The organism is Agrococcus versicolor, from assembly GCF_039531815.1.
GTDB classification, from domain to species: domain Bacteria; phylum Actinomycetota; class Actinomycetes; order Actinomycetales; family Microbacteriaceae; genus Agrococcus; species Agrococcus versicolor.
In genome coordinates this window covers 963031-1020701 of the sequence record NZ_BAAAQT010000005.1, presented here as the reverse complement: position 1 = coordinate 1020701, position 57671 = coordinate 963031, and the positions used below count along the sequence as shown (strand labels likewise).

The window sequence follows — 57671 nt, the reverse complement described above, 5'->3', positions numbered from 1 at the left end:
GTGAACCAGACGCTCGTGCGGTCGATCAACACCTCGGTCATCGCAATCCTCCCGACGGCGTCGATCCTCTTCATCGGATCGTTCCTGCTCGGCGCGGGCACGCTGCGCGACATCTCGCTCGCGCTGCTCATCGGCACGCTCGTGGGCACGTGGTCGACGCTCTTCGTCGCCGCGCCGGTCTACGCGCAGCTGCGCATGGGCGAGGACATCGCCGAGGCGAGGGCCAAGCGCCCGTCCGAGCGCGGCGCGGTCGTCTGACGGTCGCTCGCGAGAGCAGGATGGACGCATGAGCGAGACGCAGACCACCGGCGCGTTCCGCACCCTGCTGCCCTTCCTGTTCTCGCGATCGAACCGCGCGGGGGCGATCGACGACCTCATCCGCACGGTCAAGGGCCACCACCCGAAGGCCGACACCGGCCTGATCCAACGCGCGTACATCGTCGCCGAGCGGGCGCACCAGGGCCAGTTCCGCAAGTCGGGCGAGCCGTACATCACGCATCCCGTCGCCGTGGCGCAGATCCTCGCGGACCTCGGCATCGGCCCGGTGACGATCGCGGCGGCGCTGCTGCACGACACCGTCGAGGACACCGAGTACACGCTCGACCAGTGCCGCGGCGACTTCGGCGACGAGGTCGCGATGCTCGTCGACGGCGTCACGAAGCTCGACCGTCTCCAGTACGGCGATGCCGCGCAGGCCGAGACGATGCGCAAGATGGTCGTCGCGATGGCGAAGGACATCCGCGTCCTCGTCATCAAGCTCGCCGACCGACTCCACAACGCGCGCACGTGGGGCTTCGTCTCGAGCGATTCGGCGCAGCGCAAGGCGCGCGAGACGATCGAGATCTACGCGCCGCTCGCGCATCGCCTCGGCATCCAGGCGATGAAGACCGAGCTCGAGGACCTCTCGTTCGCCGTGCTCAACCCCAAGGTGTACGTCGAGATCAAGAACCTCGTGGAGGGCCGCGCCCCCGAGCGCGACCGGTACATGGAGGAGGTCGTGCAGTCGCTCGTCGACGACCTGCGCGTCGCCCGCATCAAGGGCCGCGTGACGGGCAGGCCGAAGCAGTACTACTCGATCTACACGAAGATGCAGGTGCGGGGCCACGAGTTCTCCGACATCTACGACCTCGTCGGCGTGCGCGTCATCGTGCCGACGGTGCGCGACTGCTACGCGGTGCTGGGCCAGATCCATGCGCGCTGGAAGCCCATGCCGGGTCGCATGAAGGACTACATCGCGACGCCGAAGTTCAACCTGTACCAGTCGCTCCACACGACGGTCGTCGGGCCGGAGGGCCGGCACGTCGAGATCCAGATCCGCACGGAGGAGATGCACCGCCGCGCCGAGTACGGCGTCGCGGCGCACTGGAAGTACAAGCAGGGCGGCGGCCAGGCGGTCACGGGCGAGGACATGGCGTGGCTCGCCCACCTCAACGACTGGCAGGCCGACACGCAGGACCCGGGGGAGTTCCTCGACTCGCTGCGCTTCGAGATCGGTGCGAAGGAGGTCTACGTCTTCACGCCGAAGGGCAAGGTCGTGGGCCTGTCGAAGGGCGCGACGCCCGTCGACTTCGCCTACGCCGTGCACACCGAGGTCGGTCACCGCACGATGGGCTCGAAGGTCAACGGTCGCCTCGTGCCGCTCGACACCGGCCTGCAGACCGGCGACGTCGTCGAGGTCTTCACGTCGAAGAACCCCGATGCCGGCCCCAGCCAGGACTGGCTGTCGTTCGTGCAGAGCGCCAGGGCGCGCAACAAGATCCGCCAGTGGTTCACGCGCGAGCGCCGCGACGAGGCCATCGAGCAGGGCCGCGACGCCATCGCGAAGGCGATGCGCAGGCACAACCTTCCCCTGCAGCAGCTCATGAGCCGCGAGTCGTTCGTCGAGGTCGCCTCCGCCATGGGCTACGACGACGTCAACGGCCTCTACGCCGCCGTCGGCGAGGGCCACGTGTCGACGCAGTCTGTGCTCGAGAAGGTCGTCGCCGGGCTGCAGGGCTCGGTCGACGAGGACGAGTTCATCCCCGTGAGCCCCTCGCGCGGCGTGCCGACGCGCACGTCGTCGTCGGGGGTGCTCGTGCGCGGCGCCGCCGACATCCTCGTGAAGCTCTCGAAGTGCTGCACGCCGGTGCCCGGCGACGACATCGTCGGCTTCGTCACGCGCGGCCAGGGCGTGAGCGTGCATCAGCGCTCGTGCCCGAACGTGCAGGGCCTGCTCGCCGAGCCCGAGCGCATGATCGAGGTGTCGTGGGCCGACAACGTCAAGAGCGTCTTCCTCGTGCACATCCAGGTCGAGGCGCTCGACCGCTCGGGCTTGCTGTCGGACGTCACGCGCGTGCTCAGCGAGCACCACGTCAACATCCTCTCGGCGTCGGTGCAGACGGGCACCGACCGCCTGGCGATCAGCCGCTTCGTCTTCGAGATGGGCGACACGACGCATCTCGATCGCGTGCTGAACGCCGTGCGCCGCATCGACGGCGTCTACGACGTCTACCGCGTCACCGGCGGCTGAGCGCGGCCTGCGCCTGGAGCGCGGCGAGGCGCTCGAGCGACCTCGCGACGCTGCGGCGTCCGGAGACGCCGATCGCGCGCCGCACCGCCTCGACGTCATCGACGAGCAGGCGGATCGCGATGCGGGCGGCGTCGTCGTAGGGATCGTCGGCCAGCAGGTCGACGGCCGTGCGCAGGCGCGACGTCACGCGCACGCCGTCGACCTGCAGGCACGTGTCGAGCGCGACGCGGCGGATGAGCGCACGGCAGCCCGCCGGCACGTCGGCCCGGCGATGCCGCAGGGTCGCGACGTCGACGGTCGTCGGCAGCGCCGCGACGCCGTGCACCCACGCCGCGGCGAGCCCTGAGACGATGTGCGCGGGCCCGAGCGGCAGGCGCAGGGCGCGCACGCGGTCGGCGGGGGAGACGACGCGGTCGGCGTGCGTCGCCGACTCGGCGAGGTCGAAGAGGTCGCCGTCGAGGCGCATGGCGGAGCGTTCGGCGATGGAGAGCATGGCGGGCAGCATGCCCTGCCTCGACCACGAAGGAGGGCGCCGCCTCCACGGCTGTGGAGAGCGGCGCCCTGTGGATCGTGGTGCGTCAGCGCGCGGCTGCGACGACCGCGAGCCACTCGCGCTTCGTCGCGAGCTCGGCCTCGAGGCGCGTGACCGCTGCGGCGTCCTTCGACGCCTTCGCGGCCTCGAGCGATGCCTCGATCTGCTCGATCGACTCCTCGAGCTGCCCGGCGAGCCCCTCGGAGCGCGCCTTGCGCTCGGGGTTCGAGCTCGCCCAGTGGTCGTCGTCGAGCTTGCGGACGTGCGCCTCGATGCGGCGCATGCCGTCCTCGATCTCGCGCATCGCCTCGCGGGGCACGCGACCGATCTCGTCCCAGCGGCGCTGCAGGCCCGTGAGGGTCTCGCGCGCCTTGGCGCGGTCCTGCTCCTTGAGGAGCGGCTGCGCCTCCTCGAGGATCGCGCGCTTCGCGGCGAGGTTCTCGCCCTGCTCGCCGTCGACGACGGCGCTCGCCTCGGTCTTCGCCTGGAAGAGCACGTCGCCCGCGGCCTTGAAGTCGGCCCAGAGCGCGTCGTCGATCTTGCGGCCGGCGCGGCCGGCGGCCTTCCACTCGTCGAGCAGCGACCGGTACGCGGGGATGCCGTCGGCGCCCTGCGACGAGAGCGCCTGCGCGCGCTCGACGAGCGCCTGCTTGCGGGTGCGTGCGTCCTTGTGCTGCGAGTCGAGCTCGGAGAAGAACGCCCGGCGACCCTGCTCGACCGTCTGGCGGGCGTCGCGGAAGCGACGCCACAGCGTGTCGGCCGTCGACTTCGGGATCCGCGGGCCGTCCTTCTGCGCCGTCTGCCAGCGCTGGAAGAGTGCGTCGAGCTCGGCGCTCGCCTGCTTCCACTGCACCTGCTTCGGGTCGCGCGCCGCGAGCGCCTCCGCGGCGGCCACGATGGCCTCGCGATCGGCGACGGCCGCGAGCGACTCGCGCTCGGCCTCTGCCTTCTGCTCGGCGCTCAGCTCCTCGAGGCGCCCTGCGAGGGCGTCGAGGCGCGTCTGCAGCGCACCGAGGTCACCGACCGCATTCGCGCCGACCACCGACTCGCGCAGATGGCTCGCGGCCTTCTGCACGTCGGTCGCCGAGGCGCCGGCGCGCGACCGCTGCTCGAGCAGGCGCACCTGCCCCTCGAGGTCTGCGTACTTGCGCTGGAAGTATGCGAGCGCCTCTTCGGGGCTCGCGTCGGGGTACTGGCCGACCTCACGCCACTGCTCGCCCTCACGGACGGAGACGGTGCCATGCTCGTCGACGCGGCCCCACGGGTTCGCGTCCATGGCCCCAGGCTACTTCACGCGGAGCGACTCACTCGACGGTCGCGGCGTCGATCGTCACCGGGTTCAGCGGTGCGCCGTCCTGCGGGGCGGTGCCGGTGGCGGGATCCGGTGCCGTGCCCGCCGAGATGACGTCGGCCACGAGCTGGTCGAGCCCGCTCGTGACGGTGCCGACGACGGTGTAGCCGCCCGCCTCGTCGTTCGGGATCTCGGTGTCGCCGTAGACGATGAAGAACTGGTGGCCGTTCGAGTTCGCGGCGTCCTCGGGGGACAGGCCGCCGCCGGTGCCGCCGCGCGCCATCGCGATCGTGCCGGCCGGGTAGACCTGGTCGGCGGGCGCGTTCTCGATCGGGCCGTACTGGTAGGAGGGGTCGCCGGCGCCGGTGCCGTCGAGCGAGCCGCACTGCAGCACCTCGAAGCGCTCGGCGGTCGTGAGGCGGTGGCACGTCTTGCCCGCGTAGTAGCCGGTCTGGATGTCGTTGACGACGGCCGAGACGCCCTGCGGCGCCGCCGCGCCGTCGAGCTCGATGCCGAGCTCGACGCCGTTGATCGTGAGCGTGCCGGTCCAGTCGCGACCCTCGGCGAGCGAGGGATCGGGCACGGCCTCGCTCGCGGTGCCCTCCGTCGACGGCGACGGGGTCTCGGAGGCCGTGGGCTCCTCGGTCGCGGTCGAGTCGACGTACCACCACTGGCCGAGGCCGGCGAGCGTGCCGACGACGACGACCGCGGCGACCGCGATGACGTTGTCGCGACGCAGCCTGCGCTGCTTGCCCTCGTGCACCGTGCGGCGTGCGCGGTAGTCGCGGACGCGCCGCTGCTGCTCCTTGGTGCTCGTCACCGATGGTCTCCCGTCAAGATCGCTCGGATGAGCGTACCGGCTGCGCCTGTGCCGGTCCGTCGGGCGTCGGTGGCTCGCCGTACGATCGATGCATGGCGAACGCGGGGCTCGGATCGTCGACCGCGCCGCTCGCGGTCCGCATGCGGCCGCGCTCGCTCGACGAGGTGGTCGGGCAGACGCACCTGCTGCGGCAGGGCTCGCCGTTGCGCAGGCTCGCGACGCCCGGGGCGCGCAGCGGGCAGTCCGTCATCCTCTGGGGCCCGCCCGGCACGGGCAAGACGACGATCGCCCAGGCCATCGCCGCCTCGAGCGATCGCCGCTTCGTCGAGCTGAGCGCCGTGACCGCAGGCGTGAAGGACGTGCGCCAGGTCATGGAGGAGGCGCTGTCGACGCGCGACCTCTACGACACGCAGACCGTGCTCTTCCTCGACGAGATCCATCGGTTCACGAAGGCCCAGCAGGACGCGCTGCTGCCCGGCGTCGAGAACGGCTGGGTGCTGCTCATCGCGGCGACGACCGAGAACCCGTCCTTCAGCGTCATCAGCCCGCTGCTGTCGCGCTCGCTCCTGCTCACGCTCGAGCAGCTGCCCGACGACGACCTCGCCGGCCTCCTCGACCGCGCGGTCGCCGACCCGCGCGGCTTCGGCGGGGCGATCGCGCTCGACGACGCCGCGCGCGCCTCGATCGTGCGGCTCGCCTCGGGTGACGCGCGCCGTGCGCTCACGATCCTCGAGGCGGCGGGCTCGCACGTCCTGGCGGTGCCGCCCGCGCAGGACGACGAGGACGACGAGGACGAGGACGAGAAGGACGCCGACGAGTCGACCGCCGACGACGACGCCGAGGAGCCGCGGTCGCAGGCGACGCCGATCGTCACCGACGCGATCGTGGCCGAGAGCGTCGACGCGGCGCTGCTGCGCTACGACCGGCAGGGCGACGAGCACTACGACGTCATCAGCGCCTTCATCAAGTCGGTGCGGGGCTCCGACCCCGACGGCGCCCTCCACTGGCTGGCACGCATGATCGAGGCGGGGGAGGACGCGCGGTTCATCGGCAGGCGCCTCATCATCCTCGCCTCCGAGGACGTCGGGATGGCCGATCCCCAGGGCCTCGTCATCGCGACGGCTGCGGCGCAGGCCGTGCAGCTCATCGGCATGCCCGAGGGCCGCATCCCGCTCGCCGAGGCCACGGTCTACCTCGCGACGGCGCCGAAGTCGAACCGCTCGTACGCGGGGGTCAACGCTGCGATCGCCGACGTGCGCCGAGGCGCGTTCGGTCGCGTCCCGACGCACCTGCGCGACGCCCACTACCCGGGCGCCAAGCGCCTCGGGCACGGCAAGGGCTACCGGTACGCGCACGACGCCCCCGGCTCGGTCGCGACGCAGCAGTACCTGCCCGACGAGCTCGTGGGCACCGTGTACTACGAGCCGGGAGCACACGGGTACGAGCGCGAGGTCGGCGCGCGGCTCGAGCGCATCCGCGCCATCCTCCGCGGCGACTGACGCTCGGGGTCTTCGGCACTCCCGGGCGCCGGGCCGCCCGTCTGGTAGCCTGGACGACGGTCCACTCGGACCACCCATCCAGAAATCCTTGAGCCGTCCATCGCGACGGCTGGCCGCTCGCGCGGCTGCGATGCGAAGGAAGACACGCATGACCACCAGGACCAGCATCACGCGCAAGTCGCGTGCGCTCGGCATCGCCCTCAGCCCGAAGGCGGCCAAGTACCTCGAGAAGCGCCCGTACGGCCCCGGCCAGCACGGACGCACCAAGCGCAAGGCCGACAGCGACTACGCCGTCCGTCTGCGCGAGAAGCAGCGTCTGCGGGCCCAGTACGGCATCCGCGAGAAGCAGCTCCGCCTCACGTTCAACGAGGCCCGCCGCCAGGCCGGCCTGACGGGTGAGAACCTCGTCGAGCTGCTCGAGATGCGTCTCGACGCCCTCGTCGTCCGCGCCGGCTTCGCCCGCTCGACGGCGCAGGCCCGCCAGCTCGTCGTGCACCGCCACATCACCGTCGACGGCCAGCGCGTCGACCGTCCCTCGTTCCGCGTGAAGGAGGGCCAGGTCATCGGCGTCCACGAGCGCAGCGAGGGCATGGAGCCCTTCCAGGTCGCAGCCGCGGGCGGCCACGCCCAGGTGCTGCCGCCCGTGCCGCCGTACCTCGACGTCACGCTCGACCGCCTGCAGGCACGCCTCGTGCGTCGCCCCAAGCGCGCCGAGGTGCCCGTCGTGTGCGACGTGCAGCTCGTCGTCGAGTACTACGCCGCGCGCTGATCGCACGCAGCACGAGGGCCGTCCGGGACTCCCGGGCGGCCCTCGCTCGCGTTCGCGGCATCGCCGCTGGATAGAGTGGGAGTCCACTTCCATGAGGGGATCGCAATGAGGAGCATCGTCCTGGTCGCGCTGGGCGCCGCAGTCGGCGCGTACGCGGTGACGCGCATGCAGCGCACGCCCAAGGGCAGGGAGATGCTCGACGGCGCCGACGCGCGGGTGCGCGAGTTCACCGACGCCGTGCGCGACGGCTACGCCAGCCGCGACCGCGAGCTCCGCGGCGAGTAGCCCCGAGCCTCACACCGACCGACCGGCCCCACCAGCGAGGCCGCAGCGCCCGCATGGGCACCGAGAGACGCGAGCACGATGCAGACCGCCGAGATCCACGACCGCTTCCTGCGCTACTTCGAGCGGAGGGACCACACGATCGTCCCCTCGGCCTCGCTCGTGAGCGACGACCCGACGATCATGTTCACGATCGCGGGCATGGTGCCGTTCATCCCGTACCTCACCGGTCAGGAGCCCGCGCCGTACGCCCGCGCCGCCGACGTGCAGAAGTGCATCCGCACCAACGACATCGAGGAGGTCGGGCGCACGCCGCGGCACGGCACCTTCTTCCAGATGACGGGCAACTGGTCGTTCGGCGACTACTTCAAGCGCGGCGCGATCCAGTACGCGTGGGAGTTCCTCACCGGCCCCGAGGACGACGGCAACCTCGGCTTCTCGCCCGACGACCTCTGGGTCACGGTCTTCGAGACCGACGACGAGGCCGTCGCGCTCTGGAAGGAGATCGCGGGCCTGCCGGAGGAGCGCATCCAGCGCCTCGGTCGCGACACGAACTACTGGTCGACCGGCCAGCCCGGCCCCGCCGGCCCCTGCTCCGAGATCTTCTTCGACCGCGGTCCCGCGTACGGCATCGACGGCGGCCCGGCGACGGACGACGACCGCTACGTCGAGATCTGGAACCTCGTCTTCATGCAGGACCAGATCGCCGACGTGCGATCGAAGACCGAGTTCCGCATCGTCGGCGACCTGCCCGCGAGGAACATCGACACCGGCATGGGCCTCGAGCGCATCGCGTTCCTCAAGCAGGGCGTCGAGAACATGTACGAGATCGACCAGGTGCGCCCGGTGCTCGATCTCGCCTCCGAGCTCTCGGGTCGCGCGTACGGCGCCGACCACGAGGACGACGTCCGCATGCGCGTCGTCGCCGACCACGTGCGCTCGTCGCTCATGCTGCTCTCCGACGGCGTGACGCCGGGCAACGAGGGGCGCGGCTACATCCTGCGCCGGCTCATGCGCCGCGCGATCCGCGCCATGCGCCTGCTCGGGGTCCACGAGCCCACGTTCCCCACGCTCTTCGCAGCCTCGCGCGACGCGATGCAGTCGGCCTACCCCGAGCTCGCGACCGAGTGGTCGCGGCTGTCGCGCTTCGCGTTCGCCGAGGAGGAGACGTTCCTCAAGACGCTCGAGGCCGGCTCGACGGTCCTCGACGCAGCGCTCGAGACGACGAAGGGCGACGGTCGCGTGCAGCTCGCGGGCGACACCGCCTTCCTGCTGCACGACACGTACGGCTTCCCGATCGACCTCACGCTCGAGATCGCCGAGGAGCAGGGCCTCACGGTCGACCGCTCGGCGTTCGACCGGCTCATGGGCGAGCAGCGCTCGCGCGCGAAGGCGGATGCGAAGGCGAAGCGCGGCGCGCTCGCCGATCGCTCGGTCTACGGCGAGTTCCGTGCCGTCGGCGAGACGACCTTCCTCGGCTACGAGGAGCTCGAGGCCGACGGCCAGGTCGTCGGCATCCTCAAGGACGGCGCGAGCGTGCAGCGCGCCGCCGCGGGCGAGACCGTCGAGCTCATCCTCACGGCGACGGCGCTCTACGCCGAGTCCGGCGGCCAGGACTCCGACCAGGGCCGCCTCGTGGGCGATGCGTTCGAGGCCGACGTCGTCGACGTGCAGCGGCCGGTGCCGGGCCTCACGAGCCACACCGTCACGGTCGTGTCGGGCGAGGTGGGCGTGGGCGATCGCGCGCGCTCCATCGTCGACGCCGCGTACCGTCGTGGCGCGACGCAGGCGCACTCGGCGACGCACGTCATCCACGCCGCCCTGCGCCAGGTGCTCGGCCAGGACGCGCACCAGTCGGGCTCGTACAACAAGGCCGGCTACATGCGCCTCGACTTCTCGTGGTCGAACGCGCTGAGCGCCGAGACCCGCTCGGAGCTCGAGGAGATCGCCTCGAGCGCCATCGCCGACGACCTCGCGGTCGACACGCGCGTCATGTCCCTCGACGAGGCGCGCGCCGCCGGCGCCATGGCGCTCTTCGGCGAGAAGTACGGCGAGCGCGTGCGCATGGTCGACATCGGCGGGCCGTGGTCGCGCGAGCTGTGCGCGGGCACCCATGTCGCGTCCTCCGGCCAGATCGGGCTCATCGCCATCACGGGCGAGTCGAGCGTCGGCGCGACCAACCGCCGCGTCGAGGCGATCGTCGGGCAGGACGCCTTCCGCGAGCTCGCGGCCGAGCGTGCGCTCGTGCAGACGATCTCGCAGAGCCTCAGGACGCCGAGGGACCAGCTGCCCGCGCGCATCGAGGACCTCGTCGCCTCGCTGAAGGTCGCCGAGCGCAAGGTCGCCGAGTTCGAGTCGCAGCGCCTCGCGCTGCGCGTGCCCGAGCTCGCCCAGGGGGCGTCGCGCGAGGGCCGCTCGCGGCTCGTCGCGGCGGACCTCGGCACCCTGGCGTCCGCCGACGACGTGCGATCGCTCGTCATGCAGGTGCGCGAGCGCCTCGGCGCCGACGCCGCGACGGTCGCGCTCGGTGCGACGGTCTCCGGCAAGCCCGTCGTCGTCGTGGCGACGAACCAGGCGGCGCGCGACGCCGGCGTGCAGGCGGGTGCGCTCGCGAAGACCGCCGCGGGCGTCCTCGGCGGCGGGGGCGGCGGCAAGCCCGACCTCGCGCAGGGCGGTGGCACCGACGCGACGCGCATGCCGGATGCCCTGCGGGCGATCGTGGAGGGCCTGGCCTGATGCGTCCGGGCGTCCGCCTCGGCGTCGACGTGGGCAGGGTCCGCGTCGGCGTCGCGCGGTCGGACCGCGACGGCCTGCTCGCGACGCCGGTCGAGACCATCCAGCGTGACGGTCTCGACGGGCTCGTGGCACGTGTGCGCGAGCTCGCGACCGAGGTCGACGCCGTCGAGCTCGTCGTCGGCCTGCCGCTGTCGCTCTCGGGAGGCGACACCGCGAGCACGCAGGACGCCCGCGACGTCGCGGCCGCCCTCGCGGCGGTCGCGCCGGTCCGTCTCGTCGACGAGCGGCTCTCGACCGTGACGGCGCAGGCCGGCATGCGGCTCGCCGGCCGCTCGACGCGCAGGCAGAAGGGCGTGATCGACCAGGCCGCGGCCGTCGTCATCCTGCAGCACGCGCTCGACGCGGAGCGCGGCGGGCGCCTTCCGGGCATGATGGTGGATCACGAGGAGGGCTGATGGGACGTCGGGGGAGACCGCCGGGAGGGCCTGAGGGCCAGGAGCCGGAGCCGTACGACGGCGTCGCGGACGAGGCGGCCGCGCGCACGCCCGAGCCCGCCGAGCCGCCATCCCGGGCACCCGGGAGCGACCAGGGCGCCCAGCCGTCGTTCGAGGAGATCTTCGGCGCTCCGACGCCGACCGCCGCGACGCCCGCAGCCCCGGCCCCGAGCCGGAACGGCGGCAGGCCCGCGAGCGGCGACGAGCAGGCGACGCCCGCTCACGAGGCCGCGGCCTCGCCCGTCGACGCCCTCGCCGACGCGGTCGGCGCATCGCCGTCGCAGACGCCCTGGGCGACCGCGACGTCGGCGTCGGCGCCCGCGACGGCGCAGCCGACGACGAAGCGCGAGCGAGCCCCCCGGGAGCCCGCGGCCGCGAAGGCCGCCGGCGGGCGTCGTCGCGGCGTCCGCGGCGGCATCGTCATCATCGTCGTCATCGTCGCGATCCTCGTCGGCGTCGTGGGCGGCGGCTGGGCGCTCCTCGGACCGGCGATCATGGACCGCTTCTCGGAGCCAGAGGACTTCCAGGGCGCCGGCTCGGGCGAGACCGTCGTGCGCATCGAGCCCGGATGGACGGGCGCGCAGGTCGCGACGATGCTCGAGGAGGAGGGCGTCATCGCCGACCAGGAGGCGTTCTACGAGCTCCTCGTCGCCGACGACAGCATCGGCTTCCAGCCCGGCTCCTACTCGCTCGCGCTCGAGATGTCGGCGCAGTCGGCGCTCGACGCGCTGCAGGACCCCGCCAACCTCCTCGTCCTGCAGATCACGATCCCCGAGGGCTTCGTCGTGCAGCAGGTGTACGCGCGCCTCGCCGAGCAGTCCGGCCTGCCCGAGTCCGACTTCGTGCAGGCCGCGAGCGACGCGAGCGCGTACGGCGTGCCGGGCTCGACGCTCGAGGGCTGGCTCTTCCCCGCGACGTACACGTTCGAGGACGGCGCGACGGCGCAGCAGATGCTGCAGGCGATGGTCGATCGCATGGAGCAGGCCCTGACCGACCGCGGCGTGCCCCAGGAGCGGTGGCAGGACGTCGTCACGTTCGCATCGCTCGTGGAGCGCGAGGGCGGGCCGGTGGAGAACTTCCCGCAGGTCGCCCGCGTCTTCCAGAACCGCCTCGACATCGGCATGCTGCTGCAGTCGGACGCGACGGTGCACTACGGCATCGGCGACTTCGGCGTCATCACGACGACCGACGAGGAGCGCGCCGACGCCAACAACCCGTACAACACGTACGTCTACACGGGCCTGCCGGAGGGCCCGATCGGCGCACCCGGCGACGCGGCGATCGATGCGGCGCTGTCGCCGGCCGAGGGCGACTGGCTCTACTTCGTCACCATCGACCCGTCGACCGGTGAGACGGTCTTCTCCGAGACCCTCGCCGAGCACAACCAGGCCGTGCTGCTGTTCCAGGCATGGCTGCGCGACAACCCGGAGTACGGGAGTTGAGGCTCGCGGTGCTCGGCGACCCCGTCGAGCACTCGCGGTCGCCGCGCATCCATGCCGCCGCCTACGCGGTGCTCGGGCTCGACTGGACGTACGAGCGCGTCCGGATGACGCCCGACGCCCTGCCCGCGCATCTCGGCGGGCTCGGCGACGAGTGGCGGGGGCTGTCGGTGACGGCGCCGCTCAAGGAGGCCGCGGCCGCCTGGGCGCGCGATCGAGACCCGCTCGTCGAGCGCACGGGCGCGGCGAACACGCTGCGCCCCGACCTCCGCGCCGCGTGGAACACCGACGTCGCCGGCATCGTCGACGCGTTCGCGGCCGAGGGGATCGACGGCGTCGGCCGCGCGGCGATCGTCGGGGGCGGCGCGACGGCGGCCTCCGCCCTCTGCGCGCTCGCGGCGATGGGCGCCGACCGCGTCGACGTCTGGCTGCGCACGCCCGCCAAGGGCGCCCGGCTCGTCGCGATCGGGGGAGGGCTCGGGGTCGACGTGCGGCTCGTCGGCCCGGACGCCGCGCCGCTCGCCGGCGAGGTCGTGGTGAGCACGCTGCCCGCGGCCGCAGGCGTCGCGCCGGGACTCGTGGGCCCTCGTGCGATCCTCGACGCCGACTACGCCTCCGGTGCCAGCCGCTACGCGGGCGTCGCCCCGCTCGTCCCCGGGCTGGCGATGCTGCTGCACCAGGCGCTGCGGCAGGTGCGGATCTTCGTCGCGGGCGACCCCGGGTCGACGCTGCCGCACGAGGCCGACGTCTGGGCGGCCATGGTGGCCGCGGCCTGACGCGCCGCGTGCGCGGCGGCACCCGCGCGGGATGGGAGGATGGATCCCATGCTTCGATGGCTGACCGCAGGCGAGAGCCATGGCCCCGAGCTCCTCGCGATCCTCGAGGGCCTCCCCGCCGACGTCCCCGTGACCGCCGAGGCGATCCAGGCCGACCTCCAGCGCCGCAAGCTCGGCGCCGGTCGCGGCGCGAGGATGAAGTTCGAGCAGGACGCGCTCTCGATCTCCGGCGGCGTGCGCCACGGCCGCTCGATGGGCTCGCCCGTCGCGCTGCGCATCGGCAACACCGAGTGGCCCAAGTGGACCGAGGTCATGAGCCCGGCGCCGCTCGACGAGGCGCCCTCCGGCGCTCGCGCCGCCGCGCTGACGCGCCCCCGACCCGGCCACGCCGACCTCGTCGGCATGCAGAAGTACGGCTTCGACGAGGCCCGCCCCGTGCTCGAGCGCGCGAGCGCTCGCGAGACGGCGGCCCGCGTGGCGCTCGGCGCGGTCGCGAAGGCGTTCCTCGGCGAGCTCGGCGTGCGGCTCGTGAGCCACACCCTCGCGATCGGTCCGGTGCGCGTGCCCGATGGCGCGCCCATCCCCGGTCCGGACGACGTCGACGCGCTCGACGCCGATCCGCTGCGCTGCCACGACCCCGCGACGAGCGCGCGGATGCTCGCCGAGGTCGAGGACGCGAAGTCGTCCGGCGACACCCTCGGCGGCGTCGTCGAGGTCTGCGCCTACGGCCTGCCGCCCGGGCTCGGATCGTACGTGCACTGGGATCGCAGGCTCGACGCCCGCCTCGCAGGAGCGCTCATGGGCATCCAGGCCATCAAGGGCGTCGAGGTCGGCGACGGCTTCGAGACCACGCGGCGCCGCGGCAGCGTCGCGCACGACGAGCTCGTGCCCGGCGCCGACGGCATCGAGCGCGTCACCGACCGGGCGGGCGGCACCGAGGGGGGCATGTCGACGGGCACCGTCCTGCGCGTGCGCGCCGGCATGAAGCCCATCGCGACCGTGCCGCGCGCGCTGCGCACGATCGACACGACGACGGGCGAGGTCGCCGCGGCGCACCACCAGCGCAGCGACGTCTGCGCCGTGCCCGCCTCGGGCGTCGTCGCGGAGGCGATGGTCGCGCTCGTGCTCGCCGACGCGATGCTCGAGAAGCTCGGCGGCGACTCGGTCGCGGAGGTCCGCCGCAACCTCGACGCCTACCTGGCCGCGATCCCCGAGACGCTGGCCACGTCCGCGTGAGACCCGTCGCGCTCATCGGGCCGATGGCGGCGGGCAAGTCGAGCGTCGGCCGCAAGCTCGCGAGCCGCATGGGTGCGACGTTCGTGGACACCGACCGCGAGATCGTCCGCGAGCACGGGCCGATCGCCGACCTCTTCGCCGAGCAGGGCGAGCCCGCCTTCCGCGCCATCGAGGAGGACGTCGTCGCGGCGTCGCTCGTCGACGGCGCCGTCGTGTCGCTCGGCGGGGGAGCGCCGCTCGCCGCGGGCACGCAGGAGCGCCTCGCCGCGGCGCGCGTCGTCCTGCTCATGATCGACGACCGGCAGGCGGAGCGCCGCATCGCCGGCTCGAGCCGACCCCTGCTCGCCGACGGCGGGATCGACGCGTGGCGTCGCATCCTCGCCGAGCGCGAGCCCACGTACCGCGCGCTGGCCGACCTCGAGGTCGACGCCTCGCGCCGCCGCATGAGCGACATCGTCGCCGACATCGCCACCTGGCTGGAGGAGCACCCGTGACCACCACGATCCCCGTGAGCACCGACCGCCCGTACGACGTCGTCGTCGGCCGCGACATCCTCGTCGAGCAGCTGACCGAGGCGCTCGCCGGGGCCGCGCAGGTGCTCGTCGTGCATCAGCCGGCCATGGCGCGGCAGGCCGACGCGATCAAGACCGCGATCGGCGACCACGTCCTGCTCGCCGAGGTGCCGGACGCCGAGGCTGCCAAGCGCATCGAGGTCGCGCAGTTCCTCTGGCAGATCATGGGGCAGGCCGACTTCACGCGCAGCGACATGGTCGTCGGGCTCGGCGGCGGGGCCGTCACCGACCTCGCGGGCTTCGTCGCGGCGACGTGGCTGCGCGGCGTCGGCGTCGTGCTCGCGCCCTCGAGCGTGCTCGGCATGGTCGACGCTGCCGTCGGCGGCAAGACCGGCATCAACACCGAGCAGGGCAAGAACCTCGTCGGCGCCTTCCACCACCCCGCCCGCGTCGTCTGCGACCTCGCGCTGCTCGACACCCTGCCCCGCAACGAGCTGCTCACGGGCTTCGCCGAGATCGTGAAGGCCGGCTTCATCGCCGACCCCGAGATCCTCCGCCTGCTCGAGGAGCACCTCGACGCCACGACCGACCCCGCGACGCCCGAGTTCGCCGACGCGATCGCCCGCGCCATCCGCGTGAAGGCCGACGTCGTCGCGCAGGACTTCACCGAGCAGGGGCTGCGCGAGATCCTCAACTACGGCCACACCCTCGCCCACGCCATCGAGCACACCGAGCGCTACCGCTGGCGGCATGGCGCCGCCGTCGCCATCGGCCTCATGTACGCCGCCGAGCTCGGACGGCTCGCGGGCAGGCTTCCCGAGTCGGTCGTCGACCGCCACCGCGCGATCCTCGAGTCGCTCGAGCTGCCGACGTCGTACCCGATCGGGCGCTGGCAGACGCTCCTCGCGACGATGCGGCGCGACAAGAAGTCGCGCGGCTCCATGCTGCGCTTCATCGTGCTCGACGACGTCGCGCGCCCGCGCGTGCTCGAGGGGCCCGACGACTCCATGCTGTTCACCGCGTACCAGTCGCTGGCCGACTGAGCCGCGCCCTAGGCTTCGACGCATGCGCATCCTCGTGCTCAACGGCCCCAACCTCGGCAGGCTCGGATCCCGCGAGCCCGAGGTCTACGGGTCGGCGGGCCTCGACGAGGTCGAGCGCGTCGTCGCCGCCACCGGCGTCGAGGTCGACCTGCGGCAGACCGACGACGAGGCCGAGCTCGTGCGCTGGATCCACGAGGCGGTCGACACGAGCACGCCCGTCGTCCTGAACCCCGCGGCGTTCACGCACTACTCCTACGCGCTGCGCGACGCGTGCGCGCTCGTGACCGGCGCGGGCATCCCGCTCGTCGAGGTGCACATCACGAACCCGCACGCGCGCGAGGCCTTCCGGCACACGTCGACGATCTCGGCGGTCGCGACGGGGGTCGTGGCGGGCTTCGGCATCGACGGCTACCGGCTCGCCGCCCTCGCGATCCTCGCCCGCTGACGCCCGGGCGCCCGGGCACGTCGGACGGCGTCGGATAGGATTCCTCTTCGGCCCCCGCATCGGGGCCGAGCAGGCTTTCGACGAGGGACTCATGGCGACGACGAACGACATCAAGAACGGCGCGGTGCTCAGCATCGACGGGCAGCTCTGGAGCGTGATCGAGTTCCAGCACGTCAAGCCGGGCAAGGGCGGCGCCTTCGTGCGCACGAAGCTGCGCAACGTGCGCAGCCTCAAGGTCGTCGACAAGACGTTCAACGCCGGCACCAAGATGGACTTCGCGACGGTCGACCGCCGCGACTACCAGTTCCTCTACAACGACGGCACCGACTACGTGTTCATGGACAACGACACGTACGACCAGTTCCAGGTCAGCCCGGAGATCGTCGGCGACGCCGCGAAGTTCCTCCTCGACGGCGCCACGGCGCAGATCACGATGCACGAGAACGAGGCGCTCCAGGTCGAGCTGCCCGGCTCCGTCGTGCTCGAGATCACCTACACCGAGCCCGGCCTCCAGGGCGACCGCTCGAGCGCGGGCACGAAGCCGGCCACGGTCGAGACCGGCGCCGAGATCCAGGTGCCGCTGTTCGTCGAGCAGGGCACGCGCGTCAAGATCAACACGGCGGACGGCTCGTACCTCGGCCGCGTCACCGACTGACGTGGCGCAGCAGGTCTACCCCTCGCGTCGCAAGGCCAGGAAGCACGCCGTCGAGGTCGGCTACAGCGCCATCGTGCGCGACGGCGACGCCATCGAGCTCCTGCGCGTGACGACGCTCGACCAGGGATGGTCGAAGCACCCGTGGTTCGCCTACTGCGAGGAGCTCGTCACGGGCGTCGTGCATCACGTCGACGAGCTCGACGAGCTCATCGAGCAGTCGAGCGAGCACTGGTCGATCGACCGCATGGCGCGCATCGACCTCGCGATCCTGCGCGTGGCGGCGTGGGAGCTCGCGCACAACCGGGCCGTGCCGCAGGAGGTCGCGATCTCGGAGGCCGTGCACCTCGCCGGCGAGCTGTCGACCGAGCGCTCCGGCCCGTTCGTCAACGGCGTCCTCGCGACGATCGCCGGTCAGGTCGGCTGAGCGCCGAGATCGGCGGGCGCCGGAGTCGACGATGCGGGCCGTCGCGGGCCGCTCGCCGCGCCGGGTTCGCTAGGCTGGGGGCACCGACAACCTTTCGAGCCGTCCTGCGAGACGGCCGACACGCCCTGAGAGGCAGGAAGGGGGTCTGCATGCCTGCGCGCACCGTGCTGCAGGAGGCGGACATCGCCCGGGCGCTCACGCGCATCGCCCACGAGATCCTCGAGGCGAACCGCGGCGACGCGTCCCTCGTGCTGCTGGGCATCCCGACGCGCGGCGCGTTCCTCGCCGAGCGCATCGCCACGCGACTCGGCGAGATCACCGGCACCGACTTCGCGTCCCGCACCGGCACGCTCGACGTCACGATGCACCGCGACGACCTGGCCCGCACGGGTGCGCGTCCGACGCATCCCACCCGCATCCCCGGCTCGGGCATCGACGGCCAGACCGTCGTGCTCGTCGACGACGTGCTCTACTCGGGCCGCACGATCCGCGCCGCGCTCGATGCGCTGACGGACCTCGGCCGGCCCGCCGCCGTGCGGCTCGCCGTGCTCGTCGATCGCGGCCACCGCGAGCTGCCGATCCGCGCCGACTTCGTGGGCAAGAACCTGCCGAGCGCCGCGAGCGAGCACGTCTCGATCCTGCTGCGCGAGACCGACGGGCAGGACGCCGTGACGATCCAGGAGGGTGCGACGCGATGAGGAGCCTGCTGACGGCCGCGCTGACGCGCGACGAGGCGATCGAGCTGCTCGACATCGCCGAGGACATGGACCAGATCCACGACCGCGACCAGAAGAAGCTGCCCGCGCTGCGCGGCCGCACGGTCGTGAACCTGTTCTTCGAGGACTCGACCCGCACGCGCTCGTCGTTCGAGATCGCGGGCAAGTGGCTCTCGGCCGACGTCATCAACGTCTCGGGCAAGGGATCGAGCGTCTCGAAGGGCGAGGACCTGCGCGACACCGTCACGACGATCGCCGCGATGGGCGTCGACGGCGTCGTCGTGCGCCACGGCTCGTCGGGCGCGCCGGCGCTCGTGGCCTCGTGGATCCCGCAGGTCGTGGTGAACGCGGGCGACGGCACGCACGAGCACCCCACGCAGGCCCTGCTCGACGCCTTCGCGCTCCGCCGCCGCATCCACGGCGCCGCGTCGCGCGGCAAGGGCCTCGACGGCGTCCGCGTCGCGATCGCCGGCGACGTGCTGCACAGCCGCGTCGCGCGCTCGAACGCGCTGCTGCTGCCGGCCCTCGGCGCGGAGGTCACGATCGTGGCTCCGCCGTCGATGCTGCCGCCGGGCATCGAGACCTGGCGCGCCGCGCACACGACCGACCTCGACGCCGTCGTCGACGCGCGGCCCGACGCGATCATGATGCTGCGCGTGCAGCTCGAGCGGCAGACGGGCGCGTTCGTGCCGAGCGCCGCCGAGTACGTCGGCGGCTGGTCGCTGAGCCCCGAGCGCTTCGCGAGGCTCGGGGGCGAGACGCTCGTGATGCATCCCGGCCCGATGAACCGCGGGCTCGAGATCTCCTCGGTCGCCGCCGACGCCGCCGCGTCGCTCGTGCTCGAGCAGGTGCGCGCGGGCGTCTCGGTGCGCATGGCCGTGCTCTACCGACTCCTGGCAGGAAGGACCGACTCGTGACCCTCATCGTGCGCGGCGCCCGCATCCTCGGCGGCTCGGCCGCCGACCTGACGATCGAGGACGGCACGATCACCGCGATCGGCACGGCCTCGGCATCCGCCGACGCGACCGTCGTCGACGCCGACGGCCTCGTCGCCCTCCCCGGGCTGGTCGACCTGCACACGCATCTGCGCGAGCCGGGCTTCGAGCAGTCCGAGACCGTCGCGACGGGCGTGCGGGCGGCCGCGGCCGGCGGCTTCACGGCCGTCTTCGCCATGGCGAACACGCGTCCCGTCGCCGACACCGTCGCGGTCGTCGAGCAGGTCGCCGAGCTCGGCCGGCGCGCCGGGCTCGCGTACGTGCAGCCCATCGGCGCCGTGACGGTCGGGCTCGCGGGCGAGCGGCTCGCCGACCTCGGCATGATGGCGCGCTCTGCCGCGAGGGTCCGCGTCTTCTCCGACGACGGCCACTGCGTGCACGACGCGCAGCTCATGCGCCGCGCGCTCGAGTACGTCGCGCCCTTCGACGGCGTCATCGCGCAGCACGCCCAGGAGCCGACGCTCACGGTCGGCGCGCAGATGCACGAGTCGGCGCTGTCGGGCGAGCTGGGGCTCGCGGGATGGCCCGCCGTCGCCGAGTCGGCCATCGTCGCGCGCGACGTGCTGCTCGCCGAGGCCACCGGCGGTCGCCTGCACGTCTGCCACGTGTCGACGGGCGAGACGGTCGAGGTGCTGCGCTGGGCGAAGGCTCGCGGCATCCGCGTCACCGCCGAGGTCACCCCGCACCATCTCGTGCTCACCGAGCAGGAGGTGCGCGGCTACGACGCGCGCTTCAAGGTGAACCCGCCGCTGCGCGCGGCGAGCGACGTCGACGCGCTGCGCGCCGCGCTCGCCGACGGCACGATCGACGTCGTCGCCACCGATCACGCGCCGCACCCCGTCGAGGCGAAGCAGGCGGCCTGGGCCGACGCCGCGATGGGCATGGTCGGGCTCGAGACGGCCCTCGCCGTCGTGCAGGAGGCGATGGTCGACACGGGCCTGCTCGACTGGGAGGGCGTCGCGCGCGTGCTGTCGACGACCCCCGCGCGCATCGGCCGCCTCGCGACGCAGGGGCAGGGCATCGTCGTCGGCGCGCCCGCGCACCTCGCGCTCCTCGACCCGAGCGGCGCGACGAGCATCGAGACGCATCACCTGCACGGCACGTCGACGAACTCGCCGTTCCTCGGGCGCTCGCTGCCCGGTCGCGTCGTGCACACGATCTACGACGGCCGCCCGACGGTCTCGGACGGGGTCGTCGCATGAGCTACGAGGCATTCATCCTGCTCAGCATCGCGCTGATCGCCGTGCTGCTGCTCGTCGGCGTCCTCGGCTGGCGCGCCCGTCGCCGACGCCATCGAGACCTGCAGGCGCCGCAGGTGCCGTCGGGCTTCCAGGCCGTCGTCGACGCGCCCATCCTCTACGTCGCGACGACGACCGCCGGCGATCCCTACGACCGCGTCGCCGTCCACGGGCTCGGCTTCCGCGCCCGCGGGCGCGTCGCGGTGGGCCCGACGGGCATCGTGCTCGACCTCCCGGGCTCCGCCGTGCTCGTGCCCGTCGCCGACCTCGACGGCGTCGAGCGCGCGACGTGGACGATCGACCGCGTCGTCGAGCCCGGCGGCCTCCTCCGCATCGCCTGGCGCCTGGGGGAGCGCCGCCTCGAGACCTACCTCCGCGTGACCGGCGACGACGCCCCCGTCCTCGCCGCCATGCACGACATCCAGCCGCACCCGACCGCTTCAGGAGCTGCAGCATGACCCACGCACACCTCGTGCTCGAGGACGGCACGATCTACCGCGGCCGCGCCTACGGCGCCGTCGGCACCACCCTCGGCGAGGCCGTCTTCGCCACCGGCATGACCGGGTACCAGGAGACGATCACCGATCCGTCGTACGCGGGCCAGATCGTGGTGCAGACCGCGCCGCAGATCGGCAACACCGGCGTCAACGACGAGGACCCCGAGTCGCGTCGCATCTGGGTCGCCGGCTACGCCGTGCGCCAGGCGAGCCGCATGGTGTCGAGCTGGCGCGCGACCGAGAGCCTCGACGCCCGGCTCGAGCGCGACGGCATCGTCGGCATCCAGGGCATCGACACCCGCGCGCTGACGCGTCGCCTGCGCGACGCGGGCAGCATGCGCGCCGGGATCTTCTCGGGCGACGCGATCGCCAGCGACGAGGAGATGCTCGAGCAGGTGCTGCAGAGCCCGCAGATGGCCGGCCAGCGCCTCGCGGACGTCGTCTCGACGCCCGAGGCCTACACGCTGCCCGCCACGACCGAGCGCATCGGGCACCTCGCCGTGCTCGACCTCGGCATCAAGGCGTCGACCCTGCGCTACCTCCAGGGACGCGGCTTCGACCTCACGGTGCTGCCCCACTCGGTCACGGCCGAGGACGTCCTCGCCCTCTCGCCCGACGCGGCCTTCTACTCCAACGGCCCTGGCGACCCCGCGGCCTCCGACCAGTACGTCGAGCTGCTGCAGGCGCTGCTGCGCGCCGGCGTGCCGTTCTTCGGCATCTGCTTCGGCAACCAGCTGCTCGGCCGCGCGCTCGGGTTCGGCACCTACAAGCTGCCCTTCGGCCACCGCGGCATCAACCAGCCCGTGCTCGACGTCGCGACGGGCACCGTCGAGATCACGAGCCAGAACCACGGCTTCGCCGTCGACGCGCCCATCGGCGAGATCGTCGACAGCCCTGCGGGCTTCGGCCGCGTCGAGGTGAGCCACTACTCGCTCAACGATCACGTCGTCGAGGGCCTCCGCGCCCTCGACATCCCCGCGTTCAGCGTGCAGTACCACCCCGAGGCCGCTGCCGGACCGCACGACTCCATGTACCTCTTCGACCGGTTCGCAGCACTCGTGCGCGAGCGGAAGGACGCCTGATGCCCAAGCGCGACGACATCCACTCCGTCCTCGTCATCGGGTCGGGCCCCATCGTGATCGGCCAGGCCGCGGAGTTCGACTACTCCGGCACCCAGGCGTGCCGCGTGCTGCGCGAGGAGGGCATCCGCGTCATCCTCCTGAACTCGAACCCGGCGACGATCATGACCGACCCGGACTTCGCCGACGCGACGTACATCGAGCCGATCACGCCCGAGATCCTCGAGACGATCATCGCCAAGGAGCGGCCCGACGCCATCCTCCCGACGCTCGGCGGGCAGACGGCGCTCAACGCCGCGATCGCGCTGCACGAGCAGGGCATCCTCGAGCGCCACGGCGTCGAGCTCATCGGCGCGAAGGTCGACGCGATCCACCGCGCCGAGGACCGCCAGCTCTTCAAGCAGCTCGTGCTCGACGCCGGCGCCGACGTCGCCTCGAGCGTCATCGCGAAGACCGTCGACGAGGCGCTCGCGTTCGCCGAGGAGTACGGCTACCCGGTCGTCGTGCGCCCGTCGTTCACGATGGGCGGGCTCGGATCGGGCTTCGCGCACGACGAGCCCGAGCTGCGGCGCTTCGTCGCCGACGGCATCCACTCGTCGACCATCGGCGAGGTGCTGCTCGAGGAGTCGATCCTCGGGTGGAAGGAGTACGAGCTCGAGCTCATGCGCGACACGGCCGACAACACGGTCGTCATCTGCTCGATCGAGAACGTCGACCCCGTCGGCGTGCACACCGGCGACTCCATCACGGTCGCGCCCGCGCTGACGCTCACGGACCGCGAGTACCAGGAGCTGCGCGACATCGGCATCCGCATCATCCGCGACGTCGGCGTCGACACGGGCGGCTGCAACGTGCAGTTCGCCGTCGACCCCGCGACGGGTCGCATCATCGTGATCGAGATGAACCCGCGCGTCTCGCGCTCGAGCGCCCTCGCGTCGAAGGCGACGGGCTTCCCGATCGCGAAGATCGCCGCGAAGCTCGCCATCGGCTACCGCCTCGACGAGATCCCGAACGACATCACGGGCGTGACGCCCGCGTCGTTCGAGCCGTCGCTCGACTACGTCGTCGTCAAGGTGCCGCGCTTCACGTTCGAGAAGTTCCCCGCCGCCGACCCGACGCTCACGACGACCATGAAGTCCGTCGGCGAGGCGATGGCGATGGGGCGGACGTACACGCAGGCGCTGCAGAAGGCGCTGCGCTCGATGGAGCGCCGCGGCTCGAGCTTCCACTGGTCTGGCGAGGTCGGCGACAAGGACGAGCTGCTCGAGCGGTCGCGCACGCCCACCGACGGCCGCATCGTCACGCTGCAGCAGGCGATCCGTGCCGGCGCGACGGTCGAGGAGGCCTTCGAGGCCACGTCGATCGACCCGTGGTTCATCGACCAGATCGTGCTGCTCGAGGAGGTCGCGCAGGAGATCCGCGACGCCGAGTGGCTCGACGAGGAGATCCTGCGGCACGCGAAGGAGCACGGCTTCTCGGACGTGCAGATCGCCGAGCTGCGCGGCGTGCCGGAGGACGAGGTCCGCGCGACGCGCTGGGAGCTCGGCCTGCGTCCGGTCTTCAAGACCGTCGACACGTGCGCGGGCGAGTTCCCCGCGCTCACGCCGTACCACTACTCGTCGTACGACCAGGAGACCGAGGTCGTGCCCTCGGACCGCCGCAAGGTCGTCATCCTCGGCTCGGGTCCGAACCGCATCGGCCAGGGCATCGAGTTCGACTACTCGTGCGTGCACGCGTCGTTCGCGCTGCGCGACGCCGGGTACGAGACGATCATGATCAACTGCAACCCCGAGACGGTCTCGACCGACTACGACACGAGCGACCGGCTCTACTTCGAGCCGCTCACGCTCGAGGACGTCCTCGAGGTCATCCACGCCGAGTCCGCCTCCGGCGAGCTCGTCGGCGTCATCGTGCAGCTCGGCGGGCAGACGCCGCTCGGGCTCGCGCGCGGGCTCGAGGCCGCGGGCATCCCGATCCTCGGCACGCAGCCGGACGCGATCGACCGGGCCGAGGAGCGTGGTCAGTTCCAGGACATCCTCGACGCCGCCGGGCTCGTCGCGCCCCGCAACGGCACGGCGACGACCGAGGAGGCCGCCCTCGAGGTCGCCGAGCGCATCGGCTACCCCGTGCTCGTGCGGCCGTCGTACGTCCTCGGCGGTCGGGGCATGGAGATCGTCTACGACCGCGAGACGCTGCACGGCTACTTCGAGCGCATGGCCGACACCGCCATCATCGGGCCGGGCAAGCCGCTGCTCGTCGACCACTTCCTCGACGACGCGATCGAGATCGACGTCGACGCCATCTACGACGGCACCGACCTCTACGTCGGCGGCATCCTCGAGCACATCGAGGAGGCGGGCATCCACTCGGGCGACTCGTCGTGCACGCTGCCGCCCATCGGGCTCGGTCGCTCGCAGATCGACGAGGTGCGCGACGCGACCCTCGCGATCGCCCGCGGCCTCGACGTGCGCGGACCGCTCAACGTGCAGTTCGCGATCTCGGCGGGCAGGCTCCACGTCATCGAGGCGAACCCGCGCGCGAGCCGCACGGTGCCGTTCGTCGCGAAGGCGCTCGGCTCGCCGATCGCGCGCGCGAACGCGCTCGTCATGGCGGGTCGGACGATCCGCGAGCTCCTCGACGAGGGGTTCCTGCCCGAGCGCGACGGATCGACGCTCCCGCTCGACGCACCGGTCGCCGTCAAGGAGGCCGTGCTGCCCTTCCGTCGCTTCCGCACCCGCGAGGGCGCGCTCGTCGACAGCCTCCTCGGCCCCGAGATGCGCTCGACGGGCGAGGTCATGGGCATCGACCGCGACTTCCCGCGCGCGTTCGCGAAGAGCCAGATCGCCGCGTACGGCGGCCTGCCGACGTCGGGCACGGTCTTCGTGTCGGTGAGCGATCGCGACAAGCGCCAGGTCGTCCTGCCGATCCACCGTCTGCGGCAGCTCGGGTTCCGCGTCCTCGCGACCGAGGGCACGGCCGAGATCCTCGTGCGCAACGGCATCGAGGTCGAGACGATCGCGAAGCACAACGAGGTCGGCGTCGAGGCGTCGATCGTCGGTGCGATCCACCGCGGCGAGGTCGACATCGTCATCAACACGCCCACGGGTCCCGCAGCGCGTCTCGACGGCTACGAGATCCGCGCCGCGACGGTCGGCGCCGACAAGGCGCTCTTCACGACGGTGTCGCAGCTCGGCGCGGCCGTCGCGGCCATCGAGGCCGCGAGGTCGCCGTTCGAGGTCACGAGCCTGCAGGAGTACCACGCGAGGAGGACGGCGTGACCTTCGGCGAGCGCCTCGCCGCCGCGGTCGCCGAGCGCGGCCCCGTGTGCGTCGGCATCGATCCGCACGCCCACCTGCTCGAGGCGTGGGGCCTGCCCGACACGGCAGCGGGCGCCGAGGCCTTCGGGCTCGAGCTCGTCGCGGCGGCGGCGGGTCGCGTCGCGGTCGTCAAGCCGCAGGTGGCGTTCTACGAGCGGCACGGCGCCGCGGGCATCGTGGCGCTCGAGCGCGTGCTCGAAGCCGCGCGCGACGCCGGCCTGCTCACGATCGCCGACGCGAAGCGCGGCGACCTGGGCTCGACGATGCAGGCGTACGCCGAGGCCTGGCTGACGCCCGGCGCGCCGCTCGAGGCCGACGCCATCACCGCGTCGACCTACCTGGGGCTCGGCGCGCTCGAGCCCGCGCTGCGCCTCGCCCACGAGCACGGCAAGGGCGTCCTCGTGCTGTGCGCGACGTCGAACCCCGAGGGCGTCGACGTGCAGGCGCGCACGGATGCGGCGGGGGAGTCCGTCGCCGCCGCGATCGCGCGCGGCGCCGCCGACTGGAACGCCGCGCACGCCCCGGGCGCCATCGGCACCGTCGGGCTCGTGGTGGGCGCGACGATCGATGCCGCGGCGCTCGGGCTCGCGCTCGAGCGCTCCACGCCGATCCTCGCGCCGGGCTTCGGGCACCAGGGCGCGCGCCTGGGCGACCTCGCGCGGCTGTACCCGGCGGATGCGCTCGTGCTCGCCTCGGTCTCGCGCAGCGTCTCGGCCGATCGCGACGGCATCGTCGCGGCGATCGACGCCGCCGTGGAGGAGGCGCGATGACGCTCGATCCCGCCGCCGGCGCCGAGGCCGCGCTGCGGGCGCGACGCGCCCGGGCCGAGGTCAAGCGCGCGGTGCACGCGCGCGAGCGCACCGCGCTCCAGGTGGCCGAGGCCGCATGGGAGCATCCCGGCTCCGCGGAGGCGAGCCTGCGCGTGACCGAGCTGCTCGACGCGATCCCCGGCATCGGCGCGCGACGCGCCGAGCGCACGCTCGAGCGCCTCGAGATCTCGCCGCGCAAGCGCGTGGGCGGGCTCGGCGCGCGCCAGCGCGAGCGCCTGCGCGAGTGGCTCGACGTCGACCCCGCGCCCGCGCGCCTCATCGTGCTCGCCGGCCCGACGGCCGTCGGCAAGGGCACGGTCGCGCAGCACGTGCGCGAGCACTACCCGTGGATCCGGCACTCCGTGTCGTGGACGACGCGGGCGCCGCGCCCGGGCGAGATCGACGGCGTGCACTACCGCTTCGTCTCCGACGCCGAGTTCGACGAGGGGCTCGCCGAGGACGCGTTCGTCGAGTGGGCCACCGTGCACAACTCCCATCGCTACGGCACGCCGCGCGCGCAGGTGCAGGAGGTGCTCGACACGGGCGACTCCGTGCTGCTCGAGATCGACCTGCAGGGTGCGCGCCAGATCCGCGACAGCATGCCCGAGGCGCTCCTGGTGTTCCTCGCGCCGCCGTCGTGGGAGGAGCTCGTCCGCAGGCTCGTCGGGCGGGGCACCGAGGACGAGGCGGAGCGCACGCGCCGCCTGGCGACGGCCGAGGTCGAGCTCGCGAGCCAGGACGAGTTCGACGCGATCGTCGTCAATCGCGACGTGGCCGAGGCCGCGGCAGAGGTCGTCGGCCTGATCGGGCGCTAGACTGTTCCACTGCGCCGCCTCTCATCGAGGGGCTCGAGCGCGCACACGCTTCCCAAGGAGGACCCATGGCCGCGAAGGGCATCATCAACCCGCCGATCGACGACCTGCTGTCGAAGGTCGACTCGAAGTACCAGCTCGTGATCTTCGCCTCGAAGCGCGCGCGCCAGATCAACGACTACTACACCGACCTCCACGAGGGCAGCATGTTCGACAACGTCGGACCGCTCGTCGACTCGACGCTCGAGGACAAGCCGCTGTCGGTGGCGCTCCACGAGATCCACGAGGACAAGCTCCTCCTGAAGCCCTCGCAGCCCTCGGCGTAGTGCGCGTCGTCGTCGGCGTCGCCGGCGGGATCGCGGCCTACAAGGCCGCGCACGCCATCCGGCGCCTCGTGCGGGATGGGCACGACGTCCACGTCGTGCCCACCGCGTCCGCCGTGCGCTTCGTCGGCATCCCGACGTTCGAGGCGCTCAGCCGCAACCCGGTGACGACCGACCTCTTCGACGACGTCGCGGAGGTGCGCCACGTCGCCCTCGGCCAGTCGGCCGACCTCATCGTCGTGCTGCCCGCCACCGCGTCGACGCTCGCACGCATCGCGCACGGCCTCTCCGACGACCTGCTCGGCACGACGATCCTCGCCTCCGAGGCGCCGCTCGTCGTCGCCCCGGCGATGCACACCGAGATGTGGCGCAACGCGGCCACCCAGGCGAACGTCGCGACGCTGCGCGAGCGCGGCGTCACGATCGTCGGGCCCGCCGACGGGCTGCTGACGGGCGCCGACTCCGGCCCCGGCCGCATGGTCGAGCCCGACGACGTCGTCGAGGCCGCCTACGCCATCGTCGCGCCGACGCGCGACCTCGAGGGCATGCGCGTCGTGGTGAGCGCCGGCGGCACCCGCGAGCCGATCGATCCCGTGCGCTTCCTCGGCAACCGCTCCTCCGGCGCCCATGGCGTCGCCCTCGCCGCGCGCGCCGCCGCGCGCGGCGCCGACGTGACGCTCGTCGGCGCGAACCTCCAGGTCGAGGCGCCGCGCGGCGTGCGGCTCGTGCCCGTGTCGACCACCGCCGAGCTGCGCGACGCGATGCTGCTCGCGAGCCGCGACGCGCACGCGACGATCATGGCCGCGGCGGTCGCCGACTACCGCGTCGCCGAGGTGAGCGACGCGAAGCTCAAGAAGGACGCCTGGGGCTCGTCGCCCACCCTGCGCCTGACCGAGAACCCCGACGTGCTCGTCGAGCTCGCGGCGCGCATGCCGCGCGGCGTCGTCGTCGGCTTCGCGGCCGAGACCGAGCCCGACGCGGACGCCCGGCGCGCGATCGCCGTCGCGAAGCTCGCCCGCAAGGGCTGCGACCTCCTCGTGCTGAACCAGGTCGGCGTGGACCTGGGCTTCGGCGACGTCGAGACCGTCGTCGAGATCCTCGACGCCTCCGGCGTCGTCGCCACCGCCTCCGGACCGAAGACGTCGGTGGCCGATGCCATCCTCGACGTCGTCCGATCGACCCTGCAGGAGCACGCATGACCTCCCGGCTGTTCACGTCCGAGTCCGTCACCGAGGGGCACCCCGACAAGATCTGCGACCAGATCTCGGACCGCATCCTCGACGCGATGCTCGCGCAGGACGCGCACTCGCGCGTCGCGGTCGAGACGCTCGTGACGACGGGGCTCGTGCACGTCGCGGGCGAGGTGCGCACCGAGGGCTACGTCGAGATCCCGAAGCTCGTGCGCGACACGATCGTCGCCATCGGCTACGACTCGTCGGCGGTGTCGTTCGACGGCAACTCGTGCGGCGTCACGGTGTCGATCGGCGAGCAGTCGCTCGAGATCGCCACGGGCGTCGACACGGGCCTCGAGGCCCGCGGTGGCGAGACCGACGTGCTCTCGCAGCTCGGCGCCGGCGACCAGGGCATCATGTTCGGCTACGCGACCGACGAGACGCCGACGCTCATGCCCGCGACGGCCTGGGCGGCGCACCGGCTCGCGGAGCGGCTCACGGCCGTGCGCCGCGACGGCACCATCCCGTACCTGCGGCCCGACGGCAAGACGCAGGTGACGATCGAGTACGTCGACCACGAGCCCGTGCGCGTCGACGCCGTCGTCGTCTCCACCCAGCACGCCGAGGACGTCGACCAGGCCGTGCTGCGCGCCGACGTCGAGCGCCACGTCATCGCGCCGATCCTCGAGGCGCTCGGCCTCCCGCACGACGACGTCACGATCTTCGTGAACCCGTCCGGCTCGTTCGAGGTCGGCGGGCCCAAGGGCGACGCCGGCCTGACCGGTCGGAAGATCATCGTCGACACGTACGGCGGCGCCGCGCGCCACGGCGGCGGCGCCTTCAGCGGCAAGGACCCGTCGAAGGTCGACCGCTCGGCGGCGTACGCGCTGCGCTGGATCGCGAAGCACGTCGTCGCGGCGGGTCTCGCTCGTCGCGTCGAGGTGCAGGTCGCCTACGCGATCGGGCGCGCGACGCCCGTGGGGCTGTACGTCGACTCGTTCGGCACCGGCACCGTCGACGACGGCACGCTCACCGACGCGATCCTCGCGACGTTCGACCTCCGCCCCGAGGCGATCATCCGCGACCTCGACCTGCGCAGGCCCATCTACGCGCAGACGGCGGCGTACGGCCACTTCGGCCGCGAGCTGCCCGACTTCACGTGGGAGCACACCCCCCGCGTCGACGCCCTGCGCAAGGCCGCCGGCGTGGCATGAGCGTCGCGCGCGTCGTCGTCGAGTCGCGCCTGCCGCAGCTCGACCGGCGCTTCGACTTCCTCGCCGACGACGTCGCGCCGGGCGTCCGCGTCCGCGTGCCGTTCGGCGGTCGCATGCTGCCGGGCTACGTCGTCGAGGTCGTCGAGGACAGCGACTTCGCCGGCGAGCTGCACCGCGTCGAGCGCGTGCTCTCGGCGGTGCCGGTGCTGCAGCCGGAGGTGTGGGCCCTCGTGCGCGCCGTCGCCGACCGCGCCGCGGGCTCGGCGGCCGACGTGCTGCGGATCGCGATCCCCGGTCGGCAGGCGCGGCCGGAGACGGCCTGGCTGAAGGCGGAGCGCGTGACGCCTGCGCCGCCCGAGGCGGGCGAGAGCATCCTCCCGGGGCTCGTCGAGCGGCGCGAGCGCATCGCCCTGCGGTCGGCGCCCGGCGTCGAGCGGGTGGGGGAGACGTGGGTCGGGCGCTGGGCCGTCGAGCTCGCCGGCCTCGCGCGCGACGCGCTCGCCCGTGGCGAGCAGGCGATCCTCGTCGTGCCCGACCACCGGGAGCAGCGGCAGCTCGTGGCCGCGCTCGAGGCCGTCGTCGGCGATCGCGTCGTCGAGCTCGACGCCCGCCAGTCGAACCCCGATCGCTACCGCGCGTTCCTCCGGGCGATCGACGGCGGGCCCATCGCGATCGTCGGCCCGCGCAGCGCCGTCTACGCACCCGCGGCGAACCTCGGGCTCCTCGCGGTGTGGGAGGACGGCGATCCGCTCCACGACGAGCCGCTCGCGCCCTACGCGACGACGCGCGACGTCGCGCTCGTCCGCCAGCAGCAGTCGGGATGCGCGCTCGTGCTCGCCGGCCACGCGCGGTCGACCGAGACGCAGCGGCTCCTCGAGCTCGGCTTCCTCGACGCCGTGACGCGCGGCAGGCCGCCGCGCACCCTGCCCGCCGCGCTCGTCGACGGGCCGTCGGCGCGCATCCCCGGCATGGCCTTCCAGGTCGCGAAGGAGGCGATCGCGCACGGGCCCGTCCTCGTGCAGGTCGCACGGCCGGGGCACGCGCCAGCGCTCGCGTGCGCGCGCTGCGGCGAGCGGGCGCGGTGCAGGCGCTGCTCGGGACCGCTGCGTCGGGCGCGCGCCGAGGCGTCGCCGTCGTGCGCGTGGTGCGGCGCGGTGCACGCCGCGTGGTCGTGCACGTCGTGCGGCGGTCGGGGCATCGTCGAGCTCGGACGCGGCTCGATGCGCACGGCGGACGAGCTGGGCCGCGCCTTCCCGAACGTGCCGGTCGTCGTGGCCGACGGGCAGCACGAGCGGCTCGAGGTCGACGACCGACCGCGGCTCGTCGTCGCGACCCGCGGCGCCGAGCCCATCGCGGCGGGCGGCTACCACGCCGTCCTCCTCCTCGACGGCGAGCGGCTGCTGGCGCGCGAGAGCCTGCGCGTGGCCGAGGACGCCGTGCGCGCGTGGTCGGGCGCACGGGCGCTCGCACGCGACGACGCGACGATCGTGCTCACCGGCGCCGTCGGCCGGGTCGCCGCCGCCATGACGGCGCGCGAGCCCGCGGCGTTCGCCGCCGCCGAGCTCGCCGACCGGCGCGCCCTGCGCTTCCCGCCGGCCGTGCGCGTCGCATCCGTCGTCGGCGGGCCCGACGAGGTCGAGCGCGTCGTGCGCGCCGTGGGCGAGATCGGCGCGACGGACGCGCTCGGACCCGTCGACGTCGGCGAGGGCGCGGTACGGTCGATCGTCCGCTTCGACTACGGAGCGGGCGTCGACGTCGCGCAGGCTCTGCGCGCCGAGATCGTGCGGGCTGCCACGCAGTCGCGATCGCGCGTCGCCAAGGGCGCGCCCGTGCGCGTGCACGTCGACGACCACGAGCCGTTCGAGGGGATCTGATGCGCATCGTCTTCGCCGGGAGCCCGGAGGCCGCCGTGCCGAGCCTCGAGGCGCTCGCCGCCGTGCACGACGTCGCGCTCGTCGTCACGCGCGCCGCCTCGCCGCAGGGCAGGCGCCGCGTGCTCACGCCGACGCCGGTCGCCGCGGCTGCCGAGCGGCTCGGCCTGCCGGTCCTCGAGGCGAACCGCCTCGACGCCGACGCGACCGAGCGCATCGTGGCGACCGGTGCGGCGCTCGGCGTGGTCGTCGCCTACGGCGGCCTCGTGCGCGAGCCGCTGCTGTCGGCGCCCGAGCACGGCTGGATCAACCTGCACTTCTCGCTCCTGCCCGCGTACCGCGGCGCTGCGCCGGTCCAGCGTGCGCTCGTCGCCGGCGAGCACGAGACGGGCGTGAGCGTCTTCCGCCTCGTGCCCGAGCTCGACGCCGGCCCGATCGTGCGGATGGAGGCGTCGCCCGTGCCGCCGCTCGCGACGGCCGGCGACCTCCTGGCGCAGCTCGCGGCATCGGGTGCCGGCGTGCTCGTCGAGGCCGTCGACGCGATCGCCGACGGCACCGCCGTCTTCGTCGAGCAGGTCGGGGAGCCCTCGTTCGCACCGAAGCTCGCGCTCGCCGACGGCCTCCTGCGCCTCGACGAGCCCGCGCCCGCCGTGCTGTCGCGCTTCCGCGGCGTCACGCCCGAGCCGGGCGCGCACGTCCTGCTCGCGGGCGAGCGCGTCAAGGTGCTCGGGCTGTCGCGCAGCGCCGCCGATCCGCTGCCGGCGGGCACCGCGCGCCTCGTGGGTCGCGATGCCGTGCTCGGCACCGCATCGTCGCCGCTCGCGCTCGGGCAGGTGCAGCCCGCGGGAGGACGCCCGATGGCCGCCGCCGACTGGTTGCGCGGCCGCGGCGGAGAGGTCGTGCTCGATGCCTGATCGCCGGAGCGACCGAGCGCCGCGTCGGCGCACGACCGAGCGTCCCTCTCCGCGCCGCGTGGCGCAGGAGGTCGTGCGCGACGTCGACGTCGACGACGCCTACGCCAACCTGCTGCTGCCCGCGCGCATCCGCGAGGCGGGCCTCGACGCGCAGGACGCGGCGTTCGCGACCGAGCTCGCCTACGGCACGCTGCGCTGGCAGGGCCACCTCGACGCCATCGTCGTCGCTGCCGCAGGCAGGCCCATGGACGAGATCGACGCGACGACCCGCTCGGTCCTGCGCGTCGCCGTGCATCAGATCGCGAGGATGCGCGTGCCCGCGCACGCGGCGGTGCACGAGTCGATCGAGCTGCTCGGCGACCACCGCGGGCGCCGCGGGTTCGCGAACGCCGTGCTGCGTCGCGTCACGGCGACGTCCATCGACGAGCAGGTCGACGCCATCGCGGCGGGCATGTCCGCCGACGACGCCCTCGCGCTGCGCGCGGCGCACCCGACGTGGGTGGTGCGGGCGCTGCGCCGGGCGCTCGACGCCGAGGGCGCGGCCGACGAGCTCGAGGCGCTCCTCGCGGCCGACAACGACGCGCCCCGCGTCCAGCTCGTCGCCCTCCCGGGCCTCGCCGAGCCCGCGGAGCTCGGCGACGAGTCGACGGCATCTCCCCTCGGCAGGCTCTCGCCCGCCGGCGACCCCTGGCGCGTGCCGGCCGTCCGCGAGGGCAGGGCGCGCGTGCAGGACGCCGGCAGCCAGCTCGCGGCGCTCGCGCTCACGCGCGCCGAGCCCGTGGCCGCCGGCGAGCGCTGGCTCGACCTGTGCGCGGGCCCGGGCGGCAAGGCCGCGCTGCTCGCCGCCGAGGCGCGTGCGTCGGGCGCGCACCTCGAGGCCAACGAGCTCGTCCCCGCTCGCGCGGGGCTCGTGCGGCAGGCGCTCGCCGCCGTCGATCCGTCCGTCGAGGTCGCCGTCGGCGACGGTCGCCGGTACGCCGACGTCGACGGCGTCTACGACCGCATCCTGCTCGACGCCCCGTGCACGGGGCTCGGCGCGCTGCGCAGGCGGCCCGAGGCGCGCTGGCGCAAGCAGCCGAGCGACGTGCCCGAGCTCGCACGCCTCCAGTCCCAGCTCCTGCGGGCCGCGATGCGCGCCGTGCGACCCGGCGGCCTCGTGGCGTACGTGACGTGCTCGCCGCACCTGGCCGAGACGCGGGCGATCGTGCAGGGTGCGATCGCCGACGGCGCCGAGGCCGTCGACACCCGTGCGGTCATGACGCGGATCGCCCCGGATGCGACGCTCGGCGGCACGGGCGAGGCCGTGCAGCTCTGGCCCCACCGCACGGGCACCGACGCGATGTTCGTGCAGCTGCTGCGTCGTCCCGGCGGCGACGCCGCGGCGTCCGCTCGATAGCCTCGAGCCGTGCGCATCCACCCGAGCATCCTGTCCGCGGACTTCGCCAACCTCGAGCGCGACCTCCTCGCCATCGCCTCCGCCGACGCCGTGCACGTCGACGTCATGGACGGCCACTTCGTGCCGAACCTGACGCTCGGCCTCCCGGTCGTCGAGCGCATCGGGCAGGTCTCGCCCGTGCCGCTCGACGTGCACCTCATGCTCGAGGACGCCGACCGCTGGGCGCCCGAGTACGCGCTGCCCGGCGTCGCGAGCGTCACGTTCCACGCCGAGGCGAGCGCCGATCCGTTCGCCCTCGCCCGCACGCTGCGCGACGCGGGCGTCGCGGCAGCGGTCGCGCTCAAGCCCGGCACCGACGTCGCGCCGTTCGTCGATCGCATCGACGCCTTCGACATGGTGCTCGTCATGACGGTCGAGCCGGGCTTCGGCGGGCAGTCGTTCATGCCGGAGGTGCTGCCGAAGCTCGGCGCGCTGCGGCGTGCGGCCGTCGACGCGGGCGTCGAGGTGCGCCTGCAGGTCGACGGCGGCATCTCGACCGACACGATCGGCGAGGCCGCCGCCGCCGGCGCCGACACGTTCGTGGCCGGATCCGCCGTCTACGGCCACGGCGCACCCGCCGGGCGCATCCAGGCGCTGCGCGACGTGCTCGCTCGGGCGACTACCCTGGAGCGGTGAAGACCTTCGACACCCTGTTCGCCGAGCTCGCGCAGGCCGTGGCCGACGGACGCGAGGGCAACACCCTCTCGCGCGTCGAGGGCGGCGTGCACTCGATCGGGAAGAAGATCGTCGAGGAGGCCGCCGAGGTGTGGATGGCGGCCGAGCACGAGGGCGACGACGCGACGGCGGCCGAGATCTCGCAGCTGCTCTACCACCTGCAGGTGCTCATGCTCGCGAAGGGCCTGAGCCTGCAGGACGTGTACCGACATCTCTGAGCCCGCCGCCCACCGCTCGCTCGCTCACCCAGAAGAGACCCCCATGCTGAAGATCGCCGTGCCCAACAAGGGCGCGCTGTCCGAGACCGCCGCCGGCATGCTCGAGGAGGCCGGGTACCACGGCCGCCGCGACGGCAAGGAGCTCATCGTCGCCGATCCGGCGAACGACGTCGAGTTCTTCTACCTGCGCCCGCGCGACATCGCCACGTACGTGGGCTCGGGCGTCATCGACGTCGGCATCACGGGCCGCGACCTGCTGCTCGACTCGGGCTCGCCCGCCGTCGAGGTGCACGGGCTCGGCTTCGGCCGCTCGACGTTCCGCTTCGCGGGCCCCGTCGGCACCTTCTCGTCGACCGACGAGCTCGCGGGCGTCCGCATCGCGTCGAGCTACACGGGGCTCCTGCGCTCGTGGCTCGACGCCCGCGGGCTCGATGCGACGCTCGTGCACCTCGACGGCGCCGTCGAGTCGGCGGTGCGACTCGGGGTCGCGGATGCGATCGCCGACGTCGTCGAGACGGGCGCGACGCTGCGCAAGCAGGGGCTCGAGACCTTCGGCGAGCCCATCCTGACGTCCGAGGCGGTGCTGATCTCCTCGGGCCGCGCGAGCGACGGCCTGCACGTTCTGCGTCGTCGCCTCGAGGGCGTGCTCGTGGCGCGCCGCTACGTCATGGTCGACTACGACGTGCGTCGGGAGGACCTCGACGCCGCGGTGCGCGTCTGCCCCGGCAAGGAGTCCGCGACGATCTCCCCGCTGCGCGACGACGACTGGGTGGCCGTGCGCGTCATGACCGAGTCGCAGGACGTCAACCGCGTCATGGACGACCTCGAGGCCGCGGGCGCGAAGGCGATCATCGTCACGCGCATCCACGCAGCGAGGGTCTGATGCTCACGACGCGCGTCATCCCGTGCCTCGACGTCGCGGGCGGCCGCGTCGTGAAGGGCGTGCGGTTCCAGGACCTCGCCGACCAGGGCGATCCCGTCGAGCTCGCCGCGCGCTACGCGCAGCAGGGCGCCGACGAGCTGACGTTCCTCGACGTCACCGCGACGGTCGAGGGCTCCGACACGATCCTCGAGGTCGTCGAGCGCTGCGCCGAGCAGGTCTTCATCCCGCTCACGGTCGGCGGCGGCGTCCGCACGGTCGCCGACGTCTCGCGACTGCTCGCGCACGGCGCCGACAAGGTGGGCGTGAACTCGGCGGCGATCGCACGGCCCGAGGTCGTCGACGAGATCTCGGCCGCGTTCGGCGCGCAGGTGCTCGTCGTCTCGCTCGACGTGCTGCGCTCGGCCGACACCGCGAGCGGCTTCGAGGTCACGACGCACGGCGGCAGGCGCCGCACCGGCATCGACGCCATCGCGTGGGCGGCGGAGGTCGACCGCCGCGGCGCGGGCGAGCTGCTCGTCAACTCGATCGACGCCGACGGCACGAAGGCGGGCTTCGACCTCGAGCTCATCGCCGCCGTGCGAGCCGCCACCGGCGTGCCCGTCGTGGCCAGCGGGGGAGCGGGCGGCCCGGAGCACTTCGCGCCCGCCGTCTCGGCGGGGGCGGACGCCGTGCTCGCGGCGAGCATCTTCCACTCGCAGCAGAGCACGATCGACGACGTGAAGGCCGCCATGCGCGCGGCGGGGGTGACGGTGCGATGATCCCGCAGCTGAAGACCGACGAGCACGGCCTCGTGCCGGCGATCGTGCAGGACGACGAGACGGGCGACGTGCTCATGCTCGGCTACATGGACGCCGAGGCGCTCCGGCGCACGTCGACCGAGGGGCGCGTGACGTTCTGGTCGCGGTCGCGGCAGGAGTACTGGCGCAAGGGCGACACCTCCGGCAACGTGCAGGTGCCCGTGTCGATCGCGATCGACTGCGACGCCGACACGCTGCTCGTGCGCGTGCAGCAGACGGGGCCCGCGTGCCACACGGGCAACCGCACGTGCTTCTTCACGCCGCTCGAGGTCACGTCGTGACGACGACGACGCGCGAGCAGTTCGACGCGCTCGTGCCGACGCACCGCGTCGTGCCCGTCGTCCGCGAGATCCTCGCCGACACCGAGACGCCCGTGGGCGTCTACCGGAAGCTCGCGGTCGACCGACCGGGGTCGTTCCTCCTCGAGTCGGCCGAGCAGGGCGTGTGGAACCGCTTCTCGTTCGTCGGCGTCTCGTCGTTCGGGCAGCTCTCGGCCGACGAGGGCGAGGTCTCCTGGCGCAGCCACGGCCTCAGCGTCGAGCGGCTGCTGGGCGACGACGTCGAGCGCTCGCCGCTCGAGACGGTCGCGCACGTGCTCGAGCGCTGGCGCACGCCGCGCGTCCCCGGGCTCCCGAGGCTCACGGGCGGGCTCGTCGGGCACGTGGGCTGGGAGGCCGTGCGCGAGCTCGAGCACCTGCCCGACCCGCCCGAGCGCCAGGTCGACGTGCCCGCGATCGGGCTGTCGTTCGTCGCGGAGCTCGTCGTGCTCGACCACCGCACCGGCACGGCGCTGCTCATCGCGACGGCGCTCGCCGACGGCGTCGAGGACGCCGACCGCCTGTGGGCGGGCGCGCAGCGGCAGCTCGACGACATGCAGGCGCGACTGGCCGAGGACGCGCCGACGTGGCTCGCGGAGCCGCTCGCCGACGTCGAGCCCGAGCCGACCGCCTCCGTGAGCGCCGAGGGGTTCGGCGCGATGGTCGAGCGAGCGAAGCGCCACATCGTCGACGGCGACGTCTTCCAGGTCGTGCTGTCGAGCCGGTTCGACGTGCCCCTCACGGCGCATCCGCTCGACGTCTACCGCGTCCTGCGCCTCCTGAACCCCTCGCCCTACCTGTACCTCCTCACGCTCGAGGACGCGAGCGGCAAGCCGTACCAGGTGGTCGGCTCGAGCCCCGAGGCGCTCGTCACGGTGCACGAGGGCCTCGCGACGATGCATCCCATCGCGGGCTCTCGGCCCCGCGGGGCCGACACGGCCGCCGACAACGCCCTCGCGGACGAGCTGCTCGCGGATCCGAAGGAGCGGTCCGAGCACGTCATGCTCGTCGACCTCGCCCGCAACGACCTCGCGAAGGTGTGCGAGGCGGGCTCGGTGGCCGTGACCGAGTTCATGGTGATCGAGCGGTTCAGCCACATCATGCACATCGTCTCGACCGTCGAGGGGCGCATGCGCGCGGGCGCCTCCGCCGTCGACGCCTTCCGCGCGACGTTCCCCGCCGGCACGCTCTCGGGCGCGCCGAAGCCGCGCGCGCTCGAGATCATCGACGCGCTCGAGCCGGCGCAGCGCGGCGTCTACGGCGGCGTCGTCGGCTACTTCGACTTCGCAGGCGACGCCGACCTCGCCATCGCCATCCGCACCGTGACGATCGTCGACGGCATGGCGCACGTGCAGGCGGGCGCGGGCCTCGTGGCCGACAGCGTGCCCGCGACCGAGCACGCCGAGGTGCGCAGCAAGGCGGCGGCGCCGCTGCGGGCGACGGCGCGCGCGGACGCCATGCGCAGGATCGTCCGATGAGGGCGCGCGGGCGCGTCCTCGCCGTGCTCGCGCACCTCCTGGGCGGCGCGGCGATCCTCTCCGGCTCCGTGCTGACGTGGGCGACGGTCATGCCGCCCGACGCCGGCGCCATCGAGCTCGACGGCACGACCGTCGCACCCGCGCTCGCGCCCGTCGCGCTCACGATCGGCGCGCTCGGCCTCGCGCTCACGCTCGCGCGACCGCTCGTCGCCCGCGTGCTCGCGATCGTCGGCGTCGCGATGGTCGGGGTGGGCGGCACGCACCTCGCGCAGCGGCTCGCGGGCCTCGACGGCACGATCGCCGATGCCGCGAGCGCGGCGACGGGCGTCACGACCCTCGATGCGACCGCCACGACGACGGCTGCGCCGGCGCTCGCCGTCGTGGGCCTCGTCCTCGCCCTCGCCGCGGCGATCTGGACGTTCGCGACGGCCGGCGCATGGCAGCGCAGGCAGGCCGTGCAGCGCTTCGAGCGCGCGGAGTCGGGGCTCGCATGGGATGCGCTCGACGACGGCGAGGACCCGACGGCGACGCGCGGGCCCGAGGCCGAGGACCGGTAGACTGAGCGAACCCATGGATTCGAGGAGCACCGTGAGCGACCAGACCGCCATCGAAGAGCACGTCGAGCCGGGCGAGGGCCACTCGCCCGCCGCCTGGACGGCCGTGATCATCATGCTCGTGGCGATCGCAGCGGGCACGCTCTTCTTCTGGCTCGACCAGCCGCTGCTCGTGGGCATCGCCGCCGTCTTCGTGCCGATCGGCGCGATCGTCGGATGGGTGCTCGCACGAGCCGGCTACGGCGTGAACGGACCGAAGTACTCCGCGAAGGAGCACTGATGCTCGACGCCCTGACCGCCGGGGCGCTCGAGGACGCGGAGGTCCGCCGCGCCGCGCTGCCGTTCGACGAGCTCGACGCGATCGCGCGCGGCTCGCGAGCCCCCATCGACGTCATCGCGCTGCTGTCGCAGCCGGTCGACGGCGTCCACGTCATCGCCGAGGTGAAGCGCGCGAGCCCCTCGCGCGGGCCCATCGCCGACATCCCCGAGCCCGCCGCGCTCGCCGCCGCCTACGCGGCCGGCGGCGCGAGCGTCATCAGCGTGCTCACCGAGGGCCGCCGGTTCCTCGGCACGCTCGACGACCTGCGCGCCGTCCGCGCCGCGGTCGACGTCGCCGTGCTGCGCAAGGACTTCATCGCCTCGCGCTACCAGCTGCTCGAGGCGCGCGCCGCGGGCGCCGACCTCGTGCTGCTCATCGTCGCGGCGCTCGACGACGCGACGCTCGCCGACCTGCACGCGTTCGCGGAGGGGCTCGGCCTCTCGGTGCTCGTGGAGGTCCACGACGCCGACGAGGTCGCGCGCGCCCTCGCGGTCGGCGCGCGGATCGTCGGCGTCAACACGCGCGACCTCAAGACGTTCGAGATGCATCCCGAGCGCTTCGCCGAGCTCCGCCCCCTCATCCCCGAGGGCGTCGTCGCGGTCGCGGAGTCCGGCGTCCGCACCGTCGACGACGTCCGCGCATACAGGTCGGCGGGTGCCCACGCGGTGCTCGTCGGCGAGACCCTCGTGCGCGACGGCGACCCCGCCGATCGCGTCGCGGCATTCAGGAGTGCATCATGAGCCTTCGCGACGAGCGCGGCCCCGACTTCGGCCTCTTCGGCGGCGTCCACATGCCCGAGCCCCTCATGGCGGCGATCGACGAGCTCGCCGCCGCCTACGAGGAGGCAAGGCAGGATCCGGCGTTCGGCGAGGAGCTCGCGCGCCTCGGCCGCGAGTACACCGGCCGTCCCTCGCTGCTGACGGAGGCGCCGCGACTGTCGGCGGCCGTCGGCGGCGCGCGCATCATGCTGAAGCGCGAGGACCTCAACCACACCGGCAGCCACAAGATCAACAACGTGCTCGGCCAGGGCCTGCTCGCGCAGCGCCTCGGCAAGACGCGCCTCGTCGCCGAGACGGGCGCCGGCCAGCACGGCGTCGCCACCGCGACGGCGGCGGCGCTCTTCGGCATGGAGTGCACGATCTACATGGGCGAGGTCGACACGGAGCGCCAGGCGCTCAACGTCGCCCGCATGCGGCTGCTCGGCGCCGAGGTCATCCCCGTCACGACGGGTGCGCGCACGCTGAAGGACGCGATCAACGAGGGCCTGCGCGACTGGGTCCGCACCGTCGAGACGAGCCACTACCTCATGGGCACCGTCGCGGGCCCGCACCCGTACCCGGTCATGGTGCGCGACTTCCACGCCCAGATCGGCGAGGAGGCGCGTGCGCAGATGCTCGAGCAGGTCGGCAGGCTGCCCGACGCCGTCCTCGCATGCGTCGGCGGCGGCTCGAACGCCATGGGCATCTTCCACGCGTTCCTCGACGACCCGGACGTGCGCCTCATCGGCTACGAGGCGGCGGGCGACGGCGCCGACACCCAGCGCCACGCCCTCACGATCCGCCACGGCAGCCCCGGCATCCTGCACGGCTCGCGCTCGCTCATGCTGCAGGACGCCGACGGCCAGACGCTCGACTCGCACTCGATCTCCGCGGGCCTCGACTACCCGGGCGTCGGCCCCGAGCACGCCTGGCTGCACGACATCGGCCGCGCGGAGTACGAGCCCGTCTCGGACGCGGAGGCCATGGACGCGTTCCGCGAGCTGTCGCGCCTCGAGGGCATCATGCCCGCGATCGAGTCGGCGCACGCGATCGCGGGCGCGATGCGCCTCGCTCGCGAGCTCGGCCCCGACGCCGTGCTGCTCGTGTCGCTCTCGGGCCGCGGCGACAAGGACGTCGCGACCGCCGCGAAGTGGTTCGACGTCATCGACGAGGGTGCGACGCAGTCATGAGCGCGACGAAGCAGGCGATCGACGCCTCGGGCGGCCGCGCCCTCATCGGCTACCTCCCCGCGGGCTACCCGTCGCAGGAGGCGTGCGTCGAGGCGTGCGTCGCCCTCGCCGAGGGCGGCTTCACGGCCATCGAGCTCGGGCTGCCGTACTCGGACCCGAGCCTCGACGGCCCGGTGATCCAGGCGGCGACGCAGACGACCCTCGATCGCGGCTTCCGCATCGAGGAGGCGTTCGAGACGATCGCGGCGGTCACGGCGCGCACGAGCATCCCCGTGCTGGTCATGACGTACTGGAACCCCGTGCTGCGCTGGGGCGTCGACCGCTTCGCGGGCGCCCTCGCCGAGGCCGGGGGAGCAGGGCTCATCACGCCCGACCTCGTGCCCGAGAACGGCCGCGAGTGGATCGACGCCGCCGAGCACCACGACCTCGACCGCATCTTCCTCGCCGCGCCGTCCTCGTCGGACGCGCGGATCGACGAGGTGCTGCGGCGCTCGCGCGGCTTCGTCTACACGGTGTCGACGATGGGCACGACCGGCGCCCGCGGCTCGATGGACGTCGCGGCGCGCACGCTCTCGGACCGCCTCGAGGCGCGTCGCACCGCCATCGGCGTCGACCTGCCGCGCTGCGTCGGCCTCGGCATCTCCACCGGCGACCAGGTCGCCGACGTCCTGACCTACGCCGAGGGCGCCATCACGGGCTCCGCGCTCGTCGGCGCGCTGCGCGACGGCGGCATCGACGGCCTGCGTGCGCGGGTCGCCGACCTCGCCGCGGGTACACTCGTCCAGTCCCACTGACTCGAGGTGGTCACCCACCGATCACGGAGGATCCGTGCTGCAGAGCATCCCCAGCCCGTCGCCTGACCTTCAGGGCATCCCCGTCGGCGAATGGCTCACCTCGCTGCTGCCGTTCCTCGGCAACCCGATCACGCTGCCGAACGGCGCCGTCGTGTCGCTCGCCGACTGGGACATCCGCACGTACGCGCTCTGCATCCTGCTCGGCATCCTCCTCGCGGCGTTCATCACCGCGCGCCGGCTGCGGCAGCGCGGCGTCGACGGCGGCCTCGTCATCGACATCTCCGTGTGGGCCGTGCTCCTCGGCATCGTCGGCGCGCGCATCTTCCACGTGCTCACCTACCCCGACGAGTACCTGGGCGAGAACTTCGACCTCTGGAACGTGATCGCCGTCTGGAACGGCGGCGTCGCGATCTTCGGCGCCATCATCTTCGGCGCGCTCGGCATCTGGATCGGCTGCCGGATCACGGGGCTGCGGTTCACGACGTTCGTCGACGCGCTCGCGCCCGGCATGCTCGTGGCGCAGGCGGCCGGCCGTCTCGGCAACTACGTGAACCACGAGCTCTTCGGCCAGCCGACGTCGCTGCCGTGGGGCCTGCAGGTCGAGGCCACGAACCCCGCCTTCCCCGTCGGCCTGCCCGAGGGCACGCTCTTCCACCCGACGTTCCTCTACGAGATCGTCTGGAACCTCGTCGGCGCCGCCGTCATCATCTGGCTCGACCGTCGTCGCGACATCCAGTGGGGCAAGGCCGCGGGCCTCTACCTCATCTGGTACGGCGTGGGCCGTGCGGTGTGGGAGACGATCCGCATCAACCCGTCCGAGGTCTTCTTCGGCATCCGCGTGAACGTGTGGGCCGCCATCGCCGCCGTCGCGCTCGGCGTCGTCATCTGGATCGTGCAGAGCCGCAGGCACCCGGGCCTCGAGCCCGCACCCTGGCAGCCTGGCAGGGAGCCCGAGGATGAGGCGGTAGACTCCGACGTGTACTCCGAGCTCGACGAGGCCGACACAACGGCCGAGCCGGCGGTGGCAGCGGGAACCGCCAAGACCACCACCTGATCCGCCACACGGGCCGACGACGTTCCGTGCCGCCCTCTTTCCCTCGGAGGCTCGTCATGGCACCCATGCTCCGCCACCTCGGTGGTCACCCCGAAGCCGGGATGTACGACCCCACGCTCGACCGCGACTCCTGCGGCCTCGCGATGGTCGCCACCCTGCGCCGCAGCGCCGGCCACGACATCGTCGTGTCGGCGCTCGACGCGCTGCGCAACCTCGAGCACCGCGGGGCGGTGGGCTCCGACGCCGGCACCGGCGACGGCGCAGGCATCCTCACGCAGATGCCCGACGAGTTCCTGCGGGCCGTCGCGGGCTTCGCGCTGCCGCCGGTCGGCGCGTACGCGGCCGGGCTCGTCTTCCTCCCCACCGACCACGCCGAGCGTGCACGCGCGCGCTCGTCGATCGAGCGCATCGCCGGCGAGGAGCGCCTCACGGTGCTCGGCTGGCGCGAGGTGCCCACGCGCCCCGAGTCGCTCGGCGACCTCGCCCGCGCCTCGATGCCCGCCATCGAGCAGGTCTTCATCTCGTCGGCGGGCACCCAGGCGTCGGGCATCGACCTCGACCGCCTGACCTTCCGCCTGCGCAAGCGCATCGAGCGCGAGGTCGGCGACTACCTGCCGTCGCTGTCGGCGCGGACCATCACCTACAAGGGCATGGTCACGACGCTCCAGCTCGAGCCGTTCTACCCCGACCTGTCGGACGAGCGCTTCGCGACGCGACTGGCGATCGTGCACTCGCGCTACTCGACGAACACCTTCCCGTCGTGGCCGCTCGCGCAGCCGCTGCGCATGATCGCGCACAACGGCGAGATCAACACCGTCGAGGGCAACCGCAACTGGATGCGCGCGCGGCAGTCGCAGCTGCGCAGCGAGCTGCTCGGCGACCTCAAGCCGCTCTTCCCGATCATCACCCCGGGCATCTCCGACTCCGGGTCGTTCGACGAGGCGCTCGAGCTGCTCACGCTCTCGGGCCGCAGCCTGCCGCACGCGATGATGATGATGGTGCCGGAGGCGTGGGAGAACGCCACCGACCTGCCGACCGAGCTGCGCGAGTTCTACGAGTACCACTCGCTGCTCATGGAGGCGTGGGACGGCCCCGCGGCCATCTCGTTCACCGACGGCACGCTCGTCGGCGCGACGCTCGACCGCAACGGCCTGCGACCGGGCCGCTGGCTCGTCACCGACGACGGCCTCGTCGTCGTCGCGAGCGAGACGGGCGTGCTGCCCATCGACCCTGCGCGCGTCGTCCAGCGCGGTCGCCTCCAGCCCGGCCGCCTCTTCATCGTCGACACCGAGCACGGCCGCCTGCTCGACAACTTCCAGACGAAGATGGAGCTCGCGCGGTCGCAGCCGTGGGGCGAGTGGCTCGAGTCGAGCCGCATCCACCTCTCCGAGCTACCCGACCGCGAGCACGTCATCCACACGCCCGCCTCGGTCACCCGTCGCCAGCGCACCTTCGGCTACACGGAGGAGGAGGTGCGCATCCTGCTCACCCCCATGGCCGGCACCGGCGCCGAGCCGCTGGGCGCCATGGGGTCGGACACGCCCATCGCGGTGCTGTCCGAGCGCCCCCGGCTGCTGTTCGACTACTTCGCGCAGGCCTTCGCGCAGGTCACGAACCCGCCGCTCGACTCCATCCGCGAGTCGGTCGTCACGTCGATGCGCCTGGGCCTCGGGCCGGTCCGCAACCTGCTGACGGCGTCGGCGGCGCACGCGAGCCAGGTCATCCTCGACTTCCCCGTCATCGACAACGACGAGCTCGCGAAGATCCGCCACATCGACCGCACGCCCGGCTCTCGCCGGACGGTGACGATCTCGGCGCTCTACCCGGTCGACGGGGGAGCGGACGCGATGGTCGACCGCCTCGACGCCATGTGCGCCGAGGTCGACGAGGCGATCGCCGAGGGCGCGCAGTACGTCGTCATCTCGGACCGCGACTCGAACGAGCAGCTCGCGCCCATCCCGAGCCTCCTCGCGGTCTCGGCCGTGCACCATCACCTCATCGACGCCGAGACGCGCATGCGCGTCGGCCTCGTGGTCGAGACGGGCGACGTGCGCGAGGTGCACCACGTCGCGCTGCTCATCGGCTACGGCGCCTCCGCCGTGAACCCCTACCTCGCGATGGAGACCGCGGAGCAGCTCGCGATCACCGGCCGCCTCCCGGGCATCAGCCCCGAGGACGCCGTGCACAACGTCATCAAGGCGCTCGGCAAGGGCGTGACGAAGATCATGTCGAAGATGGGCATCTCGACCGTCGGGTCGTACGCGGGCGCGCAGGCGTTCGAGGCGGTCGGCCTGTCCGAGCAGCTCGTCGCCCGCTACTTCGAGGGCACGCCCACCCGCCTGGGCGGCGTCGGCGTCGAGGTGCTCGCGAGCGAGAGCGCCCAGCGCCACGCGATCGCGTACCCGCCGGAGAAGGCGCCGTTCGCGCACGAGGGGCTGCCGACCGGCGGCGAGTACCAGTGGCGCCGCGACAGCACGCCGCACCTGTTCAACCCCGAGACCGTCTTCCGCCTCCAGCACTCGACGCGCACGCGGCAGTTCGACGTGTTCCGCGAGTACTCGCGCGCCGTCGACGAGCAGGCTCGCGAGCTGAAGACGCTGCGCGGCATGTTCCGGCTGAAGACCGAGGACGTCACGCCCATCCCGATCGACGAGGTCGAGCCGATCTCCGAGATCGTCAAGCGCTTCTCCACGGGCGCGATGTCGTACGGCTCCATCTCGAAGGAGGCGCACGAGACGCTCGCGATCGCGATGAACCGGCTCGGCGCGAAGTCGAACACGGGCGAGGGCGGCGAGGACGTCGACCGGCTGCTCGACCCCGAGCGGCGCTCGTCGATCAAGCAGGTGGCGTCGGGTCGCTTCGGCGTCACGAGCATGTACCTCACGCACGCCGACGACATCCAGATCAAGATGGCGCAGGGCGCGAAGCCCGGCGAGGGCGGCCAGCTGCCCCCGGGCAAGGTGTACCCGTGGGTCGCGCGCACGCGGCACGCGACGAGCGGCGTGGGCCTCATCTCGCCGCCCCCGCACCACGACATCTACTCGATCGAGGATCTCAAGCAGCTCATCTTCGACCTCAAGCGAGCCAACCGCGACGCGCGCATCCACGTGAAGCTCGTCTCGCAGTCGGGCATCGGCGCGGTCGCCGCGGGCGTCGCGAAGGCGAAGGCCGACGTCGTGCTCGTCTCCGGCCACGACGGCGGCACGGGCGCGAGCCCCCTCAACTCGCTGAAGCATGCGGGCACGCCGTGGGAGATCGGGCTCGCCGAGGCGCAGCACACCCTCATGGTCAACGGCCTGCGCGAGCGGGTCGTCGTGCAGGTCGACGGCCAGCTGAAGACGGGTCGCGACGTGCTCGTGGGTGCGCTGCTCGGCGCCGAGGAGTACGGCTTCGCGACGGCGCCGCTCGTCGTCTCCGGCTGCATCATGATGCGCGTGTGCCACCTCGACACGTGCCCGGTCGGCGTCGCGACGCAGAATCCCGTGCTGCGCGAGCGCTACACGGGCAAGCCCGAGTTCGTCGTCACGTTCTTCGAGTACGTCGCGCAGGAGGTGCGCGAGCTGCTCGCGTCGCTCGGCCTGCGCTCGATCGACGAGGCCATCGGACGCTCCGAGCTGCTCGACGTCGACGACGCCATCCACCACTGGAAGGCCGACGGCCTCGACCTGCGCAAGGTGCTCGACGTGCCGGCCGACGCCGGCGAGCGCCGCAACCGCACGTCGCAGGACCACGAGCTCGACGACCAGCTCGACATGCGCCTCATCGACGAGGTGCTGCGCGCCCATCACGCCGGCGAGACCGTGCGCCTCGACATCCCCGTGGCGAACACCGACCGCGCCGTCGGCACGATGCTCGGCAACGAGGTCACGAAGCGCCACGGCGAGGCGGGCATGCCGCCGGACTCGATCGACATCACGCTGCGCGGCTCCGCCGGCCAGTCGCTCGGCGCCTTCATCCCGCGCGGCATCACGCTGCGCCTCGTCGGCGACGCGAACGACTACGTCGGCAAGGGACTCTCGGGCGGCCTCATCGCCGTGCGCCCCGACCCGACGGCGCCGTTCGTCGCCGAGCGCAACGTCATCGCCGGCAACGTCATCGGCTATGGCGCGACCTCCGGCTCGCTCCACATCCGCGGCATCGTCGGCGAGCGCTTCCTCGTGCGCAACTCCGGCGCGACCGCGGTGTGCGAGGGCACGGGCGACCACGCGCTCGAGTACATGACCGGCGGCATCGCCGTCATCCTCGGCACGACGGGCCGCAACCTCGGCGCCGGCATGTCGGGCGGCATCGCCTACGTGCTCGACCTCGAGGCCTCGCGCATCAACCGCGAGTCGCTCCACGCGGGCGAGCTGCTGCTCGAGCGGCTCAGCGAGGAGGACGAGATCGAGCTGCGCGCGATCCTCGAGCGCCACGTCGAGCTCACGGAGTCGGCGGTCGCGCAGCGCCTGCTCGACGCTCGCGGCGGGCTCACGGGCTTCACGAAGATCGTGCCGCGCGACTGGGCCGCCGTGCGGGACATCCGCAAGCAGGCCGAGGACGCGGGCATCGATCCCGACTCCGACCAGATCTGGAAGAGCATCCTGGAGGTGACCGGTGGCTGACCCCCGCGGATTCCTGAAGACGACCCAGCGCGAGGTCGCGCCGAAGCGCCCGGTGTCGGTGCGCATCCTCGACTGGAAGGAGATCGGCGAGCTCGGCGACAAGGCGGTGCTGCGCAGGCAGGCCGGACGCTGCATGGACTGCGGCGTGCCCTTCTGCCATCAGGGCTGCCCGCTGGGCAACCTCATCCCCGAGTTCAACGACCTCACGTGGCGCGGCGAGGGCCGGGCCGCGAGCGATCGCCTGCACGCGACGAACAACTTCCCCGAGCTCACGGGCCGCCTGTGCCCCGCGCCGTGCGAGTCGTCGTGCGTGCTCGGCATCAACCAGCCGGCCGTCACGATCAAGCAGGTCGAGCAGGCCATCGCGGTCGACGCGTTCCAGAACGGCTGGATCGAGCCGCACCCGCCGGCACGCCTCACGGGCAAGACCGTCGCGGTCGTCGGCTCGGGGCCCGCGGGCCTCGCGGCCGCGCAGCAGCTCACGCGCGCCGGCCACACCGTCGCCGTGTACGAGCGCGACGATCGCATCGGCGGCCTGCTGCGCTACGGCATCCCCGACTTCAAGCTCGAGAAGCGCACGATCGACCAGCGGCTCGCGCAGATGCAGGCGGAGGGCACGCGCTTCCGCGCGGGCGTCGACATCGGGCGCGACATCACGTGGGACGCCCTGCGGCAGCGCTTCGACGCCATCGTCGTCGCGACCGGCGCCATGGTGCCGAGGCAGCTGGCGATCCCCGGTCGCGACCTCGCGGGCGTGCACTACGCCATGGAGTACCTGACGCAGCAGAACCGCACGGTCGCCGGCACCTCGGTGTCGAGCCAGATCACGGCGGCGGGCAAGCACGTCGTCGTGCTCGGCGGCGGCGACACGGGCGCGGACTGCATCGGCACGGCGCACCGCCAGGGTGCGCTGTCGGTGACGAACCTCGCGATCGGCGCGCAGCCGCCGAGCGACCGGCCCGACCACCAGCCGTGGCCCATGCACCCCGCGATCTTCGAGGTGCAGTCGAGCCACGAGGAGGGCGGCGAGCGCACGTACCTCGCCTCCACGGTCGAGTTCGTCTCGAACGACGTCGGCGAGGTGCGGGCGATCCTGGTCGCCGAGACCGAGATCGTCGACGGCGTGCGGCAGCCGAAGCCGGGGACCGAGCGGGAGATCCCCGCCGACCTCGTGCTCCTGGCGCTCGGCTTCACCGGCGCCGAGGACGAGACCCTCGCAGGGCAGCTCGGCACCGACTTCTCCCGCGGCACGGTCTCCCGTGACGCGGACTACGCGACCTCGACGGAAGGCGTCTTCGTGGCTGGCGACGCCGGTCGAGGTGCATCGCTCATCGTGTGGGCGATCGCAGAGGGGCGCGCGGCGGCGGCAGCGGTGGACCGGTACCTGGAGGGGTCGACGACCCTGCCATCCCCGGTTCGCGCGACCGACCTCCCGATCCGCGCCTGAACCTGGAAGACTCGCGAGCGGCGCACGACGCCCCCGCAGAGTCCTATGTGAGAGAGAGCAGATGAGACGAGCGAAGATCGTCGCGACCTTCGGGCCGGCGCTGTCGGGCTACGAGCAGACGAAGGCCGCCATCGCGGCCGGCGTCAACGTGGCCCGCCTGAACCTGAGCCATGGCGCATATCCGGTCCACGAGGCCGTCTACGAGGACATCCGTCGGGCATCCGACGAGCTGGGGATGCCCGTGGGCATCCTCGTCGACCTGCAGGGGCCGAAGATCCGCCTCGGCAAGATCGCCGCAGGCCCGCAGGTGCTCGCCGACGGCGACACCTTCACCATCACGATCGAGGACGTCCCGGGCGACAAGGACGTCGTGTCCACGACGTTCAAGGGCCTGCCGGCGGACGTCGCACCCGGCGACCCGCTGCTCATCGACGACGGCCGCATCGCGCTCGAGGTCGTCTCGACCGACGGCGTGCGCGTCGTGACGAAGGTCGTCGTCGGCGGCAAGATCAGCGACAACAAGGGCATCAACCTGCCCGGCGTCGCCGTCAACGTCCCCGCCCTGTCCGAGAAGGACGAGGCGGACCTGCGCTGGGCGCTGCAGCTCGGCGCCGACATCATCGCGCTGTCCTTCGTGCGCGACGCGTCGGACATCACGCGCGTCCACGAGATCATGGACGAGGAGGGCCGTCGCCTCCCGGTGGTCGCCAAGGTCGAGAAGCCGCAGGCGGTCGAGAACCTCGCCGACATCATCGACGCGTTCGACGCGATCATGGTGGCGCGCGGCGACCTCGGCGTCGAGCTGCCGCTCGAGCAGGTGCCGCTCGTGCAGAAGCGCGCGGTCGAGCTCTCGCGTCGCTGGGCGAAGCCCGTCATCGTCGCGACGCAGGTGCTCGAGTCGATGATCGAGTCGCCCCGTCCGACGCGCGCCGAGGCGAGCGACTGCGCCAACGCCATCCTCGACGGCGCCGACGCGGTCATGCTCTCGGGCGAGACGAGCGTGGGTGCGTACCCGATCGTCACGATCCAGACGATGGCGCGCATCATCGAGTCGACGGAGGCGCACGGCATCACGCGCATCCCGCCGCTCGGCACGAAGCCGCGCACGCAGGGTGGCGCGATCACCCTCGCGGCACGCGAGGTCGCCGAGTTCGTCGAGGCGAAGGCCATCGTCGTCTTCACCGAGTCGGGCGACTCCGCACGCCGCATGTCGCGGCTGCGCTCGGGCATCCCGATGATCGGCCTGACGCCGGACCCCGAGATCGAGTCGCGCATGCAGCTCATCTGGGGCATGCAGACGTTCCTCGTCGACCGCGTCACGCACACCGACGAGATGATGGCGCTCGCCGACGACATCCTCATCGGTCGCGGGCTCGTCGAGATGGGCGAGAAGGTCGTGGTGATCTCCGGATCCCCTCCCGGCATCGCCGGCTCGACGAACGACCTGCGCGTGCACGTCGTCGGCGACGCGCACAACGAGGCGGCGCAGGCCTACCACGGCATCCGCCGCATCGAGGTGCCGACGAAGGCGCAGGCGCGAGCCCGCGAGTCGACGCCCACGGCCTGATCCGCTCCGGACGATGGACGCCCTCACCCGTCGGGTGGGGGCGTCCTGCGCGTGCGGCTCGCGTGCCGGCACAGGGACTCGAACCCTGACTCCGTGAGGAAGCGCAGTTTGAGTGCGCCGCGTCTGCCAATTCCGCCATGCCGGCGCAGGCGGGGGTCCGCGCGCGCATCCCATAGGCTAGTGGAATGACCGACGCGACGTTCCTGGAGCCCGAGCTTCCCGACGCGGAGCCCGCCACGGGCCGCGTGCGACGCCGCGTCGTCGTCGCGGAGGACGAGTCGCTCATCCGCCTCGACATCGTCGAGACGCTGCAGGACAACGGCTTCGAGGTCGTCGGCGAGGCCGGCGACGGCGAGAAGGCCGTCGAGCTCGCCACGGCGCTGCGCCCCGACCTCGTCGTCATGGACGTGAAGATGCCGAAGATGGACGGCATCTCGGCTGCCGAGAAGCTGTCCGAGGGCAAGATCGCGCCCGTCGTGCTGCTGACGGCCTTCTCGCAGAAGGAGCTCGTCGAGCGTGCGTCGGAGGCCGGCGCCCTCGCGTACGTCGTGAAGCCGTTCACGCCGAACGACCTGCTGCCCGCGATCGAGATCGCGCTGGCGCGCTACGACCAGATCCAGACGCTCGAGACCGAGGTCGCCGACCTCGCCGAGCGCTTCGAGACCCGCAAGCTCGTCGACCGTGCGAAGGGCCTGCTCGGCCAGCGCATGGGCCTGTCGGAGCCCGAGGCCTTCCGCTGGATCCAGAAGGCGTCGATGGATCGCCGCCTCACGATGGGCGAGGTCGCGCGCGCCGTCATCGAGCAGCTGGGCGACGGCAAGAAGGACTGACGCGTCGGCGCTGCGTGCCCGGCTGCGGACTGGTCACGTCTTGCGCTGACCGGTCACGTTCTGCGCCGAGAGGTCGCATCTCGTGCTCGAATGGTCCAGATCTGGACCGCTCGACCGTCGAATGGTCCAGATCTGGACCGATCGGTCTGCGCGCGGCGCAGGCTGCGACCGATTCGCACCTGCGAGCGACGTCCCTCACAGGTGGCTGCTCTCCACGGCCGACGATCCAGCCGCACGCGCGCTCGCGTCGAGTGGCACGGTGCGCGGATGCTCACCGACGACGCTCGCCCTGTCCGCGCCTTCCCCGTTCGTGCTGCGCTCGAGCACGGGTTCACGCCGCATGCCCTTCGCTCGGCCGCGCTCGCGTCGCCGACGTGGGGAGTTCGACTGCTCCAGCCGAGCGGAGAGCCCGCCCATGACCTGCTCGCCGCGCTCGAGGCGGTCCGGCGGCCCGACCAGTTCCTGTCGCACGCGTCGGCCGCGCGCATCCATGGCCTGCCGCTGCCGTCGCGGATCGGTACGCTGCCCATCCACCTCGCCTCGCCCTCGAGGGCGCCTCGCATGCGGCGGCCCGACGTCGTCGGACACCGGATCAAGGCGCGCGTCGTCGAGCTCGGAGGTCTGCGGGTCGAGTCCGTCGAGGACTGCTTCGTGCACGTCGCACGCCAGCTCGATCACGACGAGCTCGTCGCCGTCGGCGACGCGATCGTGGCGCGCGACCGGCCGGGGCGACTCGACGTCGCCGACCTCGCGCAGAACGCGGAGCGGTACCGCGGCGCGCGTGGCATGAGCCTCGTGCATCGCGCGCTCGGAGCGATCCGCGTCGGTTCCGAGTCACCGCAGGAGACGCGGCTGCGACTGATCCTCGTGCGCGGCGGGGTGCCCGAGCCGCAGCTGCAGGTGGAGGTCAGGGATCTGGACGGGCGGCTCATCGGGCGACTCGACATGGCGTGGCGGCGGCTGCGTCTCGGCGTCGAGTACGACGGTCAGCAGCACCGCACGGACGCGGTGCAGTACGCGAGGGACGTCGAACGTCATCGTCGCCTGCAGGACGCCGGCTGGCAGGTGATCCGCGTCAGCGCGCGCGACCTCGACGACGGCGGTCGGCGCATCGTCGCCCTCGTGCGAGCGGCGCATGCGCAGCGCCGGCCCTGAGGACTCGCACATGCCCCGGCGCGCAGCGACCGGTCACGATCGGTGCGGCGTGACGCTGGCTCGCACGTACCCGTCGCACTGCTCGTGGAGCGGTCGAGTCATGCGCGCCGACTGCATCGAGTGGTCCAGATGTGGACCTCTCGACGGGCGAACGGTCCAGATCTGGACCTCTCGGGCACCCGTTGCGACCGGTCGGCGCAGGACGTGACCGGTCGGCGCAGGACGTGACCGGTCGGCGCAGGACGTGACCGGTCGGCGCAGGACGTGACCCGTCGGCGCAGGACGCGACCGGTCGGAGGACGCGCCCGCCCCAGCCTCAGCGGTCGCGCAGGAGGTTCGTGATGCGGGCCGTCGAGATGCGGCGGCCGTCCTCGTCGGTGACGACGATCTCGTGCACCGTCATGGTCGAGCCGAGGTGCACGGCCGTGCACGTGCCCGTGACGGTGCCCGAGCGCACCGACCGCGTGTGCGTCGCGTTGATGTCGATGCCGACCGCGTAGCGGCCGAGCGTGATCGCGTGCGCGTTGGCCGACATCGATCCGAGGCTCTCGGCGAGCACGCAGTAGGCGCCGCCGTGGACGAGGCCGATCGGCTGGCGATTGCCCTCGGCGGGCATCGTCGCGACCGATCGGTCGGCCGAGAGCTCGGTGAACTCGATCCCCATGCGCTCGGCGAGCTCGCCGCGGCCGCGCTCGCCCAGGAGGTCGGACGCGCCCGGGCTCGACGCGACGTCGGAGGGGATCGCGTGCGGGGGAGTCGCGGGCGAGGTGGCGTCGGGCAAGGGTGCTCCTGGGTGCGGTGTCGCTGGTGCTGGCTAGGCTGGCTCCGTGCCGGACACGAAGCCTACCCTCATGGTCATCGACGGCCACTCGCTGGCGTTCCGCGCGTTCTTCGCGCTGCCGCTCGACAACTTCGTCAACAGCGAGGGGCAGCACACGAACGCCATCCACGGGTTCATCTCGATGCTGCTGCTCATCCTCAAGAACGAGCGGCCGACGCATCTCGCCGTCGCGTTCGACATCTCGCGGTTCTCCTTCCGCACGCGCGAGTTCGCCGAGTACAAGGGCACGCGCGCCGAGACGCCGCCGGAGTTCAAGGGGCAGATCCCGCTCCTCGAGGAGGCGCTGCAGGCCATGGGGATCCGCACGATCTCCAAGGAGGACTTCGAGGCAGACGACATCCTCGCGACCCTCGCCAAGCGCGGCGTCGCCGATGGCATGCAGGTCCTCGTCGTCTCCGGCGACCGCGACACCATCCAGCTCGTCAACGGCGACGTCACGCTGCTCTACCCGTCCGCGCGCGGCGTCTCCGAGCTCAAGCGCTACACGCCCGACACCGTGCGCGAGCGGTACGGCATCGAGCCGCACCAGTACCCCGAGATCGCCGCGCTCGTCGGCGAGACGAGCGACAACCTCCAGGGCATCGACAAGGTCGGCGAGAAGACGGCCGTCAAGTGGGTGCAGCAGTGGGGCACCGTCGACGAGATCCTCGCCCACGCCGACGAGATCAAGGGCGTCGTCGGCAACAACCTCCGCGAGCAGCAGGATCGCGCGCTGCGCAACCGCCGGCTCAACCGGCTCGTCGACGACGTCGAGCTGCCCATCGGTCCACTCGACCTCGCGCGGCAGCCGATCGACGAGGGCAAGGTGCGCGAGCTCTTCTCGCAGCGCCTCCAGTTCCGCACGCTCCTCGACCGCGTCCTCGCGCAGGAGGGGTCCGGCGCCGAGGGCGAGATCGCGCCCGCGGCCAACGCCCCGAAGGCGCCCGCCGTCCACACGATGGTCGACGAGGAGCTCGCGACCTGGCTCGAGCGTCAGAGCGGCGACGTCGCCGTGCACCTCGAGCGCACGGGCGACGCGCTGGCGGGCATCGGCCTGTCGACGGAGGCGTCGAGCGCGTACGTGCCGTACCAGGCGGGCACCGGCGACTACGACGCGCTCGTCGCCTGGCTCGCGGGCGACCACCCGAAGGTGCTGCACGACGCGAAGCTGCAGCGCCGCTGGCTGTGGGCCGCCGGCCTCGAGCTCGAGGGCGTCGTGCTCGACACGCGCATCGCCGCCTGGCTCGTAGCGCCGACGGCGCTGGCGAAGACGTACGAGCTCGACCACCAGGTGTTCGCCATCCTCGGCGAGGCCATGCCGAAGCCCGATCCCACGCAGCTCGTGCCCGACGTCGAGCCCAGCGCGACCGCGACGATCGCCTGGTACGTCAGCCGCATCGCCGGCCCGCTGCGCGCCAACCTCGACCCCGGCACGCTCGGCGTCGAGTCCGACATCGAGCTGCCGCTGCAGCCCGTGCTCACCCGCATGGAGAACGCGGGCGTCGCGATCGACGACACCGTCCTCGCCCGCATCCACGCCACCATGCGCGAGAAGGCCGACGGCCATGCGCGCGACGCATTCGCCGAGATCGGCCACGAGGTCAACCTCGGCAGTCCCAAGCAGCTGCAGACCGTGCTGTTCGACGAGCTGGGCATGCCGAAGACGCGCGCGACGAAGACCGGCTACTCGACCGACGCGAAGTCGCTCGCCGACCTGCAGGAGTCGAGCCCGCACGCCTTCCTCGGGCTGCTGCTGCAGCACCGCGAGGCCACGAAGCTCATGCAGATCATCGAGACGCTGCAGAAGGGCATCGGCCCCGACGCCCGCATCCGCACGACCTACGACCAGACGGGCTCGAACACCGGCCGCCTGTCGTCGAACGACCCCAACCTGCAGAACATCCCCATCCGCACCGACGTCAGCCGCGAGATCCGCACGGCGTTCGTGCACGGCGAGGGCTTCGAGACGCTGCTCACCGCCGACTACTCGCAGATCGAGATGCGCATCATGGCGCACCTGTCGGAGGATGCGGGTCTCATCGAGGCGTTCCACTCGGGCGAGGACCTCCACCGGTTCGTCGGCTCGCGCGTGTTCGGCGTCGACCCGGCCGACGTCACGCCGCTCATGCGCACGAAGGTCAAGGCGATGTCGTACGGCCTCGCCTACGGCCTCAGCGCCTTCGGCCTCTCGAAGCAGCTGCGCATCCCGCAGTCCGAGGCGAAGCAGCTCATGCTCGAGTACTTCTCGCGCTTCGGCGGCGTGCGCGACTACCTCCGCGGCGTCGTCATGCAGGCGAAGGACGACGGCTACACCACGACGATCTTCGGCAGGCGCCGCCCGTTCCCCGACCTCCACTCGGCCAACCGCGTGCTGCGCGAGAACGCCGAGCGACAGGCGCTCAACTCGCCCATCCAGGGCTCCGCGGCCGACATCATCAAGCGCGCCATGCTCGCGATCGACGCGCAGATGCTCGAGGAGGGCCTGCGCTCGCGCATGCTGCTGCAGGTGCACGACGAGCTCGTGTTCGAGGTCGCCGCCGGCGAGCTCGACCGCATGACCGAGATCGTGCGCGAGGGCATGGGCGGCGCGGCCGACCTGTCGGTGCCGCTCGACGTCGCGGTCGGCGTCGGCCCGAACTGGGATGCCGCGGGCCACTGATCCCGAGCCGCACGCGTCGGTAGGCTGCCGGTCATGACGCTGCGCACCGGACTCTTCATCCCGCAGGGCTGGCGACTCGACCTCGTCGACGTCGAGCCTGCCGACCAGTGGCGCACGATGCTCGACGTCGCGCGTCGTGCCGAGGCGGGGCCGTGGGAGTCGGTGTGGGTCTACGACCACTTCCACACGACCCCGCATCCCACGCACGAGGCGACGCACGAGGCGTGGTCGCTCATGGCGGCGCTCGCCGCGGCGACCGAGCGCGTGCGGCTCGGCCAGATGTGCACGTGCATCGGCTACCGCGAGCCGGCCTACCTCGCGAAGGTCGCCGCGACCGTCGATGCGATCTCCGGAGGTCGCGTCGAGATGGGCATCGGCGCCGGCTGGTACGAGCACGAGTGGCGCGCGTACGGCTACGGGTTCCCGGGCACGGGCGAGCGCATCGGCAGGCTCCGCGATGGGGTGCAGATCATGCAGCGCCTGTGGCACGACGGCGAGGCGACGCTCGAGGGCGAGTGGTACTCGGTCGACGGCGCCATCTGCCGTCCGCAGCCGCTGCAGCGGCGCGCCGACGGCACGCCGCACATCCCGACGTGGATCGCGGGCGGCGGCGAGCAGCGCACGCTGCGATACGCCGCCAAGTGGGGCGACGCGTCGAACTTCGGCGGCACCCCCGAGCAGTTCGCCCGCAAGCGCGACATCCTGCACCGCCACTGCGAGACCGCCGGACGCGACCCGGGCGAGATCGTCAACTCGACGAACCTCAACGTCGTCGTGCGCGAGACCGAGGCCGAGGCGCGTCGCGTCGTCGACGAGATCCACGCCCGCACCGATCGCACGCTGCCCGCCGACCAGGCCGGGGCGGCGTTCAAGGCGGAGGGCGCCGCGATCGGCAGCCCCGAGCAGGTCGCCGAGCGCATCCGCGCGCTGCAGGCCGCCGGCTGCGACTACCTCGTCGTCTACATGCCCGACGTCGCCTACGGCCTCGAGGGCGTCGACGCCTTCGAGGAGGGCGTGCTGCCGCTCGTCTCCTGAGGCGCGGCACCCGCTGCGGCGTGGGAGGCCGCCGGTAGGGTCGAGGCATGACGGAGACCCCGCAGGAACGACCCACCACGCCCATCGACGCGATCGCCGAGGCGGTCGTGCAGAAGGAGATCGAGCTCGAGCCGCGCACGCGCGTCTGGCTCGGCGCACCCGGTGACAAGACGCAGTACGGCGACCTCTCGCGCGAGGGCGTGCAGCCGCGCATCGAGGCCGCGCGCGGCGCCCTCGCGGCGCTCGCCGCCGAGGAGCCCGTCGACGACGTCGACTGGGTCACGAAGACCGACCTGTCGCGCGAGCTCGAGCTCGAGGTCGAGACGCTGGAGTCCGGCTGGTGGCAGCGCGACCTCAACAACATCGCCTCCGAGGCCCAGGGCATCCGCGACGTCTTCGACATGATGCCCACGGCGACCGAGGGCGACTGGTCCGACGTCTCCGGGCGCCTGCGCACGGTGCGCGGCGCCATCGAGGGCTACGTCGACTCCCTGCGCGCCGGCATCGAGGTGGGCAACACGCCCGCTCGGCGCCAGGTCGAGCAGGTGCTCGAGCAGCTGGACGACATCGGCGACGGCGCCGGCTTCTTCCACGACCTCGCGAACGGCGCGACGGCCGACGAGGGCGACCTCTCCCAGGGCCTCCGCAGCGACCTGCAGGGCGGCG

The 57671-nt window shown here is 72.8% G+C and carries 54 protein-coding genes and 1 tRNA gene (2 of these 55 only partly in view); 49 read left to right on the top strand and 6 right to left on the bottom strand.

What is annotated here, in order from left to right; all coding sequences use genetic code 11:
- Positions 1-258, top strand: partial view of a protein translocase subunit SecF gene (gene secF / locus ABD249_RS07805; protein WP_344342363.1) — the 3' portion only. 717 nt of this gene lie to the left of the window's left edge; the window shows 258 of its 975 coding nt (coding positions 718-975); its start codon lies off the left edge, out of view; its stop codon occupies positions 256-258.
- Between the two features lie 28 nt (positions 259-286).
- Positions 287-2509 (top strand): RelA/SpoT family protein, encoded by a 2223-nt coding sequence (locus ABD249_RS07800; RefSeq protein WP_344342361.1) that lies wholly within the window; start codon positions 287-289, stop codon positions 2507-2509.
- Here the strand turns inward: ABD249_RS07800 and ABD249_RS07795 are convergent.
- From ABD249_RS07795 to ABD249_RS07785, 3 genes are all read right to left on the bottom strand, one after another.
- Complete coding sequence (locus ABD249_RS07795; protein ID WP_344342359.1) at positions 2496-3002, bottom strand: hypothetical protein; 507 nt, start codon at positions 3000-3002, stop codon at positions 2496-2498. The genes ABD249_RS07800 and ABD249_RS07795 overlap by 14 nt on opposite strands.
- 85 nt (positions 3003-3087) lie before the next feature.
- A complete protein-coding gene (locus tag ABD249_RS07790; protein ID WP_344342357.1) occupies positions 3088-4317 on the bottom strand; it encodes a DUF349 domain-containing protein in 1230 nt (409 codons plus the stop codon).
- Between the two features lie 28 nt (positions 4318-4345).
- Positions 4346-5152, bottom strand: a complete 807-nt coding sequence (locus tag ABD249_RS07785; RefSeq protein ID WP_344342355.1) for a peptidylprolyl isomerase — start codon at positions 5150-5152, stop codon at positions 4346-4348.
- Between the two features lie 92 nt (positions 5153-5244).
- Here ABD249_RS07785 and ABD249_RS07780 point away from each other — a divergent pair, with 92 nt between their 5' ends.
- The 42 genes from ABD249_RS07780 (at position 5245) to pyk (ending at position 50506) form a co-directional block, all read left to right on the top strand.
- Positions 5245-6651, top strand: coding sequence for a replication-associated recombination protein A (locus tag ABD249_RS07780; RefSeq protein ID WP_344342353.1), 1407 nt, complete (start codon positions 5245-5247; stop codon positions 6649-6651).
- A gap of 148 nt (positions 6652-6799) precedes the next feature.
- Positions 6800-7420, top strand: a complete 621-nt coding sequence (gene rpsD, locus ABD249_RS07775) for a 30S ribosomal protein S4 (protein ID WP_344342350.1) — start codon at positions 6800-6802, stop codon at positions 7418-7420.
- 105 nt (positions 7421-7525) lie between these two features.
- Positions 7526-7705: a hypothetical protein gene (locus ABD249_RS07770; RefSeq protein WP_344342348.1), complete on the top strand. Its 180-nt coding sequence runs from the start codon at positions 7526-7528 to the stop codon at positions 7703-7705.
- A 78-nt stretch (positions 7706-7783) separates the two neighbouring features.
- Complete coding sequence (alaS, locus tag ABD249_RS07765; RefSeq protein ID WP_344342346.1) at positions 7784-10438, top strand: alanine--tRNA ligase; 2655 nt, start codon at positions 7784-7786, stop codon at positions 10436-10438.
- Positions 10438-10893 carry a Holliday junction resolvase RuvX gene (ruvX, locus tag ABD249_RS07760; RefSeq protein ID WP_344342344.1) on the top strand — a complete coding sequence of 152 codons (456 nt, stop codon included), beginning with the start codon at positions 10438-10440 and terminating at the stop codon, positions 10891-10893. The genes alaS and ruvX overlap by 1 nt, the downstream gene beginning before the upstream one ends.
- Complete coding sequence (gene mltG, locus ABD249_RS07755) at positions 10893-12374, top strand: endolytic transglycosylase MltG (protein ID WP_344342342.1); 1482 nt, start codon at positions 10893-10895, stop codon at positions 12372-12374. Before ruvX ends, mltG begins: the two co-directional genes overlap by 1 nt.
- The gene (locus tag ABD249_RS07750) at positions 12341-13147 is read left to right on the top strand and encodes a shikimate dehydrogenase family protein (protein WP_344342340.1); all 807 of its coding nucleotides are present in this window, start codon (positions 12341-12343) and stop codon (positions 13145-13147) included. The genes mltG and ABD249_RS07750 overlap by 34 nt, the downstream gene beginning before the upstream one ends.
- A 48-nt stretch (positions 13148-13195) precedes the next feature.
- Positions 13196-14383: a chorismate synthase gene (gene aroC, locus ABD249_RS07745; protein ID WP_344342338.1), complete on the top strand. Its 1188-nt coding sequence runs from the start codon at positions 13196-13198 to the stop codon at positions 14381-14383.
- Positions 14380-14877: a shikimate kinase gene (locus ABD249_RS07740; protein WP_344342336.1), complete on the top strand. Its 498-nt coding sequence runs from the start codon at positions 14380-14382 to the stop codon at positions 14875-14877. Before aroC ends, ABD249_RS07740 begins: the two co-directional genes overlap by 4 nt.
- Positions 14874-15938 (top strand): 3-dehydroquinate synthase, encoded by a 1065-nt coding sequence (gene aroB, locus ABD249_RS07735; protein ID WP_344342334.1) that lies wholly within the window; start codon positions 14874-14876, stop codon positions 15936-15938. The genes ABD249_RS07740 and aroB overlap by 4 nt, the downstream gene beginning before the upstream one ends.
- 22 nt (positions 15939-15960) lie before the next feature.
- Complete coding sequence (locus ABD249_RS07730; RefSeq protein ID WP_344342332.1) at positions 15961-16383, top strand: type II 3-dehydroquinate dehydratase; 423 nt, start codon at positions 15961-15963, stop codon at positions 16381-16383.
- Positions 16384-16474: 91 nt separating this feature from the next.
- Positions 16475-17038, top strand: coding sequence for an elongation factor P (efp, locus tag ABD249_RS07725; protein ID WP_344342330.1), 564 nt, complete (start codon positions 16475-16477; stop codon positions 17036-17038).
- A 1-nt stretch (position 17039) separates the two neighbouring features.
- Positions 17040-17462, top strand: a complete 423-nt coding sequence (nusB, locus tag ABD249_RS07720; protein WP_344342328.1) for a transcription antitermination factor NusB — start codon at positions 17040-17042, stop codon at positions 17460-17462.
- Between the two features lie 149 nt (positions 17463-17611).
- Positions 17612-18160, top strand: coding sequence for a bifunctional pyr operon transcriptional regulator/uracil phosphoribosyltransferase PyrR (pyrR, locus tag ABD249_RS07715; RefSeq protein ID WP_344342326.1), 549 nt, complete (start codon positions 17612-17614; stop codon positions 18158-18160).
- Positions 18157-19095, top strand: coding sequence for an aspartate carbamoyltransferase catalytic subunit (locus ABD249_RS07710; RefSeq protein WP_344342324.1), 939 nt, complete (start codon positions 18157-18159; stop codon positions 19093-19095). The genes pyrR and ABD249_RS07710 overlap by 4 nt, the downstream gene beginning before the upstream one ends.
- A complete protein-coding gene (locus ABD249_RS07705; RefSeq protein WP_344342322.1) occupies positions 19092-20375 on the top strand; it encodes a dihydroorotase in 1284 nt (427 codons plus the stop codon). Before ABD249_RS07710 ends, ABD249_RS07705 begins: the two co-directional genes overlap by 4 nt.
- Positions 20372-20869 carry a PH-like domain-containing protein gene (locus ABD249_RS07700; protein WP_344342320.1) on the top strand — a complete coding sequence of 166 codons (498 nt, stop codon included), beginning with the start codon at positions 20372-20374 and terminating at the stop codon, positions 20867-20869. The genes ABD249_RS07705 and ABD249_RS07700 overlap by 4 nt, the downstream gene beginning before the upstream one ends.
- The gene (gene carA / locus ABD249_RS07695; RefSeq protein ID WP_344342318.1) at positions 20866-21990 is read left to right on the top strand and encodes a glutamine-hydrolyzing carbamoyl-phosphate synthase small subunit; all 1125 of its coding nucleotides are present in this window, start codon (positions 20866-20868) and stop codon (positions 21988-21990) included. The genes ABD249_RS07700 and carA overlap by 4 nt, the downstream gene beginning before the upstream one ends.
- A complete protein-coding gene (gene carB, locus ABD249_RS07690; protein ID WP_344342316.1) occupies positions 21990-25265 on the top strand; it encodes a carbamoyl-phosphate synthase large subunit in 3276 nt (1091 codons plus the stop codon). The genes carA and carB overlap by 1 nt, the downstream gene beginning before the upstream one ends.
- Positions 25262-26074, top strand: coding sequence for an orotidine-5'-phosphate decarboxylase (gene pyrF / locus ABD249_RS07685; RefSeq protein WP_344342314.1), 813 nt, complete (start codon positions 25262-25264; stop codon positions 26072-26074). The genes carB and pyrF overlap by 4 nt, the downstream gene beginning before the upstream one ends.
- Positions 26071-26928, top strand: coding sequence for a guanylate kinase (gene gmk / locus ABD249_RS07680; RefSeq protein ID WP_344342312.1), 858 nt, complete (start codon positions 26071-26073; stop codon positions 26926-26928). Before pyrF ends, gmk begins: the two co-directional genes overlap by 4 nt.
- A gap of 65 nt (positions 26929-26993) precedes the next feature.
- On the top strand, positions 26994-27251 hold the full coding sequence (gene rpoZ / locus ABD249_RS07675) for a DNA-directed RNA polymerase subunit omega (protein ID WP_344342310.1): 258 nt from the start codon (positions 26994-26996) through the stop codon (positions 27249-27251).
- Complete coding sequence (coaBC, locus tag ABD249_RS07670; RefSeq protein WP_344342307.1) at positions 27251-28447, top strand: bifunctional phosphopantothenoylcysteine decarboxylase/phosphopantothenate--cysteine ligase CoaBC; 1197 nt, start codon at positions 27251-27253, stop codon at positions 28445-28447. The genes rpoZ and coaBC overlap by 1 nt, the downstream gene beginning before the upstream one ends.
- Positions 28444-29634 (top strand): methionine adenosyltransferase, encoded by a 1191-nt coding sequence (metK, locus tag ABD249_RS07665; RefSeq protein ID WP_344342305.1) that lies wholly within the window; start codon positions 28444-28446, stop codon positions 29632-29634. Before coaBC ends, metK begins: the two co-directional genes overlap by 4 nt.
- Positions 29631-31508 carry a primosomal protein N' family DNA-binding protein gene (locus ABD249_RS07660; RefSeq protein ID WP_344342303.1) on the top strand — a complete coding sequence of 626 codons (1878 nt, stop codon included), beginning with the start codon at positions 29631-29633 and terminating at the stop codon, positions 31506-31508. Before metK ends, ABD249_RS07660 begins: the two co-directional genes overlap by 4 nt.
- A complete protein-coding gene (locus tag ABD249_RS07655) occupies positions 31508-32419 on the top strand; it encodes a methionyl-tRNA formyltransferase (protein WP_344342301.1) in 912 nt (303 codons plus the stop codon). Before ABD249_RS07660 ends, ABD249_RS07655 begins: the two co-directional genes overlap by 1 nt.
- Positions 32412-33815 carry an RsmB/NOP family class I SAM-dependent RNA methyltransferase gene (locus ABD249_RS07650; protein ID WP_425546295.1) on the top strand — a complete coding sequence of 468 codons (1404 nt, stop codon included), beginning with the start codon at positions 32412-32414 and terminating at the stop codon, positions 33813-33815. The genes ABD249_RS07655 and ABD249_RS07650 overlap by 8 nt, the downstream gene beginning before the upstream one ends.
- A gap of 9 nt (positions 33816-33824) precedes the next feature.
- Positions 33825-34490: a ribulose-phosphate 3-epimerase gene (gene rpe, locus ABD249_RS07645; RefSeq protein ID WP_344342297.1), complete on the top strand. Its 666-nt coding sequence runs from the start codon at positions 33825-33827 to the stop codon at positions 34488-34490.
- Positions 34487-34747: a phosphoribosyl-ATP diphosphatase gene (locus ABD249_RS07640; RefSeq protein WP_344342295.1), complete on the top strand. Its 261-nt coding sequence runs from the start codon at positions 34487-34489 to the stop codon at positions 34745-34747. Before rpe ends, ABD249_RS07640 begins: the two co-directional genes overlap by 4 nt.
- A 43-nt stretch (positions 34748-34790) precedes the next feature.
- Positions 34791-35630 carry an ATP phosphoribosyltransferase gene (gene hisG, locus ABD249_RS07635; RefSeq protein ID WP_344342293.1) on the top strand — a complete coding sequence of 280 codons (840 nt, stop codon included), beginning with the start codon at positions 34791-34793 and terminating at the stop codon, positions 35628-35630.
- Positions 35627-36388 (top strand): imidazole glycerol phosphate synthase subunit HisF, encoded by a 762-nt coding sequence (gene hisF, locus ABD249_RS07630; RefSeq protein ID WP_344342549.1) that lies wholly within the window; start codon positions 35627-35629, stop codon positions 36386-36388. Before hisG ends, hisF begins: the two co-directional genes overlap by 4 nt.
- Positions 36385-36708 (top strand): phosphoribosyl-AMP cyclohydrolase, encoded by a 324-nt coding sequence (gene hisI / locus ABD249_RS07625; protein ID WP_344342291.1) that lies wholly within the window; start codon positions 36385-36387, stop codon positions 36706-36708. Before hisF ends, hisI begins: the two co-directional genes overlap by 4 nt.
- Complete coding sequence (locus ABD249_RS07620) at positions 36705-38222, top strand: anthranilate synthase component I (protein WP_344342289.1); 1518 nt, start codon at positions 36705-36707, stop codon at positions 38220-38222. The genes hisI and ABD249_RS07620 overlap by 4 nt, the downstream gene beginning before the upstream one ends.
- Entirely contained in the window at positions 38219-38779 is a 561-nt protein-coding gene (locus ABD249_RS07615; protein WP_344342287.1) for a Trp biosynthesis-associated membrane protein, read from the top strand. Before ABD249_RS07620 ends, ABD249_RS07615 begins: the two co-directional genes overlap by 4 nt.
- A gap of 49 nt (positions 38780-38828) precedes the next feature.
- Positions 38829-39056: a DUF6704 family protein gene (locus tag ABD249_RS07610; protein ID WP_344342547.1), complete on the top strand. Its 228-nt coding sequence runs from the start codon at positions 38829-38831 to the stop codon at positions 39054-39056.
- Positions 39056-39835 (top strand): indole-3-glycerol phosphate synthase TrpC, encoded by a 780-nt coding sequence (trpC, locus tag ABD249_RS07605; protein WP_344342285.1) that lies wholly within the window; start codon positions 39056-39058, stop codon positions 39833-39835. Before ABD249_RS07610 ends, trpC begins: the two co-directional genes overlap by 1 nt.
- The gene (gene trpB / locus ABD249_RS07600; protein WP_344342284.1) at positions 39832-41043 is read left to right on the top strand and encodes a tryptophan synthase subunit beta; all 1212 of its coding nucleotides are present in this window, start codon (positions 39832-39834) and stop codon (positions 41041-41043) included. The genes trpC and trpB overlap by 4 nt, the downstream gene beginning before the upstream one ends.
- Positions 41040-41837: a tryptophan synthase subunit alpha gene (gene trpA / locus ABD249_RS07595; protein ID WP_344342283.1), complete on the top strand. Its 798-nt coding sequence runs from the start codon at positions 41040-41042 to the stop codon at positions 41835-41837. Before trpB ends, trpA begins: the two co-directional genes overlap by 4 nt.
- 34 nt (positions 41838-41871) lie before the next feature.
- Positions 41872-42891 carry a prolipoprotein diacylglyceryl transferase gene (gene lgt, locus ABD249_RS07590; RefSeq protein ID WP_344342281.1) on the top strand — a complete coding sequence of 340 codons (1020 nt, stop codon included), beginning with the start codon at positions 41872-41874 and terminating at the stop codon, positions 42889-42891.
- A gap of 56 nt (positions 42892-42947) precedes the next feature.
- A complete protein-coding gene (gene gltB / locus ABD249_RS07585; RefSeq protein ID WP_344342280.1) occupies positions 42948-47492 on the top strand; it encodes a glutamate synthase large subunit in 4545 nt (1514 codons plus the stop codon).
- A complete protein-coding gene (locus ABD249_RS07580; protein ID WP_344342278.1) occupies positions 47485-48939 on the top strand; it encodes a glutamate synthase subunit beta in 1455 nt (484 codons plus the stop codon). The genes gltB and ABD249_RS07580 overlap by 8 nt, the downstream gene beginning before the upstream one ends.
- Positions 48940-49000: 61 nt before the next feature.
- Entirely contained in the window at positions 49001-50506 is a 1506-nt protein-coding gene (gene pyk, locus ABD249_RS07575; RefSeq protein ID WP_344342277.1) for a pyruvate kinase, read from the top strand.
- A gap of 63 nt (positions 50507-50569) precedes the next feature.
- On the opposite strand, the gene ABD249_RS07570 is transcribed toward pyk, so the two are convergent.
- Positions 50570-50651, bottom strand: a tRNA-Leu gene (locus ABD249_RS07570).
- A 40-nt stretch (positions 50652-50691) separates the two neighbouring features.
- Here ABD249_RS07570 and ABD249_RS07565 point away from each other — a divergent pair.
- Positions 50692-51336 (top strand): ANTAR domain-containing response regulator, encoded by a 645-nt coding sequence (locus tag ABD249_RS07565; protein ID WP_344342275.1) that lies wholly within the window; start codon positions 50692-50694, stop codon positions 51334-51336.
- Between the two features lie 195 nt (positions 51337-51531).
- On the opposite strand, the gene ABD249_RS07560 is transcribed toward ABD249_RS07565, so the two are convergent.
- A complete protein-coding gene (locus ABD249_RS07560) occupies positions 51532-52014 on the bottom strand; it encodes a hypothetical protein (protein WP_344342274.1) in 483 nt (160 codons plus the stop codon).
- Here ABD249_RS07560 and ABD249_RS07555 point away from each other — a divergent pair.
- Positions 51988-52491: an endonuclease domain-containing protein gene (locus tag ABD249_RS07555; RefSeq protein WP_344342273.1), complete on the top strand. Its 504-nt coding sequence runs from the start codon at positions 51988-51990 to the stop codon at positions 52489-52491. The genes ABD249_RS07560 and ABD249_RS07555 overlap by 27 nt on opposite strands.
- 316 nt (positions 52492-52807) lie before the next feature.
- Here the strand turns inward: ABD249_RS07555 and ABD249_RS07550 are convergent, their stop codons facing one another.
- Positions 52808-53233 carry a PaaI family thioesterase gene (locus ABD249_RS07550; protein WP_344342546.1) on the bottom strand — a complete coding sequence of 142 codons (426 nt, stop codon included), beginning with the start codon at positions 53231-53233 and terminating at the stop codon, positions 52808-52810.
- 109 nt (positions 53234-53342) lie between these two features.
- On the opposite strand from ABD249_RS07550, the gene polA reads away from it, so the two are divergent.
- The 3 genes in view from polA to ABD249_RS07535 are tightly spaced (at most 47 nt apart) and all read left to right on the top strand, a layout consistent with a single transcriptional unit that may run on beyond the window.
- Positions 53343-55970 (top strand): DNA polymerase I, encoded by a 2628-nt coding sequence (gene polA, locus ABD249_RS07545; RefSeq protein WP_425546303.1) that lies wholly within the window; start codon positions 53343-53345, stop codon positions 55968-55970.
- A gap of 33 nt (positions 55971-56003) precedes the next feature.
- On the top strand, positions 56004-57005 hold the full coding sequence (locus ABD249_RS07540) for an LLM class F420-dependent oxidoreductase (protein ID WP_344342271.1): 1002 nt from the start codon (positions 56004-56006) through the stop codon (positions 57003-57005).
- A 47-nt stretch (positions 57006-57052) separates the two neighbouring features.
- Positions 57053-57671: the beginning of a DUF885 domain-containing protein gene (locus tag ABD249_RS07535; protein ID WP_344342270.1), read on the top strand. Its footprint extends 1064 nt past the window's final position; only the first 619 of its 1683 coding nucleotides appear in the window; the start codon lies at positions 57053-57055; its stop codon lies off the right edge, out of view.

What these genes read in the sequence shown, in the direction of transcription:
- ABD249_RS07800 (WP_344342361.1), top strand. Translation starts at nt 287, where the DNA reads ATGAGCGAGACGCAGACCACCGGCGCGTTCCGCACCCTGCTGCCCTTC.
- ABD249_RS07795 (WP_344342359.1), bottom strand. Translation starts at nt 3,002, where the DNA reads ATGCTCTCCATCGCCGAACGCTCCGCCATGCGCCTCGACGGCGACCTC.
- ABD249_RS07790 (WP_344342357.1), bottom strand. Translation starts at nt 4,317, where the DNA reads ATGGACGCGAACCCGTGGGGCCGCGTCGACGAGCATGGCACCGTCTCC.
- ABD249_RS07780 (WP_344342353.1), top strand. Translation starts at nt 5,245, where the DNA reads ATGGCGAACGCGGGGCTCGGATCGTCGACCGCGCCGCTCGCGGTCCGC.
- rpsD (WP_344342350.1), top strand. Translation starts at nt 6,800, where the DNA reads ATGACCACCAGGACCAGCATCACGCGCAAGTCGCGTGCGCTCGGCATC.
- ABD249_RS07770 (WP_344342348.1), top strand. Translation starts at nt 7,526, where the DNA reads ATGAGGAGCATCGTCCTGGTCGCGCTGGGCGCCGCAGTCGGCGCGTAC.
- alaS (WP_344342346.1), top strand. Translation starts at nt 7,784, where the DNA reads ATGCAGACCGCCGAGATCCACGACCGCTTCCTGCGCTACTTCGAGCGG.
- ruvX (WP_344342344.1), top strand. Translation starts at nt 10,438, where the DNA reads ATGCGTCCGGGCGTCCGCCTCGGCGTCGACGTGGGCAGGGTCCGCGTC.
- mltG (WP_344342342.1), top strand. Translation starts at nt 10,893, where the DNA reads ATGGGACGTCGGGGGAGACCGCCGGGAGGGCCTGAGGGCCAGGAGCCG.
- ABD249_RS07750 (WP_344342340.1), top strand. Translation starts at nt 12,341, where the DNA reads ATGGCTGCGCGACAACCCGGAGTACGGGAGTTGAGGCTCGCGGTGCTC.
- aroC (WP_344342338.1), top strand. Translation starts at nt 13,196, where the DNA reads ATGCTTCGATGGCTGACCGCAGGCGAGAGCCATGGCCCCGAGCTCCTC.
- ABD249_RS07730 (WP_344342332.1), top strand. Translation starts at nt 15,961, where the DNA reads ATGCGCATCCTCGTGCTCAACGGCCCCAACCTCGGCAGGCTCGGATCC.
- efp (WP_344342330.1), top strand. Translation starts at nt 16,475, where the DNA reads ATGGCGACGACGAACGACATCAAGAACGGCGCGGTGCTCAGCATCGAC.
- pyrR (WP_344342326.1), top strand. Translation starts at nt 17,612, where the DNA reads ATGCCTGCGCGCACCGTGCTGCAGGAGGCGGACATCGCCCGGGCGCTC.
- ABD249_RS07710 (WP_344342324.1), top strand. Translation starts at nt 18,157, where the DNA reads ATGAGGAGCCTGCTGACGGCCGCGCTGACGCGCGACGAGGCGATCGAG.
- ABD249_RS07700 (WP_344342320.1), top strand. Translation starts at nt 20,372, where the DNA reads ATGAGCTACGAGGCATTCATCCTGCTCAGCATCGCGCTGATCGCCGTG.
- carA (WP_344342318.1), top strand. Translation starts at nt 20,866, where the DNA reads ATGACCCACGCACACCTCGTGCTCGAGGACGGCACGATCTACCGCGGC.
- carB (WP_344342316.1), top strand. Translation starts at nt 21,990, where the DNA reads ATGCCCAAGCGCGACGACATCCACTCCGTCCTCGTCATCGGGTCGGGC.
- gmk (WP_344342312.1), top strand. Translation starts at nt 26,071, where the DNA reads ATGACGCTCGATCCCGCCGCCGGCGCCGAGGCCGCGCTGCGGGCGCGA.
- rpoZ (WP_344342310.1), top strand. Translation starts at nt 26,994, where the DNA reads ATGGCCGCGAAGGGCATCATCAACCCGCCGATCGACGACCTGCTGTCG.
- metK (WP_344342305.1), top strand. Translation starts at nt 28,444, where the DNA reads ATGACCTCCCGGCTGTTCACGTCCGAGTCCGTCACCGAGGGGCACCCC.
- ABD249_RS07660 (WP_344342303.1), top strand. Translation starts at nt 29,631, where the DNA reads ATGAGCGTCGCGCGCGTCGTCGTCGAGTCGCGCCTGCCGCAGCTCGAC.
- ABD249_RS07655 (WP_344342301.1), top strand. Translation starts at nt 31,508, where the DNA reads ATGCGCATCGTCTTCGCCGGGAGCCCGGAGGCCGCCGTGCCGAGCCTC.
- ABD249_RS07650 (WP_425546295.1), top strand. Translation starts at nt 32,412, where the DNA reads ATGCCTGATCGCCGGAGCGACCGAGCGCCGCGTCGGCGCACGACCGAG.
- hisG (WP_344342293.1), top strand. Translation starts at nt 34,791, where the DNA reads ATGCTGAAGATCGCCGTGCCCAACAAGGGCGCGCTGTCCGAGACCGCC.
- hisI (WP_344342291.1), top strand. Translation starts at nt 36,385, where the DNA reads ATGATCCCGCAGCTGAAGACCGACGAGCACGGCCTCGTGCCGGCGATC.
- ABD249_RS07615 (WP_344342287.1), top strand. Translation starts at nt 38,219, where the DNA reads ATGAGGGCGCGCGGGCGCGTCCTCGCCGTGCTCGCGCACCTCCTGGGC.
- trpC (WP_344342285.1), top strand. Translation starts at nt 39,056, where the DNA reads ATGCTCGACGCCCTGACCGCCGGGGCGCTCGAGGACGCGGAGGTCCGC.
- trpB (WP_344342284.1), top strand. Translation starts at nt 39,832, where the DNA reads ATGAGCCTTCGCGACGAGCGCGGCCCCGACTTCGGCCTCTTCGGCGGC.
- trpA (WP_344342283.1), top strand. Translation starts at nt 41,040, where the DNA reads ATGAGCGCGACGAAGCAGGCGATCGACGCCTCGGGCGGCCGCGCCCTC.
- gltB (WP_344342280.1), top strand. Translation starts at nt 42,948, where the DNA reads ATGGCACCCATGCTCCGCCACCTCGGTGGTCACCCCGAAGCCGGGATG.
- pyk (WP_344342277.1), top strand. Translation starts at nt 49,001, where the DNA reads ATGAGACGAGCGAAGATCGTCGCGACCTTCGGGCCGGCGCTGTCGGGC.
- ABD249_RS07565 (WP_344342275.1), top strand. Translation starts at nt 50,692, where the DNA reads ATGACCGACGCGACGTTCCTGGAGCCCGAGCTTCCCGACGCGGAGCCC.
- polA (WP_425546303.1), top strand. Translation starts at nt 53,343, where the DNA reads ATGGTCATCGACGGCCACTCGCTGGCGTTCCGCGCGTTCTTCGCGCTG.
- ABD249_RS07540 (WP_344342271.1), top strand. Translation starts at nt 56,004, where the DNA reads ATGACGCTGCGCACCGGACTCTTCATCCCGCAGGGCTGGCGACTCGAC.